Source organism: Deltaproteobacteria bacterium, assembly GCA_026388415.1.
In the GTDB taxonomy this organism is placed as follows: domain Bacteria; phylum Desulfobacterota; class Syntrophia; order Syntrophales; family JACQWR01; genus JAPLJV01.
Genome location: JAPLJV010000065.1, coordinates 1 through 45,807, shown reverse-complemented (window position 1 = coordinate 45,807; position 45,807 = coordinate 1). Strand labels below are relative to the sequence as shown.

General features: G+C 51.0%; 60 protein-coding genes and 6 tRNA genes. 2 read left to right on the top strand and 64 right to left on the bottom strand.

Features of this window, described 5'->3' with window-relative positions; all coding sequences use genetic code 11:
* Positions 1–180 precede the first annotated feature (180 nt).
* On the top strand, positions 181–1,065 hold the full coding sequence (locus NT140_13585; protein MCX5832886.1) for an alcohol dehydrogenase catalytic domain-containing protein: 885 nt from the start codon (positions 181–183) through the stop codon (positions 1,063–1,065).
* Positions 1,066–1,156: 91 nt separating this feature from the next.
* Here NT140_13585 and lptD read toward each other — a convergent pair whose 3' ends face one another.
* The 53 genes from lptD to NT140_13320 all read right to left on the bottom strand — a co-directional run bounded on the left by lptD (position 1,157) and on the right by NT140_13320 (position 36,820).
* Positions 1,157–3,364 (bottom strand): LPS assembly protein LptD, encoded by a 2,208-nt coding sequence (gene lptD, locus NT140_13580; GenBank protein ID MCX5832885.1) that lies wholly within the window; start codon positions 3,362–3,364, stop codon positions 1,157–1,159.
* Between the two features lie 49 nt (positions 3,365–3,413).
* Positions 3,414–4,676, bottom strand: coding sequence for a bifunctional folylpolyglutamate synthase/dihydrofolate synthase (locus NT140_13575; protein MCX5832884.1), 1,263 nt, complete (start codon positions 4,674–4,676; stop codon positions 3,414–3,416).
* Positions 4,673–5,452, bottom strand: a complete 780-nt coding sequence (locus NT140_13570) for a 3',5'-cyclic-nucleotide phosphodiesterase (GenBank protein ID MCX5832883.1) — start codon at positions 5,450–5,452, stop codon at positions 4,673–4,675. Before NT140_13570 ends, NT140_13575 begins: the two co-directional genes overlap by 4 nt.
* Before the next feature lie 60 nt (positions 5,453–5,512).
* Positions 5,513–5,911 carry a 50S ribosomal protein L17 gene (rplQ, locus tag NT140_13565; GenBank protein ID MCX5832882.1) on the bottom strand — a complete coding sequence of 133 codons (399 nt, stop codon included), beginning with the start codon at positions 5,909–5,911 and terminating at the stop codon, positions 5,513–5,515.
* Between the two features lie 26 nt (positions 5,912–5,937).
* Entirely contained in the window at positions 5,938–6,900 is a 963-nt protein-coding gene (locus NT140_13560) for a DNA-directed RNA polymerase subunit alpha (protein ID MCX5832881.1), read from the bottom strand.
* Between the two features lie 39 nt (positions 6,901–6,939).
* The gene (gene rpsD / locus NT140_13555) at positions 6,940–7,569 is read right to left on the bottom strand and encodes a 30S ribosomal protein S4 (protein ID MCX5832880.1); all 630 of its coding nucleotides are present in this window, start codon (positions 7,567–7,569) and stop codon (positions 6,940–6,942) included.
* An 86-nt stretch (positions 7,570–7,655) separates the two neighbouring features.
* On the bottom strand, positions 7,656–8,048 hold the full coding sequence (gene rpsK, locus NT140_13550) for a 30S ribosomal protein S11 (protein MCX5832879.1): 393 nt from the start codon (positions 8,046–8,048) through the stop codon (positions 7,656–7,658).
* A 95-nt stretch (positions 8,049–8,143) separates the two neighbouring features.
* A complete protein-coding gene (gene rpsM / locus NT140_13545) occupies positions 8,144–8,512 on the bottom strand; it encodes a 30S ribosomal protein S13 (GenBank protein ID MCX5832878.1) in 369 nt (122 codons plus the stop codon).
* 29 nt (positions 8,513–8,541) lie between these two features.
* Positions 8,542–8,655 (bottom strand): 50S ribosomal protein L36, encoded by a 114-nt coding sequence (gene rpmJ, locus NT140_13540; GenBank protein MCX5832877.1) that lies wholly within the window; start codon positions 8,653–8,655, stop codon positions 8,542–8,544.
* 67 nt (positions 8,656–8,722) lie between these two features.
* Positions 8,723–8,941 carry a translation initiation factor IF-1 gene (infA, locus tag NT140_13535; GenBank protein MCX5832876.1) on the bottom strand — a complete coding sequence of 73 codons (219 nt, stop codon included), beginning with the start codon at positions 8,939–8,941 and terminating at the stop codon, positions 8,723–8,725.
* 45 nt (positions 8,942–8,986) lie between these two features.
* Positions 8,987–9,736, bottom strand: a complete 750-nt coding sequence (gene map / locus NT140_13530; GenBank protein ID MCX5832875.1) for a type I methionyl aminopeptidase — start codon at positions 9,734–9,736, stop codon at positions 8,987–8,989.
* Positions 9,737–9,744: 8 nt separating this feature from the next.
* Entirely contained in the window at positions 9,745–11,052 is a 1,308-nt protein-coding gene (gene secY / locus NT140_13525; GenBank protein ID MCX5832874.1) for a preprotein translocase subunit SecY, read from the bottom strand.
* A gap of 2 nt (positions 11,053–11,054) precedes the next feature.
* Positions 11,055–11,492 carry a 50S ribosomal protein L15 gene (gene rplO, locus NT140_13520; GenBank protein MCX5832873.1) on the bottom strand — a complete coding sequence of 146 codons (438 nt, stop codon included), beginning with the start codon at positions 11,490–11,492 and terminating at the stop codon, positions 11,055–11,057.
* Positions 11,489–11,683 carry a 50S ribosomal protein L30 gene (rpmD, locus tag NT140_13515; GenBank protein ID MCX5832872.1) on the bottom strand — a complete coding sequence of 65 codons (195 nt, stop codon included), beginning with the start codon at positions 11,681–11,683 and terminating at the stop codon, positions 11,489–11,491. Before rpmD ends, rplO begins: the two co-directional genes overlap by 4 nt.
* Before the next feature lie 39 nt (positions 11,684–11,722).
* Positions 11,723–12,217, bottom strand: a complete 495-nt coding sequence (gene rpsE / locus NT140_13510) for a 30S ribosomal protein S5 (GenBank protein ID MCX5832871.1) — start codon at positions 12,215–12,217, stop codon at positions 11,723–11,725.
* A gap of 53 nt (positions 12,218–12,270) precedes the next feature.
* Complete coding sequence (rplR, locus tag NT140_13505; protein MCX5832870.1) at positions 12,271–12,636, bottom strand: 50S ribosomal protein L18; 366 nt, start codon at positions 12,634–12,636, stop codon at positions 12,271–12,273.
* Between the two features lie 51 nt (positions 12,637–12,687).
* Positions 12,688–13,227: a 50S ribosomal protein L6 gene (gene rplF, locus NT140_13500; GenBank protein MCX5832869.1), complete on the bottom strand. Its 540-nt coding sequence runs from the start codon at positions 13,225–13,227 to the stop codon at positions 12,688–12,690.
* Positions 13,228–13,277: 50 nt separating this feature from the next.
* Positions 13,278–13,679 (bottom strand): 30S ribosomal protein S8, encoded by a 402-nt coding sequence (gene rpsH, locus NT140_13495; protein MCX5832868.1) that lies wholly within the window; start codon positions 13,677–13,679, stop codon positions 13,278–13,280.
* Positions 13,680–13,695: 16 nt separating this feature from the next.
* Positions 13,696–13,881, bottom strand: coding sequence for a type Z 30S ribosomal protein S14 (locus NT140_13490; GenBank protein MCX5832867.1), 186 nt, complete (start codon positions 13,879–13,881; stop codon positions 13,696–13,698).
* Between the two features lie 50 nt (positions 13,882–13,931).
* Positions 13,932–14,471, bottom strand: coding sequence for a 50S ribosomal protein L5 (gene rplE / locus NT140_13485; GenBank protein MCX5832866.1), 540 nt, complete (start codon positions 14,469–14,471; stop codon positions 13,932–13,934).
* A 24-nt stretch (positions 14,472–14,495) separates the two neighbouring features.
* Positions 14,496–14,807, bottom strand: coding sequence for a 50S ribosomal protein L24 (gene rplX, locus NT140_13480; GenBank protein MCX5832865.1), 312 nt, complete (start codon positions 14,805–14,807; stop codon positions 14,496–14,498).
* Positions 14,808–14,891: 84 nt separating this feature from the next.
* Complete coding sequence (gene rplN, locus NT140_13475; GenBank protein ID MCX5832864.1) at positions 14,892–15,260, bottom strand: 50S ribosomal protein L14; 369 nt, start codon at positions 15,258–15,260, stop codon at positions 14,892–14,894.
* A 23-nt stretch (positions 15,261–15,283) separates the two neighbouring features.
* A complete protein-coding gene (gene rpsQ, locus NT140_13470) occupies positions 15,284–15,541 on the bottom strand; it encodes a 30S ribosomal protein S17 (protein MCX5832863.1) in 258 nt (85 codons plus the stop codon).
* Positions 15,538–15,735, bottom strand: coding sequence for a 50S ribosomal protein L29 (gene rpmC / locus NT140_13465; GenBank protein ID MCX5832862.1), 198 nt, complete (start codon positions 15,733–15,735; stop codon positions 15,538–15,540). The genes rpsQ and rpmC overlap by 4 nt, the downstream gene beginning before the upstream one ends.
* Positions 15,735–16,148: a 50S ribosomal protein L16 gene (gene rplP, locus NT140_13460; protein MCX5832861.1), complete on the bottom strand. Its 414-nt coding sequence runs from the start codon at positions 16,146–16,148 to the stop codon at positions 15,735–15,737. The genes rpmC and rplP overlap by 1 nt, the downstream gene beginning before the upstream one ends.
* A gap of 42 nt (positions 16,149–16,190) precedes the next feature.
* The gene (rpsC, locus tag NT140_13455; protein MCX5832860.1) at positions 16,191–16,835 is read right to left on the bottom strand and encodes a 30S ribosomal protein S3; all 645 of its coding nucleotides are present in this window, start codon (positions 16,833–16,835) and stop codon (positions 16,191–16,193) included.
* A 63-nt stretch (positions 16,836–16,898) separates the two neighbouring features.
* Positions 16,899–17,231 carry a 50S ribosomal protein L22 gene (rplV, locus tag NT140_13450; GenBank protein ID MCX5832859.1) on the bottom strand — a complete coding sequence of 111 codons (333 nt, stop codon included), beginning with the start codon at positions 17,229–17,231 and terminating at the stop codon, positions 16,899–16,901.
* Positions 17,232–17,334: 103 nt separating this feature from the next.
* The gene (gene rpsS / locus NT140_13445) at positions 17,335–17,616 is read right to left on the bottom strand and encodes a 30S ribosomal protein S19 (GenBank protein ID MCX5832858.1); all 282 of its coding nucleotides are present in this window, start codon (positions 17,614–17,616) and stop codon (positions 17,335–17,337) included.
* 4 nt (positions 17,617–17,620) lie between these two features.
* A complete protein-coding gene (gene rplB, locus NT140_13440; protein MCX5832857.1) occupies positions 17,621–18,442 on the bottom strand; it encodes a 50S ribosomal protein L2 in 822 nt (273 codons plus the stop codon).
* A 50-nt stretch (positions 18,443–18,492) separates the two neighbouring features.
* Positions 18,493–18,780 carry a 50S ribosomal protein L23 gene (rplW, locus tag NT140_13435; protein MCX5832856.1) on the bottom strand — a complete coding sequence of 96 codons (288 nt, stop codon included), beginning with the start codon at positions 18,778–18,780 and terminating at the stop codon, positions 18,493–18,495.
* A complete protein-coding gene (rplD, locus tag NT140_13430; protein ID MCX5832855.1) occupies positions 18,780–19,403 on the bottom strand; it encodes a 50S ribosomal protein L4 in 624 nt (207 codons plus the stop codon). Before rplD ends, rplW begins: the two co-directional genes overlap by 1 nt.
* A 61-nt stretch (positions 19,404–19,464) precedes the next feature.
* Positions 19,465–20,097: a 50S ribosomal protein L3 gene (rplC, locus tag NT140_13425; protein MCX5832854.1), complete on the bottom strand. Its 633-nt coding sequence runs from the start codon at positions 20,095–20,097 to the stop codon at positions 19,465–19,467.
* A 30-nt stretch (positions 20,098–20,127) separates the two neighbouring features.
* Positions 20,128–20,436, bottom strand: coding sequence for a 30S ribosomal protein S10 (gene rpsJ / locus NT140_13420; protein MCX5832853.1), 309 nt, complete (start codon positions 20,434–20,436; stop codon positions 20,128–20,130).
* A gap of 47 nt (positions 20,437–20,483) precedes the next feature.
* Positions 20,484–21,677, bottom strand: a complete 1,194-nt coding sequence (tuf, locus tag NT140_13415) for an elongation factor Tu (protein ID MCX5832852.1) — start codon at positions 21,675–21,677, stop codon at positions 20,484–20,486.
* Between the two features lie 19 nt (positions 21,678–21,696).
* Positions 21,697–22,167: a 30S ribosomal protein S7 gene (rpsG, locus tag NT140_13410; protein MCX5832851.1), complete on the bottom strand. Its 471-nt coding sequence runs from the start codon at positions 22,165–22,167 to the stop codon at positions 21,697–21,699.
* 25 nt (positions 22,168–22,192) lie between these two features.
* The gene (gene rpsL / locus NT140_13405) at positions 22,193–22,564 is read right to left on the bottom strand and encodes a 30S ribosomal protein S12 (protein MCX5832850.1); all 372 of its coding nucleotides are present in this window, start codon (positions 22,562–22,564) and stop codon (positions 22,193–22,195) included.
* A 64-nt stretch (positions 22,565–22,628) separates the two neighbouring features.
* Complete coding sequence (gene rpoC / locus NT140_13400; protein MCX5832849.1) at positions 22,629–26,783, bottom strand: DNA-directed RNA polymerase subunit beta'; 4,155 nt, start codon at positions 26,781–26,783, stop codon at positions 22,629–22,631.
* A 65-nt stretch (positions 26,784–26,848) separates the two neighbouring features.
* Positions 26,849–30,937, bottom strand: a complete 4,089-nt coding sequence (gene rpoB, locus NT140_13395; GenBank protein ID MCX5832848.1) for a DNA-directed RNA polymerase subunit beta — start codon at positions 30,935–30,937, stop codon at positions 26,849–26,851.
* An 88-nt stretch (positions 30,938–31,025) separates the two neighbouring features.
* Positions 31,026–31,406 (bottom strand): 50S ribosomal protein L7/L12, encoded by a 381-nt coding sequence (rplL, locus tag NT140_13390; GenBank protein MCX5832847.1) that lies wholly within the window; start codon positions 31,404–31,406, stop codon positions 31,026–31,028.
* A gap of 24 nt (positions 31,407–31,430) precedes the next feature.
* On the bottom strand, positions 31,431–31,955 hold the full coding sequence (gene rplJ, locus NT140_13385; GenBank protein MCX5832846.1) for a 50S ribosomal protein L10: 525 nt from the start codon (positions 31,953–31,955) through the stop codon (positions 31,431–31,433).
* A gap of 236 nt (positions 31,956–32,191) precedes the next feature.
* Positions 32,192–32,887, bottom strand: coding sequence for a 50S ribosomal protein L1 (rplA, locus tag NT140_13380; GenBank protein MCX5832845.1), 696 nt, complete (start codon positions 32,885–32,887; stop codon positions 32,192–32,194).
* 32 nt (positions 32,888–32,919) lie between these two features.
* Complete coding sequence (gene rplK, locus NT140_13375) at positions 32,920–33,345, bottom strand: 50S ribosomal protein L11 (GenBank protein ID MCX5832844.1); 426 nt, start codon at positions 33,343–33,345, stop codon at positions 32,920–32,922.
* Between the two features lie 40 nt (positions 33,346–33,385).
* A complete protein-coding gene (gene nusG / locus NT140_13370; protein ID MCX5832843.1) occupies positions 33,386–33,916 on the bottom strand; it encodes a transcription termination/antitermination protein NusG in 531 nt (176 codons plus the stop codon).
* Positions 33,917–33,920: 4 nt separating this feature from the next.
* Positions 33,921–34,124, bottom strand: a complete 204-nt coding sequence (secE, locus tag NT140_13365; GenBank protein ID MCX5832842.1) for a preprotein translocase subunit SecE — start codon at positions 34,122–34,124, stop codon at positions 33,921–33,923.
* Between the two features lie 26 nt (positions 34,125–34,150).
* Positions 34,151–34,227, bottom strand: a tRNA-Trp gene (locus tag NT140_13360).
* 21 nt (positions 34,228–34,248) lie between these two features.
* The gene (rpmG, locus tag NT140_13355) at positions 34,249–34,398 is read right to left on the bottom strand and encodes a 50S ribosomal protein L33 (GenBank protein ID MCX5832841.1); all 150 of its coding nucleotides are present in this window, start codon (positions 34,396–34,398) and stop codon (positions 34,249–34,251) included.
* A gap of 31 nt (positions 34,399–34,429) precedes the next feature.
* Positions 34,430–34,505, bottom strand: a tRNA-Thr gene (locus tag NT140_13350).
* Between the two features lie 16 nt (positions 34,506–34,521).
* Positions 34,522–34,597: transfer RNA gene (locus NT140_13345), tRNA-Gly, on the bottom strand.
* Positions 34,598–34,605: 8 nt separating this feature from the next.
* Positions 34,606–34,690, bottom strand: a tRNA-Tyr gene (locus NT140_13340).
* 25 nt (positions 34,691–34,715) lie between these two features.
* A tRNA-Thr gene (locus NT140_13335) sits at positions 34,716–34,788 on the bottom strand.
* A 136-nt stretch (positions 34,789–34,924) separates the two neighbouring features.
* Positions 34,925–35,521 carry an AmmeMemoRadiSam system protein A gene (gene amrA, locus NT140_13330; protein ID MCX5832840.1) on the bottom strand — a complete coding sequence of 199 codons (597 nt, stop codon included), beginning with the start codon at positions 35,519–35,521 and terminating at the stop codon, positions 34,925–34,927.
* 18 nt (positions 35,522–35,539) lie between these two features.
* Entirely contained in the window at positions 35,540–36,370 is an 831-nt protein-coding gene (amrB, locus tag NT140_13325; GenBank protein ID MCX5832839.1) for an AmmeMemoRadiSam system protein B, read from the bottom strand.
* A 36-nt stretch (positions 36,371–36,406) separates the two neighbouring features.
* Positions 36,407–36,820 carry a DUF1178 family protein gene (locus NT140_13320; GenBank protein MCX5832838.1) on the bottom strand — a complete coding sequence of 138 codons (414 nt, stop codon included), beginning with the start codon at positions 36,818–36,820 and terminating at the stop codon, positions 36,407–36,409.
* Positions 36,821–36,909: 89 nt separating this feature from the next.
* Between NT140_13320 and NT140_13315 the strand changes: the two genes are divergently transcribed.
* Positions 36,910–36,986 (top strand) — tRNA-Pro (locus NT140_13315).
* An 84-nt stretch (positions 36,987–37,070) separates the two neighbouring features.
* Here NT140_13315 and NT140_13310 read toward each other — a convergent pair.
* The 11 genes from NT140_13310 to NT140_13260 all read right to left on the bottom strand — a co-directional run bounded on the left by NT140_13310 (position 37,071) and on the right by NT140_13260 (position 45,570).
* The gene (locus NT140_13310; GenBank protein ID MCX5832837.1) at positions 37,071–38,270 is read right to left on the bottom strand and encodes a type II secretion system F family protein; all 1,200 of its coding nucleotides are present in this window, start codon (positions 38,268–38,270) and stop codon (positions 37,071–37,073) included.
* Positions 38,271–38,272: 2 nt separating this feature from the next.
* Positions 38,273–39,046, bottom strand: a complete 774-nt coding sequence (gene rlmB / locus NT140_13305; protein MCX5832836.1) for a 23S rRNA (guanosine(2251)-2'-O)-methyltransferase RlmB — start codon at positions 39,044–39,046, stop codon at positions 38,273–38,275.
* Positions 39,027–39,299 (bottom strand): DNA-directed RNA polymerase subunit omega, encoded by a 273-nt coding sequence (gene rpoZ, locus NT140_13300; GenBank protein ID MCX5832835.1) that lies wholly within the window; start codon positions 39,297–39,299, stop codon positions 39,027–39,029. The genes rlmB and rpoZ overlap by 20 nt, the downstream gene beginning before the upstream one ends.
* A gap of 40 nt (positions 39,300–39,339) precedes the next feature.
* A complete protein-coding gene (gene gmk / locus NT140_13295; protein ID MCX5832834.1) occupies positions 39,340–39,963 on the bottom strand; it encodes a guanylate kinase in 624 nt (207 codons plus the stop codon).
* Positions 39,956–40,837, bottom strand: a complete 882-nt coding sequence (locus NT140_13290) for a YicC family protein (GenBank protein MCX5832833.1) — start codon at positions 40,835–40,837, stop codon at positions 39,956–39,958. Before NT140_13290 ends, gmk begins: the two co-directional genes overlap by 8 nt.
* A 3-nt stretch (positions 40,838–40,840) precedes the next feature.
* Positions 40,841–41,377: a DUF4416 family protein gene (locus tag NT140_13285; protein ID MCX5832832.1), complete on the bottom strand. Its 537-nt coding sequence runs from the start codon at positions 41,375–41,377 to the stop codon at positions 40,841–40,843.
* On the bottom strand, positions 41,374–42,333 hold the full coding sequence (gene rfaE1, locus NT140_13280) for a D-glycero-beta-D-manno-heptose-7-phosphate kinase (protein MCX5832831.1): 960 nt from the start codon (positions 42,331–42,333) through the stop codon (positions 41,374–41,376). Before rfaE1 ends, NT140_13285 begins: the two co-directional genes overlap by 4 nt.
* Positions 42,334–42,649: 316 nt before the next feature.
* On the bottom strand, positions 42,650–42,946 hold the full coding sequence (locus NT140_13275) for a hypothetical protein (protein MCX5832830.1): 297 nt from the start codon (positions 42,944–42,946) through the stop codon (positions 42,650–42,652).
* Positions 42,947–43,028: 82 nt separating this feature from the next.
* Entirely contained in the window at positions 43,029–43,367 is a 339-nt protein-coding gene (locus NT140_13270) for a hypothetical protein (GenBank protein MCX5832829.1), read from the bottom strand.
* 162 nt (positions 43,368–43,529) lie between these two features.
* A complete protein-coding gene (locus tag NT140_13265; protein MCX5832828.1) occupies positions 43,530–43,814 on the bottom strand; it encodes a hypothetical protein in 285 nt (94 codons plus the stop codon).
* Positions 43,815–44,001: 187 nt separating this feature from the next.
* Complete coding sequence (locus tag NT140_13260; GenBank protein MCX5832827.1) at positions 44,002–45,570, bottom strand: hypothetical protein; 1,569 nt, start codon at positions 45,568–45,570, stop codon at positions 44,002–44,004.
* Positions 45,571–45,807: the final 237 nt, after the last annotated feature.

The following is a 45,807-nucleotide window of genomic DNA, read 5'->3' as shown; positions in this document are numbered from 1 at the left end:
ATAAGGTGTTCCATAGCCTGAATGCAGTTGAAGATGAACTTGTCACTTCCCTGGCGACTTTGGAAAAGGATAATCATACAGTGGCAGGGCTAACCGGTTTCGAATGGATCGTTAGTATATCTATGAATGCAAATTAGTATTACAGACTATCCTGTACCGGCGAGGGAGCCGGGATGGGCGTTGATTAAGGTTCGCATCGCGGGAATCTGCCGGACCGATATGGAGATCATGCAGGGCTACTTGGGCTTCCGGGGAGTTATGGGGCATGAGTTTATCGGCGTGGTGGCCGAGAGCGACGATCCTGCCTGGATCGGCAGAAGAGTTTCCGGCGACATTAACGCCGCCTGTGGCTGCTGCGAGTGGTGCGCCCGAGGGTTGGGCCGTCATTGTCCGCAACGCACTACCCTGGGAATCGTTAATCTTGATGGCTGCCTGGCTGATTACTGCGTCCTGCCCATCGCCAATCTGCTGGAAATTCCGGCCGCGATTCCTGACGAACGGGCCATTCTAATCGAGCCGCTCTCGGCGGCCTGCGAGATACTGGAACAGCTTCCTGTCCATGGCGAGGAGCGCATCGTCGTCATTGGTGACGGCCGTTTGGGTATTCTCTGTGCCTGGGCGCTCGCTACCGTTTGCTCCGATGTTACGCTTCTGGGACATCATGCCGGGAAACTGGCGCTGGCTCAGTGGCGGGGGATCAAGACGGCTCTGGCTGCCAACTTTACCGCGCCTGATGGGGCGGATATCGTCGTCGAGGCCACTGGTTCGGGTCAGGGAATCTCGGAGGCCATCCAGCTCTGCCGGCCACGGGGCGTAATCGTTCTCAAAACCACGGCAGCCCAGCCGCAAAATATCAACCTGGCACCCATCGTCATCAATGAAATATCCGTCATCGGTTCCCGCTGCGGGCGGCTCGGCGACGGCCTGCGCATGATGCAGGACTATCCCGACATGCCGCTTTCCAAGATGATTACGGCCTGTTATCCCCTCGCCGAGGTGGAAGATGCCTTCACACGCGCCGTTCAGAGTGACGCCCTGAAGGTGCTGCTCGATATTTCCCCCTGATTAACCCCCATGACCGGCGCGGGCACAACGAAACATGAAAATCCCCCCTTAACCCCCCTTTGGTAAAGGGGTGGATTCTCATATAAATTACCTATTTTTTCCCCACGCCGCCCAAACCATTGAGGGAGAAGGAAAGCATTACCGTCCGGTCGCTCGCCGCATCAGCAAAGCTTAAACCGATGCTCCAGCACTGGCGGCTGTAGTTAAAGCCGACGACATTGCTGATATCCTGCCCGTCAAACAAGTTTCTCTTGAGCTCATAGGACAGGTCCAGGGATTTTGTTACAAAGGCCCGGAAGGAAAGATTGATTCCTTCCAGTAAATCGGCTGTATAGCGGTAGCCTATCGTCGCGGTATCGCCCCGCGTATCGGTCATTTTGAGATCGTAGTTGGATTTCTCCCAGCGGCCGGAATTGACATTGAGCCGGTTGCGAACGTAAAAGGCAATGACAGCAGAAGGTGTTAAGTCCAGCTCCATATCTACGCCGCCGAAGGGGCGCCGGGGAGCGACAGAACCATTGCCATTCCGCCTCGCCTCCTTGATGTCATAACCTTGGGCCACCTTGAAGCGCAGTATTTCCTGATAACTCGTCGCACCGTTCTTGTCTTTCATCCTGGCCACCAGCGTATTGGTGATGGCCGCTGTGACGGAATGCTGCTCGGCAATAACGTCTGCAAAATCAGGCAGGTCTGTCTGCTCTACATAGGGGAGATAGGTATAGATCAATTCCGGTTTAATTTCATGGCGAATTTTATCCATGACCGGGTCCTTTGTTGAGCCCTTCGTTGGGTCCTTTGCCTGGCCTGCCAGGGTAAAATCACGGAAAAAGGACGTCGTCGCGTCCATCCCCAGGCGATAGGCGGTACGTTGGCCGCGCTTATTGTCGTCCGTCACCAGGTCGTCGTTCCTTTCCCAGAACGACCCCCGGACCTCCGCCTCCGGTATCAAACTGAAAAAGCCACCCACATCCAGGGGCAGCGAAAAAACCGGCTTAACATCGCCCAGATTACCCCCCTGTCCCGCCTGCCGGTAATTGCCGCTGTAGGAAGCATTCAGGACAAAATTGACGGGCGTACCCAGGAAAGATTGCTTCACCCCGCTTAAGGTAATCTCGGGATATTTCTGCAAGGTGGCGTCATTGGAATTTCTCGTTAAATCATCCGTATAGCTCAGGAGGGCCGTGAGATTATATAAAGACCAGTCTTTAACGAGGCGCACTTTTGATTCCAGGAAAGCCAGGGATTCGTCGGCTGTAAAGGACACCCTGCGGAAGCGTTCATCAGAATTCTGCGCGTAATGGTCCTGGTAATAATTGTGCGAGGAGAAATCCCGGAAATACCATTTGTCGGAAACCTTCGCGATGTCGGCCCGCAGGTATAAACCCGGTTGCAGGGCGGTATAATTTTGCAGGTAGAAAGACCAGCGGTTCTGAGGCGTCTGCCAGTCTCTGCTCAGAGCTCCCGCCTGTTCCGTGATTTGGGCGGAGTCGCGCAGGTAATCGCCATAAATGGTGCCATAGGAATCTTTATTGAGGAAGTACCGGAACTCGGCGCCCTCCTTGAATCCTCGCTTATCCATGTAGCGCTGATAAAAGGTCGCATCGGTGCTGTTCGAGATGGCTACATAGAAGGGAATCTCCGTATCCCAACCCAGTTTATCGCGCGAGTAGGCCAGCCTGGGGAAAAGAAAACCGGTCTGGCGCGTCGTTTTGGCGGGAAAAATGAAATAGGGGAGGTACAAAATAGGCACATCTTTAGCGAAAAATTTGCCGTCTCTGAGCTTTCCGTAACCATCTACGGTGACGTCCATTTCCCGGGCCGTGAGGCGCCAGTCCGGCGTCTCGCCGTCACAGGTGGTCAGGCACGCCCCTTGGATGCGGTAGGTGGCCTCCCCCCTTTTTTCAATCTTATCGCCCTTCAGATAGAAGTGGTTCCGGGCAATAAACATCTTCCCGTAAGATACGACCCCGGTGTTCGTCGTCAGATCAAAATCAACCTTGTCGCCTTCCAGGAGATCGCTTGCCGTCTGGAGCCTTACCCGGCCCTCGGCTGAGGCGGTGTTGCTGCCCTTGGCCAGCATTACGGAATCAGCTCGCAGCGTGCCGCCCGAAAAAACAATGCTGACCTGGCCCGAGGCACGGTAGATATCTTCCCCCTGGTCGTAGGAGATACGGTCGGCTTCAATGGTGAACGGCCCTCCTGTCGTGGGAAGCCCCTCCAACGCCCAACCGGAAAAGGCGGCGCCCCAGAAAACGATCGTGAGAAAACAGATAAAATGCCAAGGGAAAATTTTATTCATTATACCACCGTCAGCCAGCTTGAGTTCGTGGCGTCGGCATATGCAGGGGCTACGCATGCGTCGCCGCGTATGCCTGCTTGATTTCTCCGATCAGATAAAGTGACCCGGCAACACAGATCAAATCTTCCCTGGCGGCCACCGCCATGGCCCTGTAGAGGGCCTGACGGGTATCGGCGACGATCTCGACATGGTCGCAATAAAGCCTGGCTGCTGCTGTCAGTTCGCCCGGCGGGACGGCCCTTGCCGTATCCGGCCGGGTGATGATAACCACATCCGCCAGCGGCGCAATTTTTTTCAACATCAACTGGAAATTTTTATCCCGCAGCACGCCAAAGATTAGGATCAGACGGCGATAGGAGAAATCCTCCCGCAAGGCCCGGCCCAGGACGGCGATCCCGGCCGGATTATGGCCGCCATCCACGATAATTTGCGGATCCGACTGCAGGACCTCCAGCCGTCCTTCCCACCGGGTGTTCTGCATCCCCCGGTAAACGGCAGCGTCACTGACAGGCAGTCCGCCTCTGTCCGCCAGCAGCTCTATGGCCGCCAGCGCCAGGGCGGTATTTTCCACCTGGTGCCTTCCCCTGAGAGAACAGGCCAACCGCGGATAATTTTTCTTGATCCCCCGATAGGAGAAGGTCCCGTCATGGTGGCGTCGGACGCTGATATCTCTACCCAACTGATAGAGCTGCGCCTGGCGGTCAAGGCAGATCCCGGCGAGTATCTCCCGCACCGGCTTCTGCCTGGCCGCCGTCACGCACACCCCGCCGACCGGGATAATCCCCCCCTTTTCCCGCGCTATATTCGCCAGCCCCTTGCCTAAATAATCACCATGTTCAAGGGAAATGTTGGATATCACAGAGAGAACCGGGATAACAACGTTGGTTGCGTCCAACCTGCCCCCCAGACCTACTTCCAGGATTGCCACCTCCACCTGCCTCCGGTAAAAATACAGAAAGGCCACCGCCGTGAGAAATTCGAAATAGGTAATCTCCTCGCCGACCTGTCCCCTCACCTCGTCAATCAGACCATCCAGTTCGTTTACGGCTATCATGTCGCCGTTGACGCGAATTCGCTCCCGGATGTCAATTAGATGCGGCGAGGTATAGAGACCGACGCGGTAGCCGGCTGCCTGCATAATGGCTGCCGTCGTAGCGGCGATGGAACCTTTGCCGTTTGTGCCGCCGATCAGGACGCTCGCGTAGCGATTCTGGGGATTATGCAAAGACGCCAGCAGTTTCCGGACCGGACCGAGACCTAAACGAATAATTGAACTGTTCAACTGGGAAAGGTAATCGCCCGGGGTGGTCATAACGCCCCGATTTGCAGGATCTGACCATCCTCAAGGACACGCAGGTTGTCGTTCATCAGGAGGGCCAGCTCTTCTCTTATCACTTCCTGAAGATGGGTCTTCATATGGTATAGATAGATCGGAACGTTGAGATCGCCCAATTTACTCAGCTCCTGCTCCAGGGAGGCAGGCGTTAAGTGCCCCGTCATGTCGGCCAGGGTCTGCATGTCGTTGGGGAGAGAAGTTTCAATGAATACTGCCTGCAGCTTCTTCTTTTTCTTCCTGGCGATCCGCCAGATTTCATCCGTAGGCCCGGTATCACCCATAAAGATGACGGTTCCCTCGTCAGCTTCAATAACATAACCTACCGTTTCCACAGAGTGACTGACCTTGACAGCGGTAATGTCCAACCCGGCGGTCGTGACGGTTCCCCCCGGTGAGATGGCCTCGAATTTTATAACGGGATTTTCCGCACTGGGAATGCCGGAGAAATCCGGCCAGATGACACCATTAAACAGGTAATACCGTAATGTGGCGATGATCTGGGGGGTGCTCAAAACAACTAAGGGCCGTTCTCTTTGCGAATAGCAAAGGTTGTCGGCCAGAAACATGATGTCGCTGATGTGATCGAGGTGGGCATGGGTGACAAAAACATACTCGATGTTTAGTTGCTCTTCGGCAGTGAGGACTGATGTGATGGTCCCGCCGTCCAGCAGGATCTTGCCGTCCAGCAAAAAGCAGGTCGTATTATAACCAGGAAGCTGCGATCCGTGGCAACCAAGGACCCTGATCTCCATCTTCCCGTTCCTCCCTACTGAACAGAGATGATAGCAGAGGAAGAATTGTTCCCTCGTCGTTTATTGAATAAATTCTACAATGGACATGGGCGCATTATCGCCGATCCGGCAACCCACCTTGATGACCCGCGTATAACCGCCGGCCCGGTCGCGATAACGAGCCGACAATTCATCAAACAGTTTACCCACCATCGCCCGGTCTCTTACAAAAGACGCGGCTTGTCTCCGGGCATGAAGATCGCCTCTCTTGCCTAACGTCACTAATTTATCGGCCACCCTCTTTATTTCTCTGGCCTTCGAATCAGTGGTTCTAATCTTTTCATACTTTATAATAGAAGTTGCCATGTTGCGTAACATGGCTTTTTTGTGGCTCGTCGTTCTTCCCAGTTTACTGCCTGATTTCCCGTAAAGCATTACTATTCTTCCTTTCCCACCCAGATCGGCAGGAGCAGGTTTCAAACGCGCCCCTACCGCTGCCGATATGATTATCCAAGCTTCATACCGAAACCAAGTCCCAGCTCACCCAACACTTCCTTGATCTCACTGAGAGACTTGCGGCCAAAATTTTTGGTCTTCAGCATCTCTGCTTCCGATTTTTGCACGAGCTCCCCGATCATATTAATTCCGGCATTTTTCAGACAATTGGCCGATCTTACGGAAAGCTCCAGTTCGTCAACCTGACGCAGCAGTTGATCATTAATAGTACCGCCTTCCTCCGCACCCCGTTGCTCTTCCTCTTCATCAGCTTCATCAAAATTGATCAATATATCAAGCTGATATTTCAAAATCTTGGCCGAATAAGCAACTGCGTCTTCCGGCAACACGCTGCCATCCGTCCAGACCTCCAGAATAAGCCTGTCGTAATCGGCGATCTGACCAACACGCGCATAGGTAACCGTATAATTGACCTTTGTTACGGGCGAAAATAAGGCGTCCATATTGATGACGCCCTCAGGCTGATCAATATCCTTGCCACTGCCGGCCGGTATATAACCCTTGCCCATCTTGGCAACCATCAAAGCCCGAAAAGGCGCTTCTCCGGAAAGAGTGGCAATGTGATGGTCGGGATTGAGTATTTCCACTGTACCATCCGTTATGATATCGCCCGCCGTGACGACGCCCGCTTTTTTGGCGTCAATTCTTATCTCCTGCGGCCCGTCCTGATGAATTTTCATCCGAACTCCCTTCAAGTTAAGGATGATGTCCGTCACATCTTCCTTAACTCCGGGCACGGTAGAAAATTCGTGCAACACCCCGTCAATCTGAAGGGAAACTATTGCCGCCCCCTGGATGGAAGACAGCAAGACCCGCCGCAGGGCATTGCCCAAGGTAATGCCGAACCCCCGCTCTAACGGCTGGCAGCTAAACTCCCCATAAAAACGGGTATGTGTGCTTTCATCAATATCAATACGCTTTGGTCGGATGAGACTATCCCAGTTTTTTTGCATAATTTCTATTCCCTACCCTTGTTATGCGGCATCAATTCTTTACTTCGAGTAAAGTTCAACAACCAACTGTTCCTGAACCGGCATGGTCAATTCTTCCCGGGTAGGAAGCATCTTTACACTGGCTTGAAAACCCTCTTTGTTCAGCGCCAGCCACTGCGGCACGCCTCTCCTGGCCACCGTTCCCATGGCTTCCAGGATGCAGGCCACTTTCCGGCTTTTTTCCTTCAGGGTAATTTCGTCCCCGGCCTTGAGCAGATAAGAAGGTATATTCACCGCCTTGCCATTCACGAGGAAATGCCGATGCGTGACCAACTGGCGCGCTTCATTTCTCGAACTGGCAAAACCCATGCGGAAAACCATATTGTCCAGACGCCTCTCCAGACCAATCAAAAGATTGGCGCCCGTAATGCCCTTTTTTTTCTCGGCCGTTTCAAAGCTGCCGTGGAACTGCTTTTCCAGCAGCCCGTACATCCTCTTGAGCTTCTGCTTCTCACGCAACTGGATGCCGTAATCAGACGGCTGCTTCCGGCGCATCTGACCGTGATCGCCCGGCGCATATCCCCGCCGCTCAAAGGCGCACTTCTCACTATAGCACCTGTCCCCTTTGAGAAATAACTTCAGTCCTTCTCTCCGGCATAACCGGCACGCGGAATCTAAATATCTTGCCAAAAAAGCCTCCCTGATCAGTGATCTATTACCGCTGATCAATTGTCAATTCCGACTATTGACAATTGATCAGCGGTGTTTGTTATTTGCTACACCCTTCTTCTTTTTGGTGGACGGCAGCCGTTGTGCGGAACGGGAGTAACATCCCTGATGAGGCTGATTTTAAGACCGGCCAACTGCAGGGACCTGAGCGCCGACTCTCTTCCCGCCCCCGGACCTTTCACGAACACCTGCACGTTCCTTAATCCGTGTTCTTTAGCCTTCTTGACGGCGCTCTCGGCCGCCATCTGGGCCGCAAAGGGAGTGCTCTTCCGCGACCCCTTAAATCCTTCCGTTCCCGAGGATGACCAGGCAATCACATTGCCACTGAGATCAGTAATGGTCACAATGGTATTATTGAATGTGGACTGGATATGCGCAACACCCTCGGTAATATTCTTTTTTTCCTTCTTCTTGCCTGTTTTCCTGACTGTCTTTGCCATTCTACCTCCGGGTCGGGTTAATCACCCATCTGCAACCCATCTGCCATGATTTCAGCCTGTCGGCCAATCTCACACCTTGCATTTATCTGATATTACTACTTCTTCTTGGACGCCACGGCCCGCCGCGGTCCTTTTCTGGTCCGCGCATTAGTGCTTGTCCTTTGCCCCCGGACAGGCAGTCCCTTGCGGTGTCGCAAGCCCCGGTAGGCGCCGATGTCCATGAGACGCTTGATGGACATTGATATCTCCCGCCTCAGGTCGCCCTCCACCTTGAGTTCCTTGTCAATAACATTTCTTATGGCCGTGATCTCCGAATCGGCAAGATTGTCCGTCTTGGTATCGTTGCTCACACCGGCTTTGTCAAGGATATAGACCGACTTGCTGCGCCCAATACCATATATATAAGTAAGCGCGATCTCCATCCTTTTATTCTTGGGTAAATCCACCCCCGCAATTCTTGCCACCTTACTACCTCCTGGAGAAACTCAATGACTTACCCCTGCCGCTGCTTGTGCTTGGGGTTTTCGCAAATCACTCTCAATACGCCCTTCCGCTTGAGAATTTTACATTTATCACATATCTTTTTTATTGACGACCTGACTTTCACCGCATCACCTCGATTGCACGTTCTGCCGCCGCCGCTACCTGTCACGGCGCCAGCCTCGACCACACCCTTATTTCGTCCTGTATATTATTCTCCCGCGCGACAAGTCGTAGGGAGACAACTCCACCGTCACCTTGTCACCCGGCAGAATCTTGATAAAATGCATCCGCATTTTCCCGGAGATATGCGCCAGTACCTTATACCCGTTCTCCAGTTCCACGCGGAACATGGCATTGGGCAGCGGCTCTATTACCTTACCTTCAACCTCGATTGCCTCTTCTTTTGCCATAACCTGCCGCTCATATACCGGATCATAACCATTTTTTACTTATCATTACTGCAACTGACTCAGGATAGCCGGCCCCGCCTCAGTAATTGCCACCGAATGCTCAAAATGAGCGGAAAGACCCGCGTCTTCGGTAACCACAGTCCAACCATCCGGTTTTACTTTAACTCTATAAGTCCCGGCGTTGACCATCGGTTCGATCGCCAAAACCATCCCGACCCTAAGCTCTATGCCGCGGCCCCGCACCCCATGATTCGGTATCTGGGGATCTTCGTGCAAGCTTCGCCCGATGCCATGGCCGACAAAATCTCTTACGACTGAATAACCAGCGGCTTCCACTATACTTTGAACCGCAAAGGAAATATCCCCCAATCTGTTGCCTGCCCTGGCCGCCTTGATGCCGGCGTATAAACCGCTCTCGGTTGTCTGCAACAACCCGGCCGCACTCCCCGCTATCTTCCCCACGGGGACCGTTATCGCCGCATCACCATAGTACCCGGCGTGGAAAACCCCAAAGTCCAGGCTGATTATATCTCCCTCAATGAGCACTCTGTCAGACGGGAGCCCGTGGACCACCTCTTCATTAACCGAGGTGCAGAGTGAAAACGGATACCCCTTATAACCCTTGAAGGCGGGCCGGACTTTCTTGCTTACCGACAGGCTTTCTGCCAGCCTATCTAATTCTCTGGTCGTGATACCTGGTATGACAGCCTTTTTCAATTCTTTCAGGACTTCCGCCACCACTCGGTTACTCGCCCTTATTTTTTCGATCTCCTCCGGTTGCTTCAAGATGACCATATTTACATTCAGCGCCTGCGCGCAATACGGCCCTTTTTCATAAAACCTTCATACTGTCTGGTCAACAAATGAGTTTCTATCTGCGACGCGGTATCGAGGGCGACTCCCACCACAATCAGCAGGGCCGTGCCGCCGAAGTAAAAGGGCACGTTGAAATTGCTGATGAGAACGCTCGGTAGCACGCAGACCGCAGAAACGTAGATGGCGCCGCTAAAGGTCAATCTGGTCAGAACTTCATCCATGTACTCGGCCGTTTTCTTGCCGGGCCTGATGCCGGGAACGTATCCACCATATTTCTTTATATTATCTGATACTTCCACGGGATTAAACGTGACCGCCGTGTAAAAATAGCAGAAAAAAACCACAAAAGCCACAAACAGGAGCTCATAACCCAACCGGCCCGGCATCAAAAGACCCGAGACCGCCTTCATCCAGGGATGAGGAATGAAATTGGCGATCGTCGCCGGGAACATGATGAGGGAAGAGGCAAAAATAGGCGGGATAACTCCGGCGGTATTCACCTTGAGAGGCAGATGCGTCGTTTGTCCGCCGTACATCTTATTGCCCACCACGCGCTTGGCATATTGAATGGGTATCCGACGCTGACCACTTTCTACAAATACTATGAAGCCAACCACAGCCACCATCAAAATGATCAAAAGCAGGATGAAAATGATTCCCATCTCACCGCTCGCCAGTAGACGGAAGGTGTTAACGATCGCCTCCGGCCCCCGCACCACAATACCGGCAAATATAATCAGGGATATGCCGTTGCCGATCCCTTTTTCCGTTATCTGTTCGCCCAGCCACATGATGAATGCCGTTCCAGCCGTCAAAGTAATGACCGTTAACAACCGAAACCACCAGCCGGCCTGTATGACAATGGCTGCCCCCGTCGGACCGGCCATATTCTCCAGCCCAATGGCGATACCGAACCCCTGAATCATGCTGAGCCCAACGGTGCCATAGCGGGTGTACTGGGTGATCTTTCTTCGGCCCGCATCACCTTCCTTGGACAGCCTTTCTAAATGAGGTACGGCCACCGTCAGCAACTGCAGAATGATGGAGGCGCTGATGTAAGGCATAATCCCCAAAGCAAATACGGAGAGCTTGCTCAGGGCGCCGCCGGCAAACATGTCGAAAAATCCCAGCAGCGATCCCTTGTTCTGATCAAAAAAAGCCGCCAGCGCTGCCGTGTCAATTCCGGGAGTCGGCACATGTGCGCCGATCCGATAAACCGCCAGCAGCAAAAAGGTAAGGAGGATTCTCTTTTGCAGCTCCGGTACCTTGGAAATATTTCCGAATCCGTCTAACAAAGTCAGTTAACCTCTACAATTGAGCCGCCGGCGGCGATTATCTTATCCCGGGCGCCTTTGCTGATCAAGCCTACCTTGACGGACAGGGCACGTTCGATCTCACCCTTGCCGAGGATCTTTACCGCCTCAACTTTTCTCTTGATCAAGCCGCAATTAAGCAACAGTTCCTCATCAATAACAGTCCCTTGCGGAAACTGTTCCAACTGCCCGACGTTAACAACGCCAACAATGCGGCGGAATTTGTTATGGAAACCGCGCTTGGGCAACCTCCGGGTAATCGGCATCTGCCCGCCTTCAAAAGACGGCCTCACCCCTCCTCCGGAACGGGCGTTCTGGCCCTTATTACCCCTGCAGGACGTGCCGCCATGGTCGCCGCCCCGTCCCACTCTTTTTCTCTTCTTCCGGGAACCGGCCGGCGGTTTTAAGGCACCTAAATTCATATTTCGTTCCCCTCAACTTCTTCCAATGCAATTAAGTGTATGACCTTTTGCGCCATGCCCCGGATCTCCGGGGTGTCATTAAGAAGGACGGTTCTGTTTAATTTACCCAATCCGAGGCCACGCAAAACGCGCCGATGCTTTTCCGGTCGGCCGATATAACTTCTTATCTGTTTTATCTTTAATTTTTTCACTGCAAACCCTCTTTTTACAGATATACCCTGTGGGCGCCGTTATATTTCCGCAAGCTCCCGGCCTCTCAGCAGGGCAATGTCCGCCGGTGAGCGTAACTGGCACAGTCCATCTATCGTTGCTTTAACCAAATTATGCGGATTATGGGAGCCCAGACATTTGGTCAATATATTGTGTATCCCGGCAACCTCAAGCACCGCCCGGACAGCACCCCCGGCAATAAGGCCCGTCCCTTCCGAGGCCGGCTTTAGCATAACCTTGCCGGCGCCGAAGTGCCCTACGACGCCGTAGGGAATCGTCCTGTTCATGATAGCGCACTTAAGCATGCTTTTTTTAGCCTGCTCCATGCCCTTCCTGATCGCCTCCGGGACTTCATGCGCCTTCCCCAATCCGGCGCCAACAGAGCCCTTTCCATCGCCGACAACCACTATGGCGCTGAATCTGAACCTTCTTCCACCTTTGACAACTTTGGCGGTTCTGTTGATTGCTATCACCCTGTCCTGAAGTTCCGATTCCTTTACTTCTCTGGTATTCAATGCTCGATCCTTATTAAATTAGTAAGTTAGAAATTACCATCCCAAGCTGGGCATTAAAACTTCAAACCCGCCTCGCGCGCGGCTTCGGCCAGCGCTTTTACCCGACCGTGATAGAGGAAACGCCCCCGGTCAAAAATAACCGTCCCTATGCCGCGGGCCATGAGACGCCGTGACAACAATTTTCCTACTTCTTTGGCCGCGTCAACCTTCTTCATGCCCGCAACAGTGTCTTTTATATCTTTGCTTAGTGTTGACGCCGCAGCCAGGGTACTTGCCGTATCATCGGCAATGGCCTGAACATAGATGTGTCTGGCGCTCCGGAAAACAGCAAGTCTCGGTCTGGTTTCACTGCCCGTTAACTTGCCGCTTACCCTTGCCTTGCGCTTGGCCCTGATCTTTTCTACCTTCTTCGTTGCCAATGTCCTACCTCTTCCACACCACAGAAATATTATCGGGAATAACTCGCTTTACTAAGCCCCCACAGATTTGCCGACTTTTCGCCTGATCTTCTCGCCGACATACCTTATCCCCTTGCCTTTGTAAGGTTCCGGTTTCTTCAAAGATCGAATCTCGGCCGCCACCCTGCCTACCAACTCTTTATCTATACCGCCGACAACGATATTAACCTGCTTATCCACCTTGATGTCAATACCGGGCGGGATTGCATATTCCACGGGATTTGAATATCCCAGCAGCATCTTGATCATGCCATCCTTAACCTCGGCGCGATAACCCACGCCGGATATTTCCAGACCCTTTTCAAAGCCCTTGCTCACCCCCGTCACCATGTTCCCGAGGAGAGTGCGCACTAACCCGTGATAGGCCATTTCCTTCCTGTCTTCCGAAATGCACTTGACAACAATAGTGCCGCTGTCCTGGCTGATCTCAACACCCGGCGGCAGCGTCATGGACAAGTTTCCTTTGGGACCATTGATCTTGATAACAGATTTATCCTGCACCAATTTTACCCCGGCAGGAAACTCTATCGGTTTTTTTCCAATTCTTGACATTTCATCAATCTCCCGAAAAACGGACCGAGGGGGAATCCCCCTGGGGCAGACTACCAAACGCTGCAGAGAAGCTCGCCGCCGATATTCAGCGTCTTCGCCTCTTTGTCCGTCATGACCCCTCTGGAGGTAGAGATAACAGCTACTCCGTAACCATCCAATACCTTGGGGATATTATCGCAATGCACATAAACCCTGCGGCCTGGCTTGCTGATTCTCTGTATATCCGTGATACTTGTCTGCTTCAAGACTGGATTTTTCAGATACACCCTCAGCATTTCATGCCCTGCACTGTCCTTCTTAACGTCAAAGCCGCTTATATAGCCGGATTTTTTCAGCACTTTGCAGATATTCTGATTGGTGCGAGACAATATTACATCCACCGATTTAAAATGCACCCTGTTGGCATTTCTGATCCTGGTCAACATATCGGCAATTGGATCGCTTACTCCCATACTTTGCTCCTTTACTCTACCAACTGGACTTTATAACACCCGGGATTTCTCCCCTCAGGGAAAGGTTTCTCAAGCATATCCTGCACATGTCAAATTTTCTGTAATACGCTCTCGGCCGGCCACAAAGCGGACACCGATTATACTGCCGCACCGCAAACTTCATTTTAGTTTTAGCTTTCGCAATTAAGGATTTCTTTGCCACACTAAGCCCTCCAAGGTCACAGCCCGGCCATCACGGGCGCTCTTTGCCCTTTAACTCTTAAACGGAACTCCCATGCATTTCAAGAGTTTCCGGCCTTCTTCATCGGTCTTGGCCGAAGTAACGATCACAATGTTCATACCCCGCGCCTTGTCAACCTTATCGTAATCTATTTCCGGGAAGATAAGCTGCTCCTGAAGTCCCATGGCAAAATTACCCCGGCCGTCAAATGAACTCGGTGCTATGCCACGAAAATCCCTGATCCGGGGAATTGCTGCATTAACCAGCCGGTCAAAAAATTCGTACATTATGTCCTTTCTCAGGGTTACACAACATCCGATCGGCATGCCCTGGCGCAACTTAAAGGTAGCGATAGAGCGCTTCGCCTTGGTAATCACGGGTTTCTGACCAGTGATTAGGGCCAGCTCTTCCGCCGCCTTGTCCAGGATTTTAGCATTCTGAATCGCTTCGCCGACACCCATATTGACGACAATCTTCTCCATCTTGGGTACCTGCATGCGATTTTTATAACCCAGCTCAGCGATCAAAGCAGGGACGACTTCTTTTAGATAATAGGCTTCCAATCTCGTCATTGTTTATAGACCTTTATAAGATACTTAAGCATTCAGTACTTCATGACATTTACTGCAAACACGCTCTTTCTTCCCATCATCCGACAGCTTGTGTCCAAACCGGACCGCAGCATCACACTTGTCACAAAGCAGCATGACATTGGAAGCGTGGATGGGGGCTTCTTTCTCCACAATCCCGCCCTTGCCTTTGGCATCAGCTTTCTGATGTCTCTTGACAAAGTTCAATTTCTCCACAACAACTTTATTTTTCTCGGCAACAACCTTCAGGACCTTGCCGGTCTTCCCCTTTTCCTTACCGGCCACAACCTTGACCATGTCACCTTTCTTCAACCGCATTCCCTGCATCTCCCATCCCCAGCGAAAAAACCATTTGATATTTAATTATGCCTTTACATCCCCGCGGATCTAAAACCACGCCCGCTACAAGACCTCCGGTGCCAAAGAGATGATTTTCATAAACTGCTTGGCCCGCAGCTCACGTGCCACCGGGCCGAATATCCTTGTCCCCACCGGTTCCATCTGGTTCGTAATCAGCACGGCGGAATTATCATCAAACTTGAGATATGAACCATCCTGTCTTCTGACCTCTTTCACGGTACGGACGACAACGGCCTTCATCACGTCGCCTTTTTTCACCTTGGAATTAGGGATAGACTCCTGCACAGCGACAACGATGACATCACCTACACTGGCATATCTTCTCTTTGACCCACCCAGCACCTTAATGCACAAGACCTTCTTGGCACCGGAATTGTCGGCTACATTTAATATGGTCTGCATTTGAATCATAATAACACCCCGCTAAACGAACGCTATTTCGCTTTCTCCAGTATCTCACGCACCCGCCAGCGTTTGTCCTTGCTTATCGGCCTCGACTCCATAATAAGCACTTTATCGCCGGCCTTACACTCATTTCTCTCATCGTGAGCTTTATACTTTACGTGCCTGCGGATATATTTCTTGAAGACTTGATGCTTGACTAATCTCTCCGTACGCACGATAATGGTTTTTTCCATCTTGTCGCTTATAACCACGCCTGTAATCAGCCTTTTGTTGCCACGCTCGGTCATCCTAATTGAGCCTCCCTCTCCCTCAACACCGTTTTAATTCTGGCGATGTCTTTTCTTGCCCGTCCCAGCGCGGATGAAGTCTCCAATTGTCCCGACGTATGCCTGAGGCGCAGTCTGAATAGTTCCTCGACCAAATCCAGGTTCTTCCGCTTCACTTCGTCAGTGCCCAGATCGCGAATCTCCTTTATCTTCATTAAAGCATCTCCCTCGCCAAAAACTTCGTTGCTATGGGAAGTTTGTGCGCCGCCAGCCGGAAGGCCTCGTGTGCCACCTCCGACGTCACTCCATCCATTTCGTATAACACCACGCCGGGCTTGACAACGGCCACCCATTCTTCAGGGGCCCCTTTGCCCTTTCCCATTCTGGTTTCTGCCGGCTTCTTGGTAACTGATTTATGGGGGAATATCCTTATCCATATCTTACCGCCCCTCTTGACATAACGCGTCATGGCTATACGGGCGGCCTCAATTTGTCTTGCCGTAAGCCAACCACACTCGGCGGCCTGGAGACCAAATTCCCCGAAAGCCACGGTTGCGCCCCGGCCGGCCTTGCCGCCCATACGACCCTTCTGCAGCTTTCTATGTTTAACTCTCTTCGGCATTAACATAATGCAAAATCTCCCCTATCCAGAAAGGATGATAAGTCCTTACTAAACTGCGGCGCTTTTCGTCGGCAACACCTCGCCATGAAACATCAAAACTTTTATCCCGATAAGTCCATAGGCGGTATGGGCCTCGGTAAATCCGTAATCTATATCAGCTCTCAGGGTATGCAAGGGGACCCTTCCCTCTCTATACCACTCCGAGCGCGACATTTCTGCGCCTCCCAGCCTTCCTGAACAACTTACCCGGATGCCTTTGGCACCGAATTTGAGGGCGGAGGTAACACACTTTTTCATCGCCCTGCGGAAGGCCACCCGCCGCTCTAATTGCTGGGCAATGTTCTCCGCCACCAATTGAGCGTCAACCTCCGGTTTGCGCACCTCCAGAATATTGATAATCGTCTCTCCCGAGCTTACTTGTTCAATTTCCTTCTTAAGCTTCTCAATATCTGCGCCTTTTTTACCGATAATTATTCCCGGACGGGCCGCATAAATATTTATCTTGGACTTGTTAGAGGCTCTTTCAATTTCGATTCTGGAAACACCGGCATTATAAAGCTTCTTTTTGAGAAATTTTCGGATACGGATATCCTCGTGGAGCAACTCACTGTAACCCTTTTCAGCAAACCACAATGAACGCCATGTCTTAATTCCGCCTAACCTGAACCCGATCGGGTTTACCTTCTGCCCCAACCCTTCACCTCCTCAATCGTAACACTTTATCTGCGCTTTTTGTCGTAGTGACAAGACCACCAATTATACTTCCGTAAGAATTACCGTAATGTGACTCATCCTCTTTTTAATAGCCGCGGCCCGCCCCTGCGCCCTCGCTCGCCATCTCTTCAAAGAGGGGCCCTGGTCAACAAATATCTCTTTTACATAGAGAATATTCTCGTCCATGCTGGCATTTTGCCTCGCGTTGGCCACGGCTGAGTTCAACACCTTCCCCACTGCCGAGGCGGCATACTTCCTTGTAAACATGAGTATTTTCTTAGCATCACCAATTTTCTTGCCCCGCACCAGATCCACCACTAATCTTACCTTCTGTGGTGAAATCCGAATATATTTAGCAGTTGCCCTTGCTTCCATATTTTCTCCCAACCAACATCAGCCGCGGCCGCAAACACCTTGAACACCTGCAGGGCGCGACACCCGCGCTGTATGCCTGAATTCCAGGCCACGATCAGCCATTTTATTTACGAACTTTTGTTTTCCGATCACCGGCGTGACTGTAGAAAGTCCTGGTGGGTGAAAACTCACCTAACTTATGCCCTACCATATTTTCGGTAACGAAGACCGGGATAAACTTCTTGCCATTATGTACGGCAAAGGTATTACCTATTAATTCCGGCGTTATTGTGGAACGGCGCGACCACGTCTTCTGGACGCCCTTACTGCCCGCTGCTTCCGCCGCTCTTACCTTTGTCAGGAGCCTGCCCTCAACGTACGCACCCTTCTTAATCGAACGCGCCACCTTCTTAACCTCTTCTCTTTACGATATATTTATCCGTGCTCTTATTCGTTCTTGTCTTATGGCCCTTTGTCGGTACACCCCAAGGGGTGCAAGGATGCCTGCCGCCCGATGACTTACCCTCGCCGCCGCCCATGGGGTGATCAACGGGATTCATGGCCACACCCCTTACCTTGGGACGTCTTCCCAGCCATCGCGAACGCCCCGCCTTGCCCAAACTGACGTTTTCATGATCAATATTGCCCACCTGACCAATAGTCGCCTTGCATTCCATGAAGACCTTCCTGACTTCACCGGAAGGCAGCCTTACCTGGGCATACCGCCCTTCCTTGGCCATGAGCTGACCCAGGGTGCCGGCGCTGCGGATCATCTGTCCACCGCGTCCCACCTTGACTTCCAGGTTGTGAATCAAAGACCCCAGCGGCAAATTTTTCAGCGGCACCGTATTTCCCACTTTAATGTCCACACTTTCGCCGCTGACGATCTGGGCGCCCACATCTAATTTGGCCGGCGCAATGATATAACGTTTCTCTCCATCAGCATAATTCAGCAGGGCAATCCGGGACGAGCGATTCGGATCATATTCGATCGCCGCCACCTTGGCCGGGATATCCAACTTGTCGCGCCGGAAATCAATCAGCCGGTAACGCCTCTTGTGCCCGCCGCCAATGTGCCTCATGGTCATTCGGCCGTAGCTGTTGCGTCCCCCCGTCCTGCTGATAGCCTTCAGCAGTTTCTTTTCCGGCTCGGTGGAAGTAATTTCCTTGAAGTCGGAACAGGTCTGAAATCTTCTTCCCGGTGATGTTGGTTTGTATTTTCTTATCGCCATCGGCTTTATTCCTTAAGTCACTTAAAGTCTTGGTACCTTGGAGATGGGGCTCATACCCCTTCAATGATCTCAATCCGGTTATCTTTGGCCACCGTCACAATCGCCTTTTTCCAGGAGCTCTTCTCACCGACTACCTTGCCGACGCGCTTTTTCTTGCCCAGCACATTCATGATATGAACGTCGAGTACCTTGACCTTGAAAAGGCTTGCTACCGCTCTACCGACTTCTATTTTGTTGGCGCCCCTGTCCACCTGGAAAATATACTTGTTGCCTTGTTCCTTGGAGGCCGTAGTTTTTTCGGTGACCAGATACTTTTTTATAACACGATGCATTTCCATTATGAAATCAATATCCCTTCGATCAACTTAACAGAGGGTTCGAGCAAAACAACGTGCTCATAATTAAGCAGATCATAGACGTTCAGCCCCTCTGATCTCATCATTTTTACATTTTTGATGTTTTTAGATGACTTCTCCAGCACCGGATAAGATTTGTCCAGAATAATCAGAACCTTTTCCCAGCCGAATCTGTTCACAACTTCTACAAATTTTTTCGTCTTTATTTCCGTCAACGGGAAATCCCGGAGGATGACCATCTGATTCCCCCGATACTTCAAGGTCAAGGCGGACATCAAGGCCTTCCGGCGCACTTTTTTCGGGACCTTAAATGAATAATCGCGCGGATGGGGTCCGAAAACCGTACCACCACCGCGCCAAAGGGGCGAACGGCTCGTACCGGATCGTGCCCGGCCTGTCCCCTTCTGGCGCCACGGCTTTTTACCGCCGCCCGAAATTTCTCCGCGCTCTTTGGTATCCGCAGTGCCGCGCCTTCTCAACGCCATTTGCATCTTGACCACTTCGTACAGGACCGCTTCGTTTACTTCTGCATCAAATACAGCGTCACTTAATTCGATTTCCGACACTTTATTTTTTTCTATGTCAAACACACCAGCAATCGGCATCGTAACCACCCAAGTTTCTTATAATCGCATAGTTACCGGGAAGTATTACTCCCAGAGCAACTTAGTCGGCATTCTTTATCGCCTGCTTAACCAGCAAATAACCTTTTTTGCTTCCCGGCACAGCTCCTTTAACCAGTAAAAGATGGCGGCCCGGATCAACCGCCCATACTAACAGATTCTGTACCGTTTTCCGCTCGCTGCCCATGTGCCCGGGCAGTTTTTGACCCCGGAAGACTCGGGACGGCTCAGCACTGGCGCCGATAGAGCCTGGAGCACGGTGAAACATGGAGCCATGCGTCTTGCGCCCGCCACTGAATCCATGCCTTTTGACAACACCCGCAAATCCCTTGCCCTTGGATGTTCCGACAATGTCCACCCGCTCTCCGGCTTTAAAAAAATCCACGCCTATTTCCTGGCCCAGCTCGTAGCCAGCGGTATCAGCTTTGAATTCTGCCAGAACTTTAAAGCATCCCTTATCGGCCTTCTGGAAATGACCTAACAGGGGCTTAGTTACCTTCTTTTGGCTTACCCGCCCATAGCCGAGTTGCAGGGCATCGTAGCCATCGTTTTCTTTAGTTTTTTTCTGTATCACGAGCGAAGGCTCCATCTCAATTACCGTTACCGGTACAGTGCCTCCATCCTCGGAAAACATCTGGCTCATACCCAATTTTCTACCAATGATTCCCATTTTCATAACTTCACTCTTTTATTCCCTCTATGGAAGCTAAGCCTTGATCTCTACATCAACTCCTGCCGAAAGGTCCAGTTTCATAAGCGCATCTACTGTTGATTGCGTCGGCTCGATGATATCAATTAATCTCTTATGTGTCCGGATCTCGAATTGTTCCCTCGATTTCTTGTCCACGTGCGGTGAACGGTTTACGCAGTACTTATTTATCTCCGTAGGCAGCGGCACGGGACCGGCTATCCTGGCACCGGTCCTCTTGGCGGTTTCAATAATTTCCCCGACAGACCTGTCCAACAATTTGGAATCGTAGGCTTTAAGACGGATTCTAATCTTCTGTTCTTTCATTTCCACTCAACCTTAACCCCGATAAACGGGATAAGTTAACGAACCGGTTACGCAATAACCTTACTTACTACTCCCGCCCCTACGGTCCTGCCGCCTTCCCGGATGGCAAAACGGAGCTGCTCTTCCATGGCAATGGGCGTAATCAACTCAATTTCCATATTTACATTGTCACCGGGCATCACCATTTCCACGTCCTGCGGTAAGGTTGCTATGCCCGTCACATCGGTCGTCCGAAAATAAAACTGGGGACGATAACCGTTAAAGAAGGGCGTGTGCCGACCGCCTTCTTCCTTGGTCAATATATAAACCGTCGCCTGGAACTTGGTATGCGGCGTTATGGAGCCGGGCTTGGCCACCACCTGGCCTCTCTCTACCTCTTCACGCTTAATGCCGCGGATCAACAAACCGACATCGTCTCCGGCCCGGCCTTCATCCAGTGTCTTGCGAAACATTTCCACACCAGTGCAGACGCTCTTTATCGTGGGCCTGATGCCAATAATTTCAACCTCTTCACCGACTTTGACGATACCGCGATCAATCCTGCCCGTAACCACAGTGCCGCGCCCAGAGATGGTAAACACATCGCCCACCGGCATCAGGAATGGTTTGTCAAGGTCACGTACGGGTTGGGGAATGTAGTTATCTATGGCATCCATTAACTCGTCAATGCACTTGACATCCGGGGCCTTCGTATCTTCCTGCTCCAAGGCCTTCAACGCTGAACCGCGGATGATAGGAATGTCGTCGCCCGGGAATTCATAAGCAGTAAGAAGCTCTCTTAACTCCAGTTCCACCAGATCCAGAAGCTCCGGATCATCAACCAGGTCAACTTTATTTAAAAATACTACCATATAAGGAACCTGCACCTGACGCGCCAAAAGGATGTGCTCTCTGGTCTGTGGCATGGGACCATCGGAGGCCGCAACCACAAGAATGGCGCCGTCCATGTGCGCCGCTCCCGAAATCATGTTCTTTATGTAATCGGCGTGTCCCGGACAATCAACATGCGCGTAATGACGCTTGGTGGTTTCATATTCCACATGGGCAATGTTGATGGTTACACCCCTTTCCTTTTCTTCAGGGGCATTATCTATGGAATCAAAAGGCCTGAATTCCGCCAAACCTCTCTTGGCCAGATGCTTCGTAATCGCTGCCGTTAAGGTCGTCTTGCCGTGATCCACGTGCCCTATCGTTCCGATATTGAGATGCGGCTTGTTCCTTTCAAATTTTTTCTTGGCCATTTCCGTTTACCTCCTTATGCTAAAATCTATAATGCGCAAACGCTTTATTTGCTTCCGCCATTTTATGAACGCTTTCCTTCTTTTTGATCGCCGCACCCCTGTTGTTGGCCGCATCCATCAACTCTGCCGCCAGCTTCTCTCTCATGGTCTTCTCACCACGCTCACGGGCATGCAGGATCAACCAGCGGATGCCCAAGGCCACCCGCCGGGGCGATGCCACCTCGGTGGGAACCTGGTAGGTGGAACCTCCTACGCGCCTGGCTTTAACTTCAATAACCGGCTTCACATTGCTTACTGCCTTTTCAAACACCTCCACCGGCGCCTCTTTGCTCTTTTTTTCAATGAGATCAAAAGCGCCATAAAGTATCGCCTCGGCAATGCTCTTTTTACCTCTCTTCAAGAGGCTGTTGATAAACTTTGCCACGAGCTCGTTATTATACTTCGGGTCCGGCAATATCTCTCTTTTGGCTATCTCTCTTCTTCTCGGCATAATGCTGTTTCCTAACCCAGACTAATTAACTCGGCCTTTTGGCCCCATATTTGGACCGGCTCTGTTTTCTATCTTGAACGCCCACGGCGTCAAGCGTACCTCTTATAATATGATACCGCACACCGGGAAGATCCTTCACCCTCCCCCCCCGCACCAGAACGACGGAATGCTCCTGAAGATTATGACCTACTCCGGGGATATAGGAAGTCACTTCATAACCGCTGGTGAGGCGAACTCTTGCCACTTTCCTCAATGCCGAATTCGGCTTTTTGGGTGTCGTCGTATATACCCGGACACAAACGCCTCTTCTCTGAGGAGAACTGGCAAGCGCCGGTGTCGTCACCTTTTGCCCTATCTTCGCTCTTCCCTTGCGGACTAACTGATTGACTGTCGGCATTACTCTTCCCCTTGCTGTTGCATTGCTCTATTACTTTTTGGTGCTGCAAAAGATGGTTTAACTATCAATTAGCTTCCATTGTGTCAAGCTTTTTCTCATCATTATTCTCGCCATCTTGGTCTACTTCCGGATCAGGCGGAACAATTTCATCTGTTTCCGTCTTGATGCCGAGCTTACGGTACAGGGAAAGCCCCGTACCGGCAGGGATCAGTCTCCCCATAATGACATTCTCTTTGAGACCCCGCAGATAGTCGGTCTTGCCGGCCATGCTGGCTTCCGTAAGCACACGCGTGGTCTCCTGAAAGGAAGCTGCCGAGATAAAGCTCTGTGTGCTTAAGGACGCCTTGGTGATACCCAGCAGGATCGGCTTCCCCACCGCCGGTTTCCCGCCCTTTTCCAATACCTTATCGTTTTCCTCCTGGAGACGGTGTTTTTCGACCTGCTCGTCACCGATGAAAGACGTATCACCCGCATCGACAATCTTTACCCGCCGCAGCATCTGACGGACAATAACTTCCATATGCTTGTCATTAATTTTTACTCCTTGCAGACGATAAACTTCCTGCACTTCGTCCACGAGGTACTTGGCCAGCTCTTTTTCTCCCTTAATGGCGAGAAGATCATGGGGATTGTGAATCCCATCCATAAGCGGCTCTCCCGCTGTCACCCGGTCGCCTTCCTGAACACTGACGTGCTTACCCTTGGGTATCAGGTATTCTTTCTCTTCTCCCACATCGGGAGTCACGACGATCTTCCGCTTTCCCTTGGCATCTTTACCGTAGGAGACGACGCCGTCAATTTCACTGATGACGGCATATTCCTTCGGTTTGCGCGCCTCGAAAAGTTCCGCTACCCGCGGCAAACCTCCAGTGATATCCTTCGTCTTGGTCGTTTCCCGGGGTATCTTGGCCAGAATGTCGCCGGCGCTCACCGGATCGCCTTCAGAAACGACCAGATTGGCACCCACCGAAAGCAAATGCCTGGCTACAGCATTGGAACCCGGTACCTTGGCCGTTCTCCCCTTGCTATCCTTGATAGAGACACGCGGCCGCAAATCTGCTCCCTTGAATTCAACGATAACCTTGCGGGATAAGCCGGTTACCTCATCAACCTGCTCCTGCATGGTCTTGCCTTCAACAATATCGCCAAACTTTATTGTGCCATCAACTTCGGCCAGGATCGGTATAGAGAATGGATCCCATTCCGCAATTAAATCACCACGTTTGACGCGGCTGCCATCTTGAGACTTTAGATGGGCGCCATAGGGAACAGTATACTTGCCGCGACTGCGGTCCTGCTCATCCAACACGTGAATTTCACCGTGGCGCTTCATCACGACGAGATCGCCGACTTTACTTTTTATCGTGTGGAAATTCACGAACTTGACAATACCATCATGCCTTGCTTCCAGCGTGGAATGCTCCTCAAATTTCGCTGTGCCACCGATGTGAAAGGTTCTCATCGTCAACTGGGTTCCCGGCTCGCCAATGGACTGAGCAGCCACGATCCCCACGGCTTCACCGATATTGACAAGATGGCCATGAGCAAGATCCCGACCATAACACATGGCGCAGACACCGTGTTTCGAGCGGCAGGTGAGCACCGACCGGATGTTTACTTTTTCAATGCCGGCCCGGTCCATTCTCTCAGCCATCGTTTCATCAATTTCCTGATTTTTATTCAACAGTATCTCGCCGGTAAAGGGGTCAATGATTTCCGTGAGCGCGACCCGACCCAGAACCCGTTCCCCCGCCGTCTCGATGATCTCGCCGCCTTCCATCAGCGCCGCTACAAAGATACCGTCAATAGTGCCGCAGTTTTCTTCAGTAATTATGCAGTCCTGAGCCACATCAACCAGTCGCCGGGTAAGGTAACCGGAATTGGCGGTCTTGAGGGCCGTGTCGGCCAGCCCTTTCCGCGCACCGTGGGTGGATATGAAATACTGGAGCACCGTTAACCCTTCGCGGAAGTTAGCCGTGATGGGGGTTTCAATAATTTCACCGGACGGCTTGGCCATCAAACCTCTCATTCCCGCCAACTGCCGGAGCTGCACGGCGCTGCCACGGGCGCCGGAATCGGCCATCATGAAAATCGGGTTAAAACTGCCGATTCTTGTTTTGATCCCGTCTTTACCCACTACTTCTTCGGTGCTGATGCCGCTTAACATTTCCGCGGCAATATTCTCCGTTGCCTGGGCCCAGATATCAATGACCTTGTTGTAACGTTCTCCGTCAGTGATCAGACCATCCATATACTGCTTCTGAATTTTCAGCACGTCCTTGTCGGCCCGGGCCACTATCTCCTTCTTATTGGCCGGGATGATCATGTTGTGGACGGCAAAGGATATCCCGGCTTTCGTGGCATACTTGAAGCCCAGATCCTTTAGGCGGTCAGCCAGGACAACCGTTGTTTTATCGCCGCAAGACCGGTAGCAATAATCAATTAAATTGGCCAGTTCCTTCTTGTTCATGACCTTGTTGATCAGATCAAAGGAAAGTTCTTCCGGGATAATTTCATAAAGTATGACCCGACCAACAGTAGTTTCCTTAATCTCGCCGCCGATACGCACCTTAATCCTGGCGCGGAGGTCAACCACATTATTGTCGTAGGCGCTGCGGACTTCCTCAGGTCCGGAAAAGGTCATGCCCTCGCCTTTGGAGCCATTTTTATCACGGGTCAAATAGTAGATCCCGAGCACTATATCCTGACTCGGAATAATAATGGGCTTCCCGTTTGCCGGCGAGAGGATGTTATTAGTGGACATCATCAGCACCCGAGCTTCCGCCTGAGCCTCAATGGACAAAGGTATATGCACCGCCATCTGGTCGCCGTCAAAATCGGCATTGAAGGCCGTGCAAACCAAGGGGTGCAACTGAATGGCCTTGCCCTCAATCAGGATCGGCTCGAAAGCCTGCAAGCCAAGCCGGTGCAAAGTAGGCGCCCTGTTCAGCATGACCGGATATTCGCGCACAACCTCATCCAGGGCATCCCAAACTTCCGCGGTTTCCTTCTCCACAATCTTTTTGGCGCTCTTTACGGTAGTTACATAGCCTTTTTCCTGCAAGCGGTTGTAAATAAAAGGCTTGAAAAGTTCAAGCGCCATTTTCTTGGGCAACCCGCACTGATGCAATCTCAAGTCCGGCCCTACCGTAATGACGGAACGACCGGAATAGTCAACACGTTTCCCGAGCAAATTCTGACGGAACCGCCCCTGCTTTCCCTTGAGCATGTCCGATAGCGAGCGGAGCGGCCGCTTGTTCGAGCCGGTAATCGCCCTACCCCTCCGGCCGTTGTCAAAAAGTACATCCACGGCCTCCTGGAGCATTCGCTTCTCGTTTCTGATGATTATCTCCGGAGCATTCAATTCCTGCAGCCGCTTCAGACGGTTATTCCTGTTTATCACTCTTCGGTAGAGATCGTTCAGATCCGACGTGGCAAACCGCCCGCCGTCAAGCGGCACCAAGGGACGCAAATCGGGAGGAATAACGGGCAGGATGGTGAGAACCATCCACTCCGGCCGGTTCTGTGACTTTTTCAAGGCTTCCATCACCTTAAGCCTCTTGATCGCCTTTTTCCGCTTGGTATCCGAAGTGGCAGTCTTAACTTCTACACGCAGGGTCTCGACCATTTCGGCAACCTGCACTTCCTCGAGAAGTTTTCTCACCGCCTCCGCCCCGATGCCCACCTCAAAGGCATCGGCGCCGCTCTGCTCCCTCAGATCATAATACTCCTCTTCTGAAAGAAGCTGTTTCTTCTTTAAATTTGTATTCTTAGGATCCATGACGATCCAGGATTCAAAATAAAGAATTTTTTCCAGCTCTTTCAGCGTCAGATCGAGGACATTGCCGATCCGACTCGGCAGGCTTTTAAGAAACCAGATATGGGCCACCGGTGTTGCCAGGGTAATGTGGCCCATCCTTTCCCGGCGAACCTTGGACGGTATAACGTCCACACCGCACTTTTCACAGACGATGCCGCGGTGCTTCATACGTTTGTAACGTCCGCAGAGACACTCATAATCTTTCACTGGTCCAAAAATTTTCGCGCAAAAAAGACCGTCCCGCTCCGGTTTAAAGGTACGGTAGTTGATCGTCTCAGGCTTTTTCACTTCGCCGTGAGACCAGGAAAGGATCACCTCTGGTGAGGCGATGGATATATTGATGGCATCAAACCTGATCGGATCTTTCGGCTTCTCAAAATAGGTAAAAACGTCTTCCACTTATTGTCTCCTCCAAAACAGCGATCATTATTGTGATGCAATAACGAATGGTTCCGGCTGTCTAACTACTCTTCAATCAAATCCACGTTCAGGCAAAGGCTTTGCAGCTCCTTGACAAGAACGTTAAAGGACTCGGGAAGCCCTGGTTCAAAAGTATGTTCTCCCTTGACTATTGCCTCATAAATCCTCGTTCTGCCGACAACATCATCGGACTTGATGGTCAGGAATTCCTGGAGGGAATAGGCGGCGCCATAGGCCTCCATGGCCCAGACCTCCATCTCGCCCAGCCTCTGACCGCCGAATTGCGCTTTTCCTCCCAGCGGCTGCTGGGTCACTAAGGAATAAGGACCAATGGAGCGGGCGTGAATCTTGTTATCCACCAGATGGTGCAGCTTTAACATGTAAATCATGCCCACGGTTATTTCCTGATCGAAGGGCTCCCCCGTGCGACCGTCGTAGAGGGTGGTTTGTCCTGTTTCGGAAAGACCGGCCTTATGAAGCATTTCCCGGATATCACCCTCATTGGCGCCATCAAAAACAGGAGATGCCATCGGGATGCCCTTCTTCAAACGAATGGCCAGTTGTCCGACCTCTTCCTCGCTCGCCCCATCGACAAAACTTTCAAAGGCCGGCGAGGCATAAATATTTTTCAACTTCTGCTTCAACCCCTTATGATCCGTCTTTTTAGCCAGCAGGTCGTTGATACCGTCTCCCAGACCTTTCGACGCCCAACCGAGATGCGTCTCCAGTATCTGACCGACATTCATGCGGGAAGGAACACCCAGCGGATTTAAGACTATATCCACCGGAGTGCCATCCTCGAAGTAAGGCATATCTTCCTCGGGCAGGATGCGGGACAAAACGCCCTTGTTGCCATGCCGACCGGCCATCTTATCCCCGACGGAAAGCTTTCTCTTGATTGCCACATAAACCTTGACTAATCTGATCACACCGGGCGGCAGTTCGTCGCTGGCTTTGAGCTTTTCCAGTTTTGTTTCAAAAAGGGCCTCGACGGCCGCCACTTTTCTTTCCAGATTGGCCAGCAAAACCCTGATATTTTCCTCGGTGGCCTCTTCTTCCACAAGGGCGATGTTACTCCAGAATTCGAAGGGGATAGCTCCCAGCAGTCCGGCCGAGATCACGTCACCTTTTTTCAGCAGGATCTTCTTCTTTTTCGGATCGGATACCCGTGCGGAGCAAACCTTCCCGATCAGCATCCCGGCCACTTTACTTCTGACCGTCTCTGTGAGAATTCTCACCTCATCATCTCTATCTTTGCTCAGAGCCTGGATGGCTTCATTCTCAATGGCTTGCGATCTTTGATCACGTTCTGTCCCTTTGCGGGAGAAAATCTTCGCATCAATGATTGTACCTTCCACACCAGGGGGCACCCGCAAAGAAGTATCGCGAACATCGCTGGCTTTTTCGCCGAATATGGTACGCAGCAGCTTCTCCTCGGGAGAAAGTTGCGTCTCACCCTTCGGGGTTATCTTGCCCACCAGAATATCACCGGGATTTACCGACATGCCGATACGAATGATACCACTTTCATCAAGGTTTCGAAGCGCCTCTTCCCCAACGTTGGGAATATCTTTTGTTATCTCCTCTATGCCGAGCTTTGTATCCCGGGCCATGGTTTCAAATTCCTCGATATGGATAGAGGTATAGATATCCTCCTTGGCAATTCTTTCACTGATCAGGATCGAGTCCTCGTAATTGTATCCTCCCCAGGACATAAACGCCACCATGACATTTCTTCCCAGGGCCAGCTCTCCATTATCGGTGGCCGGACCGTCGGCAATAATCTCACCTTTCTTTACCTGGTGTCCGACATCAACAATGGGCTTTTGATTGAAGCAGGTATCCTGATTGGAACGCTGGTACTTGACAAGATTGTATATATCAACCCCCGTATCGAACCCACTGTTTTGTACATTTTGACATTTGATGACGATGCGATTAGCATCCACGCTCTCGACAATACCATTCCGCCTGGCCACAACAACAGCGCCGGAATCCCTGGCTACAATTGCCTCCATACCCGTGCCGACCAGGGGAATCTCGGGTTTCATGAGCGGTACGGCCTGCCGCTGCATGTTGGAACCCATCAGCGCCCGGTTGGCATCATCATGTTCCAAAAAAGGAATAAGGGTGGCGGCCACGCTGACTAACTGGTTGGGCGATACGTCCATCATGTTTATATCTTGCGGTACGACAGTGAGAAAATCACCGCCTCTCCTGGCCGAAATCAGTTCTCCGACAAACCTCCCCTGCTTGTCGAGCGGTCTGTCCGCCTGAGCTATAATCAGATTTTCTTCCTCGATAGCCGTCAGAAAACGGACATCCTCCAGCACTTTCCCGTCTTTTACGACACGATAGGGCGTTTCTATAAAGCCGAACTCATTGACCCGGGCATAGGTGCTAAGCGAAACGATGAGACCGATATTAGGACCTTCCGGGGTCTCTACCGGGCAGATGCGACCATAGTGGGTGGGATGGACATCCCGCACTTCAAAGCCGGCCCGCTCCCGCGTAAGACCACCGGGGCCAAGGGCCGAAAGTCTCCTCTTATGGGTAATCTCGGACAGGGGGTTGGTCTGATCCATAAACTGCGACAATTGACTGCTGCCGAAAAACTCATTCACCACCGCCGAAACGGGCTTGGCATTTACCAGGTCATGGGGCATCAATGTTTCAATGTCCTGGAGACTCATCTTTTCCTTGATGGCCCGCTCCATCCTCACCAAACCGATCCGATACTGGTTTTCTATCAGCTCTCCTACGGACCTGACGCGCCTGTTACCCAGGTGATCAATGTCATCAACGCTGCAATCACCCGCGCCCCTCTTCAGATCAAGGAGATACTTGACGGCCGCCAGGATATCCTCCTTCAACAAAACCGTGACATCGGTGGGCACGTTGAGGCGCAGTTTATAATTCATCTTCGCCCTTCCCACATCGGAAAGGTCATAACTCTCCGGCTCAAAAAACAGACTATTAAAAAATTTTCTGGCCGTCTCCATGGTGGGGGGATTGCTGGGCCTCAGCCGCCGGTAGATCTCGATAATTGCTTCGTCGGCTGAGGTAACTCTATCCAGAAGCATAGTCTCTCTTATGGAGGCGTTTTCCTTCTCCTCATCTATCTGGATTAGACGTATCTCCCCCAGTCCTTTTTCCAGCAAGAGCTCCAAAGCGCCGTCGGTTAACTCCTCATTGCTGTGCAGCAGGACTTCTCCCGTTTCCAGGTCATTGATATCGGCAGCAATAATTTTGCCAACAACATCTTCATGTTTCAGTTTAATGCGCTTGATACCGGTTTCTAACATTTTCCTGATCAGGGGTTTGGTTAATTTTCTTCCTTTTTTTGCCAGCACTTCTTTTGCACCAGGCATCGTTATATCTTCAGGCGCCTTGCGTCCGACCAGCGAGTCGTCAACAGCCAGGAATAACTGTTCGCCCTTGAAAAAAACACGCTCGATATTATAAAAATAGTTGAGTATTTCTTCGTTAGAATTACCAATGGCCTTGAGCAGGATGGTAACGGGCATCTTTCTTCTTCTGTCTATCCGCACATAAAGGATATCTTTGGAATCGAACTCGAAATCAAGCCAGGAACCACGAATCGGAATGATCCGGGATGAATAGATGACTTTCCCGCTGGCAACCGTTTTCCCCTTGTCATGGTCAAAGAAGATGCCCGGAGACCGGTGCAACTGACTGACAATAACCCTCTCCGTCCCGTTGACGATGAAGGTACCGTTTTCGGTCATCAAGGGTAATTCACCGAAGTATATCTCCTGTTCCTTGATGTCCCTGATAGGCCGTTGCTCGGAACTGCGATCGGTATCGAAGACAACCAATCTGGCCACTATCTTCAAGGGCGCCGCGTAAGTCATCCCCTTCTGGAGACATTCCTTGACATCATACCGGACATCGCCGATCTTATAACTTACGAATTCAAGCGAACATTTCCGGCTGAAATCGGAAATGGGAAAAACGCTTTTGAACGCACCCTGGAGACCGTAATTCACCCTCTTGGCCGGCGCCACGTCCTTCTGCAGAAACCTTTCATAAGACTTGAGCTGGATGTCAATCAAGTTAGGGATATCCCATACCTTTTTAATACGGCCAAAATATTTTCTTAGTTCACCCATAGTATCCTTATTGCCACTGCTGCCATTGCCGATTGGTCACTGGTCTACCCGCAAACACAACCTTGTGCCATCAACTATTGACCAATGCCTACTTTACTTCGACGGTACCGCCAACTTCTTCAATTTTCTTTTTAATATCGGCGGCTTCATCCTTGGAAACTGCTTCCTTGATTGCCTTGGGCGCCCCTTCTACCAAATCCTTGGCTTCCTTGAGACCCAAACCGGTGATGGCGCGGACAACTTTAATAACCTGTATCTTCTGCTCACCAAAACCAGTTAAAACGGCATCAAATTCAGTTTTCTCCTCGGCCGGCGCGGCCTGTTCTCCACCGCCGGCGGCCGCCATCGCCACGGGAGCGGCAGCGCTAACGCCAAACCGTGCCTCCAATTCCTTCACCAGTTGAGAAAGTTCCAGGACCGTCATACCCTCAATAAATTTTACCACATCGTCTTTTGTAATCTCACTCATGACACTAATTCCTTCCTATATGTTTTAGTTTTCCGGTTCTTTTTTAACTCGATAAGCATCGAGCACCTGAACAAAACCTCTTGGCACTGCACTGAGCACATTGACAAGCGACGTCTGAACGGCAACAAAGATAGAGAGCAGTTTACCCAGCAGGACTTCCCGGCTCGGCAACTCGGCCAACTGACCCAATTGTTCCCTGGTCAGAAACTTGCCATCCAGCATGCCTCCCTTAATCTCGATTTCAGCGTTTTTCTTGGCAAACTCCACCAAGACCTTCGTTGACTGAACAACATCCCCATGATTCAAGGTTACAGCCAGGGGACCTTTAAAATGCTCTTGCATCGTCCCATAGGGTGTTTCCTGGGATGCGATCCTCAAGAGTGTATTCTTGACCACCTTTAGTTCCGCATCTGATTTACGCAGGGCATTCCTCAGCTCCGTCATCTTTCGCACGCTCAAGCCGCTGAAATTGGCAAAAATTGCCATTTTCGACTCCTTCAATTTTTCATGAAGCTCAGCAGCAACCAGCTCCTTCGTCCTCCGATCCAATCTTTCCGCCTCCTTCCTACCGTTATGTCTTGATTTCCAAAACCACGATCAGCAAATAATCTAACATCAGAGAACAGGACAACATACAGGAATTAATCAAGCACCGCACGGGCACCGCATTGTGAAAGACAGAAACGATGATGACGTTTTGACCTCACAATCAAGCATGACGGGTCTCGGCAGGCCTTATACCGTTTAAACTCCTGTACCTGCTGTCTCAGACTTAAGTAAAACTATTAAACACTTCTCACATCTAAGGGGTCAACCTTTACCCCAGGCCCCATCGTACTGGACAGCGATATGCCCCGAACATAGGTGCCCTTGCTGGAAGACGGCTTCAGCTTGATGACAGCATCGAGGAGGGCCAGGACATTTTCCCGCAACTTATCCGCCCCAAAGGAAACCTTGCCTACGGGGCTGTGCACAATCCCCGCCTTTTCTACACGAAATTCCACCTTACCTGCTTTCAGCTCTCTGACGGCGGTTGCCACGTCAAAGGTAACCGTACCTACCTTGGGATTGGGCATCAGACCCCGAGGGCCCAATATCTTACCCAGTTTGCCGACACTTCCCATCATATCGGGAGTGGCGACCACGCGGTCAAACTCCAGCCATCCTGATTTTATTTTCTCGATGATATCGTCAGCGCCGACATAGTCCGCACCGGCATCCAGAGCCTCCTTTTCCTTTTCACCCTTGGCAAAAGCCAGCACTCGGACCGTCTTGCCCAACCCGTTGGGTAAAACCACGCTTCCTCTGACCATCTGGTCGGCATGCGCCGGGTTCACTCCCAGACGGATGGCCGCATCCACTGTTTCATCGAATTTCACCCGGGCCGCTCCAACCACGAGGGCCACGCTCTCCTGAAGGCTGTACCTTTTCCCCGCCTCCACCTTGCTCTTTGCTTCTAAAAAACCTTTTCCTTTAGACATGATAAAACCTCGACATCAATTTCATTTATCCATTATCCGGCGATTTCAATCCCCATAGACCGCGCCGTACCTTCAACAATCCTGATGGCGCCAGCCATATCAATGGCATTCAGATCATTGTATTTCAATTCGGCAATCTCCCTGATCTGACTTCCCGTTAACAGAGCTACTTTTTCTTTTTTCGGATTGCCGGCCCCCTTGGCTATCTTGGCAGCCTGTTTCAGCAGGACGGAGGCCGGCGGAGTCTTGGTTATAAAGGTAAACGACCGATCGGCATAGACAGTTATAACGACGGGGATTACCGTTCCTTCCTGATTCTGCGTCATGGCGTTGTACGCCTTGCAGAATTCCATAATGTTTACCCCGTGCTGCCCTAAAGCCGGCCCGACGGGAGGAGATGGCGTCGCTTTGCCTGCCTTGAGCTGGAGTTTAATATTCGCTATAATCTTCTTTGCCATGCTGATCACCCTATCCGTAGTAAATAGTAACGCCTGCCACTCACACTTGAGTAACCTGAATAAAATCCAATTCCACCGGCGTTTGCCTGCCAAAAATGCTTACAATAACGCGCAACTTGCCCTTCTCTGCCTTCACCTCATCAATGACACCGTCAAAGTTCGTGAAGGGGCCGTCAATGATTTTCACATGATCACCCACTTCAAATTTGAATTTGGGCTTGGGCTTCAATGTCCCCTCATCAATCCTCGTACGCAGCAGATCCACATCCTTGTCCGAGATGGGAAATGGTTTATCCTTGCTGCCGATGAAGCCGGTCACCTTTGGGGTGTCCTTCACCACATGCCAGGTTTCGTCGTTCAACTCCATTCTGACCAGTATATAGCCCGGGAAAAACTTCCTTTTGGAAGTCTTTTTTTCTCCTGATACCAATTCCACAACGTCTTCTTCCGGGATAAGAATATCGGGGAAAAATTCCTCCATGCCCGCAGAGGCAACCCTTTCCTGCAAGGAAACCTTGACCCGATTTTCAAAACCGGAATACGTATGAACGACATACCACCTGAAGGCCATTTACTTAACCCAGTATTAATTTTATTATTTTCGTCAACCCTAAATCCACCAAACTCAGAAATACCGACACAATAATCACGACCACGATTACCACTGCCGTTGAGGCCAAGGCCTGCTTGCGGGTAGGCCACGTCACCTTTTTCAGTTCCGCCCTGGCTTCGCTCAAAAAGCGCTTCACACGGGCCAAAATTTCGCTTAGCTTTACCATCCCTCACCTTCTTACAAAACAATAAATGGCAGGCCAGGAGGGACTTGAACCCCCAACATCCGGATTTGGAGTCCGGCGCTCTAGCCATTAGAGCTACTGGCCTGTTTTCACGCCAAAACACCAGCTATTTTGTTTCCCGATGCACTTTATGGGACCGGCAGAACCGACAATATTTCTTTAATTCCAAACGGTTCTGCATGGTCCTTTTATTTTTAGTCGTTGTGTAATTCCGTTGCCGACACTCCGTGCAAGCCAAGGTAATGATGTTTCTCATAATTAACCCATTCACTCCCAATTCTCTGTAATGGAGCCCACGACCAGGATTGAACTGGTGACCTCATCCTTACCAAGGATGTGCTCTACCGACTGAGCTACGTGGGCAAATCACCATCAATTATGGAGCGGGAAACGGGATTCGAACCCGCGACCCTCAGCTTGGAAGGCTGACGCTCTAGCCCCTGAGCTACTCCCGCTAAAAAACTGGTGGAGGGGGGAGGGTTCGAACCTCCGTAGGCTCCGCCGGCAGATTTACAGTCTGCTCCCTTTAACCACTCGGGAACCCCTCCGTCGCAGTAATACACTAATAACCGGAGCTGGCGATGGGACTCGAACCCGCAACCTGCTGATTACAAATCAGCTGCTCTACCGATTGAGCTACGCCAGCCGAATCCACCACCGCTCTCTTTCCTGACCCTCTGTCATCGGCAAGCAACAACAAATGCCGCTCAAACCGCGAATCGCGGAACTTAGTTTGAATGCGTCCGTTTGTCAAGCAAATTTTTACATTATTTAATTGAAGCCTAAGTATTTTCGCGAATCTGTTCTTCATCAGCACCGACAATATCTGCTGAAAATATAAAAATCCTGGTCTGCTTATCCTGCCAGGCATCAGACGGCAGCCTCGCTTTATGACAAGTTTGCTGGAGAAAGGTCAGCCGATCCCATTTATAGTCCGTTGCCACCTGCGGCAGCAACAGGCCACTGTGCCCCCCCTGAACGATGTAAAGACCGTGACGGCCGACTTCAATTTCGGAAATATCTTTAATTTCCAGCAAAGGCGAAAGAATTGATATTTCCACTGTAATATCGGGCCACTCTTCCTGCTGCAAAGGCGAAAATCTCGGATCGTGAAAAGCTGCCGCGACCGCCATTTCTGCAACGGTAACATACAGGGGTTTTCTGGCCTCTATATAACCAATGCAGCCCCGCAACTGACCATGTTTTTCGAGAGTCACAAAAGCGCCTCTCTCTTGCTGGAATATTTCCGGTAACTCAGGTAGTTCCGAAACAACTTTTCCCGCCAGCGCCGCCTCAATTCTGGTCCGGACTATTTTTAGCAGCAATTTTTTATCCGCAGCGGTTAACCCAACACCGGCACCGTCACACTTCCCTATCATCTTCGTCCCTCCGGATTGCTAATCGGTACAGAACATAGCGGCCCCATAGCCCACGACACTTTGCTTATCGCCTGTAACGTCTCCCGAATTGGCATACCGCAAAAGCTTGGCGCTGGAAGCCCCCATCCTTGTTGCCGCCATCATCGTCACGGCGGCCGGTCCTCCCCCGCAAGCCTCAAATTGCCGCTCCTCCAGGCCCTTTAAAAAACCTTCGGCATCCATTTTCTCTAAATAGCCCAGCGCCAGCGCATCCAACTTCAGCGCCTGGTCATAACTGTGGAAGTGGGAAAGATCGGAACTACCTACAACTAAAATCTTTTTCTGGCCCACTGCCTTGACAATGGCCGCTGCCAAATCCTCACAGGTCTTGCGGTCCTGGTCTCCCATCAGCAGGGGAACAAAGGAAAATTCACCCAGCACATACTGCAGAAAGGGAAGTTGAATTTCGATCGAATGCTCCAGCAGGTGGGCAGAAGGATTCGCCGCCACCAAACGACTTTCCGATTTGATCCGGTCGGCAAGTGAGCTGTCCACAAGAACTGTACCCAGCGGCGTTTCATACCCGCCTTGGTCATAAATGGAAATCCCCCGGAAGGAGAGGCGGTGGCTCGGACCGATTACAATAACCGCATCAAAAACATGCCCTTGCAGCATTTTATAAGCATAAGCGGCCACCTGGCCAGAATAAATGTAGCCGGCATGCGGCGCCACCAGACCAACAATTTTGCCCTGAATTGACTCTTCAGGGACTCGCTGGAAAAAGTCGTCTATGCTTGTCCGCAAGATCCTGGGATTACCTGGATACCAGGAACCGGCAAGGGATGATTTTCTAATCTTATCGGACGTCACAATTACCCCATTTTTTTGACCGGCAACCATTCATGATCAACTGTCAAACTTCGGAGCGGGAATTTTGATAAAATGGATACCTTCTTCCCGGAGCGCCTCTTCTTCATCTCTCGTGGTAGTACCTTTAATATTCCGCTCGGTCTCCTCACCATTGTGAATGCGGGTAGCAACTTCGGCAAAGCTCGCGCCGACATCTTCAAAATTTTTATCAATAAATTCACTTAACATCTGCAGAGCTTGCAGAGGAGAAATTTCCTCTTGTTTTGTTTTCTCTACCGCGCTGTCCCTGCTCACAACAGTAAGGGAAGAAGGCGCAATCTCTGCATTAGAACTACCGCAGATGGGGCAACTGATAAGCTTCTGGCCTTTTTGCTCTTCGAAAGCCTTCCTGTTCTGGAACCAGCCCTCGAACTTGTGGGCGTTCTCGCATTTCAGATCGTAAATAATCACAAACCCTCACCTATCCGTTATCATTACACTTCTGACATAAAAAAAGTAATGGACAATTGAATACAAATTATATATGGTGCGCTGGGTATCGGGATGTGGCCCAGCTTGGTAGGGCACTGCGTTCGGGACGCAGGAGTCGCGCGTTCAAATCGCGCCATCCCGACCATTTTTTTCATTCACGATCTTTCCTGCCGGACACTGGCATTTCCCTTGCGCACCGCTTGACAATTGCCCCCAACCTACCCCGCGGCTAACCGGCCGCCTTGAAGATGGGCAGATACATGGCGATGAGTATAAAGCCTACTATGGGCCCCAGAATCATCATCATGAGAGGCTCCAGCATCGCCGTCAACCCTGCAACCGCCGCATCCACCTCATCATCGTAGAAATCGGCGATTTTCTCTAACATGGCGTCCAAGGCGCCCGTCGCCTCACCGACGGCAATCATCTGCACGACCATTCCGGGAAAGATGTCCGTTTCCGCCAGGGGTTCGGCAATCGTTCTCCCTTCGCTGATGCTCTGCTTCGTTTTGACCAAGGCGAGCTCGATGATTTTGTTTCCCGCAGTCCTGCTCACGATGTCGAGCCCTTCCAGGATCGAGACACCGCTTTGCATCATCGTGGAAAGGGTCCTCGAAAACCTGGACACGGCCACTTTCTTCAGAAGCGGACCAAAGATCGGGGCTTTCAAGATCAGCGCATCGAAGAAAAGTGTCCCCTTTTCGGTCGCATAGTACTTTTTTAATCCATAACGGAGTGCCATCACACTGACGATCGCGTGGAACCAGTACTTCTGACAGGCCTGGCTTACGTCCACCAGAAACTGCGTCGGTCCGGGCAGGGCTCCACCCATCCCTTCGAACATTTTCTGGAAAGTCGGGACGACAAAAATCAGGAGTCCGGCCACGATAGCGGTCGCGATGACCAGAACGATGATCGGATAGGACATTGCCCCCTTGACCTGGCCTTTCAGTTTCAGCGCCTTCTCCATGTAACCGGACAGACGCCCGAGAACCACGTCCAGAATACCGCCGACCTCGCCCGCCGCCACGAGATTGACGAAAAGGGCGTCAAATATTTCCGGATATTTCCTGAGGGCGTCGGTCAGCGTTGAGCCTCCTTCAATATCCGCCTTGATGGTCCCGATCACCTTGGAGAAGGTCTTGTTCTGCTCCTGCCTGCCAAGGAGGTCGAGACACTGAATCAGAGGCAGACCCGCACTGATCATCGTGGAGAATATCCGGCAAAAGACCACCACATCTTTCTCCGTGATCTTCTGCTGCATGAAAGCGACGTTTTCAAAGAGATCTTTCGGTTTTTTCTTTACCGTAAAATCCTTGTACCCCTGACGGCGCAATATTCCTTTGACCGCTGCCTCGTCGGCGGCTTCCGTTTCCCCTTTTTTGGACTCACCCTTTTTGGTCGTTGCTGACCATAAAAATATCGGCATCGCTAATTCTTCCTTCCCTGTTTTCTCGCTATCTCATTCATAATGATACCTGCGGCAACGGAAACGTTTAAAGAATGAAGACTGCCCGCCATGGGAATGGACAACAGGAAATCGCACTTTTTTCTGACGAGCGGCCTGATGCCGCTACCTTCGCTGCCCATTACCAAGCAAACCGGCCCTGCATCGGCAAACTGGTTTACGTCCGTACCCTGGTCGGCATCGGCGCCGTAGATCCAAAAGCCTTTCTCCTTCAAGTAGTCAATGGTCCGGGCAAGATTTACCTCCCGAGTTACTGGCAGCCAGTAGGCCGCTCCGGCAGAGGCCTTGATTACCGTCGCCGTGATCGCCGCCGCCCTATCTTCCGGTATTACTACCCCCTTGGCACCCAGACAATGAGCTGTTCTGATCAGCGCGCCCAGATTATGCGGATCCGTTATGCCATCAAGCATCAGGATAAGATTTGCCTGCGTGCTGTTGGCAATCAATGCGTCTATATTGACATAGGCATAGGCTGCGCACAAAGCAGCAATGCCTTGGTGGGCGCCGTCGCCGGACACCTGGTCGAGATAGGACTTGTCTTTGCAGGCTACCGGTATGCCCTTTACCGACGCCCACGACAGGATATTGTCAACTGCCGCCCCTTTTCTGCCGGCCGCCACAATAATCTCGCTTATCCCCTGACCACCCTGTCTTATCCGTTCCAAAAGTGGATTTATTCCGTATATAATAAGTGGCGCCAAGCACTCCGGCGGGTTGCTAATCCGTGTATTCTTCATCGCCGATAAATTCAGTGTCATCCGGGATTTGCCTATAATACACCTTAGCCCCCCGCAAACGCTCCGGATAAGCGTACATGACCTTGCCTTCGGCTATTTCACGCAGCGCCGACACAACTTCCCGGTTATTTCTGATCTCCGCCAAAGGTTGTGATCCTTTCAAAAGTTGCCTGGCCCTTTTTGCCGTCAGTAAAACGAGGGCAAATCTGTTTTTGGCGTTTCTTAAGGAATCCTCAACTGTAATTCTTGCCATCTTTTCTCCTGCCTCCAATTTATATTCAATATTTGTTCATTCATCCCTGGTCAAAAAGACTGTTAATCCGCCCCATCAAGCGCTCCCGCCTTGTTTTTTCCGCCAGATAAATGGCGTTCATCTGATCCACCGCCTCAACGAGGCGGTCATTGAATATTACATAATCATACCACACAACCGCCCTGCTTTCCTCACGCGCCTTATGCAGACGCTCCTTGATGGCATCTTCTTCCTCGCATCCTCTTTTTATCAACCTGTTTTTCAATTCTAACCAGGAAGGGGGAAGAATGAAGACAAGAATACCACCCGGGAAGTTTATTTTTAATTCCTTGGCGCCCCGCGGTTCCACGTCAATGAGCAGATCAAAGCCCTGCTCCAGCAAGGGTTGAATTGTGGCCCGCGCCGTTCCATAGAACTGACCGTAGTTTTCCACCCACTCGACAAATTCACCCTGGGCAATTTTTTCTTTAAAGACTGCCGTGGAAATAAAATAATAATCCCTGCCGTCTTGTTCACCCGGGCGGGGCGTTCGGGTGGTATGGGACACGGAGAATCTCAGGTTCGGCCACTTATCAAGCAGACGCCGACAGATTGAAGTCTTGCCGGCCCCGGAAGGAGCGGAAATGACTACCAATAGGCCCAACTCTTTTTTATTATCATTCAAGATTTTGCACCTGTTCCCGTATGCGGGCCAGTTCACTTTTGATTTCTATGACCCCTATGGATATTTCCGCATCATTGCTCTTGGAACCGATGGTGTTGGCCTCCCGCCCCATCTCCTGGATGAGAAAATCAATCTTTCTTCCCACCGCCTCATCGCCTTTCAGCATCTCGATAAATTGAGCGATATGACTCCGAAAACGGACAATCTCTTCGGTAATGTCGCTTTTTTCAGCCATGATGGCGACTTCCTGCATTAAACGGGCGGCGTCAATCTCCATATTCCCCACCAGTTCCTTAATCCTCTCCGTCAATCGCTTCTGGTAGGCCGTAAGCACCTGAGGCACCCGATTCTGAATGATTTCAACAGTCTGCTCCACCACATTAATCCTGGAACGGAGATCCCGGACCAATGCTTCACCTTCCTTGGCCCGCATCACCATCAGCATGGCTACGGCCTCCTCCAGCAAAACTTCCAGCTTTTGCCAGACAGCCTCCAGGTCGTCATCATCCTGGGAAACAAAAATATCCCTAAATGAGGACATGACAGCCAGGCTTATCTCATCGGGCAGATCAAGCTCCTCTTTCATCTTACTGAGCAGCGAATGATAGTTTCTGAGGAGGGGCATATTGAGATCAAGACCGGCCCCTCTTTCAGGGGAAACACTGGAGTCCATCCGGACGCCAACCTCTATCTTGCCGCGGGAGAATTTGGCATTGATCTTCTTCTTTAACTCCAGTTCGAGGGAAGAAAGAGCGCCGGGCAAACGCAAGGATACTTCCAGGAAGCGGTGGTTCAAAGACTTGATCTCCACCACGATTCTCTTACCGCCCACAATGGCTTCGGCCCGCCCATAACCCGTCATACTTTTAATCATTTATCAATCCTGTCTATGTCCTTTAACCTGGACGACATATTTCGCCCGGAGGCGATTAAACATCCCCCGGGTCTCCTTTTCCCCGTAATCAGGATAAGTCCAGGGAAGCGTTTGAAAGGACTTCTCATAATACATCAAGGTCAGATCGGCATAAATGCCATCGCGCAGATAAGGGCGATGCGCATAACCTTTGCCGGTCGCCAGGATAAGGTGCGCCGATGATAAATAACCCGGATCTATGTTGACCCTGCGTCCGCCCGCCCGGGAAAATTCCTTCTCCATATCATTGGTCCGCAGCTTGACTTCCGGAAGTGATTCCGGCCGGATCAACGCGGCAAAAGCGACAAAAAGCCTTTCCATGTTCAAGCCCATCTCCCGGCAGTAGTAGTCGCTATACAAAAAAGGCCGGGCAGGGCTGATAAAGTCGGTTACGCCATATTCCTCGGTAAGTGCCGAAAGTACAGAGGGCAATACTACTTTTTCTGAAAAAAGGATACTGGTAAAAAGCTTTACGACCTCGGCCGGTTTCGGTTCGCTCATAGGGATTTGGCAAGCTCTTCCCGCGAAACCGTGGCCGTGCCGATCTTCCCCACGACGATCCCGGCAGCATGATTTGCCAGCACAGCCGCTTCCTTGAAGCTCGCGCCGGCCGCCATGGCCAGGGCAAAGACTCCTATGACAGTATCCCCGGCGCCCGTAACATCAAATACTTCCCTGGCCTCCGTGGGAAAGGGGGTATGGATCAAAGTGCTGCCCTTTTCAAAAAGGCTGATCCCCTCCTCCCCTTTAGTGATCAGCACCGCTTTAAAATCAAATCGTTCCATGAGGGTGGCGCCCGTCCGGCAAAGGTCGGCTTCATTGCTTATCTCTATGCCCAGCGCCCGCCCTGCCTCGTGGTGATTAGGTGTGATAACGTCAAAACCCCGATAGAAAGAAAAATCGTCCCGCTTCGGATCTACGCAAACAACCAGCTTCCGCCCAAAAACAACCTTTCTGATCCCGTCGAGCAGATCCTGGGTAATGAGACCTTTATTGTAATCGGAAACGACGATGGCCCCTATCTGATCACGCCGCGATTTTACATAAGCTATGATCCGCTTAATGCTGTCTTTCGCTACTGGATATCTGCTTTCCCGGTCAAATCTGACTATTTGCTGACCGTGGGCAACAACCCTGGTTTTCAAGGTCGTGGGACGTCCTTTTTCCACAATCACACCCTCGGTTTCGATCTGCCGGGCAAGAAATTCCTGGCACAATCTCTCGCCCATCTCATCGGCGCCCACAACGCCAGTCCCCAAGGCCCGGCCGCCAATGGCATGGATATTATTGAGCACGTTGGCAGAGCCGCCCAACATGATATTCTCAGCCTGGACATCCACCACCGGGACAGGCGCCTCCGGTGAAATACGCGCCACCTTTCCCCATATAAAGTGGTCGAGCATAATGTCTCCCACGACCAGAACCGCCGCCTCGGAGAAGTTGGCGATTATTTCCAACGCTCTATCCTTATTCAGTAAATTTGCGACGCGAGGGGTCCCCAAGATTTTAATGTCTTCAGTTTTCTTCATCATTGCAGCAACGGCCCAAATGCTTTTTTGGGGTCATGCTATAATTTATATCCTTGTTTTGTCAAATCTTTTCTCGAAAACCGGCAGGCGGGCACGGCTGCTATTCTGCCCTCTTCCTTTTGGAATATCCCTCTATCCCACACTACCTGGCAGAAAAAATAGAAATGTCGCAAGGGTTATTGCATGCGTTTTCATAAAATCCCTCCAATCAACGATAACGCCTTCGGAAGATTACAATCGCGCTTTATATTTGAAACTTGATCCCCCCGCAAATCTTAAGAGAATAGTTGAATATAAGGCAGCTAATGAAAGAAACGATGGCCACATCGAACCCAATAATTGCAGGTCCAGCTATGATGAGAATAATCGCCTCAATAACTGACAGTTTGTCCATCCAAAATAATACAGGAGCATCAAACGTAATTGAATAAAGGACATTCAAAACGATTACTATCAATCCGATAACAATGGAAAAGAATGTCATTGCTTTCACAAAAGAAGGAACATCAATCCGCTTTAACTCCCCCTGACTCTCAATCATGGTATTTACACCCCCTTTTTCTTTCAGCCTATCGCATACGTCTACTGTTTGTAACGAGTTTCGCATAAGGCCTTTACATGGTCTAATCAAAACCGGACTCCCATTCGTAAGATTCTACAAGCAGCCACTGCGATTGCATCAGCGCATCCTCCAACTTATATTGCTTCTCGATTATTTGCGGATTTTGACTGAGCGGATCGCTGGTAAAGCGCTTAACACACTCTTCGTTCCAGGCCACGGCTTCTGCCGAATTCAGTACCCATACAAAATTGGCATCAATGGGATTACCGAGATCAATTTCGCGCTCCTGATATCTTTTGATAAATTCACTACGGTTCCACCAATAGGGGAATGGCATCGTCAAGCCGGGGTCACCATTTCTGTATGGGAAAATATAGATTCTTTCAGACATCGCAGGCATATGGCAACTCACCCTATGGTATTATCAACAGCGTCCCCAATTCATGTTATTATCACTATGGCAACACAATACAAACGTCAAGGTCAGTAATGAATAATACATGGCTTCTTTCTTTGTAGGCCTGGGAGGCAGGAGCGGGTTTAAAGTAGCTCCGAGCCGTTGTCAGTCGTCATCATCGCTCAGGATCATATCCCAATAACGCTCCAAGCTTTGTTCTGCTTCCCCCATAGTCAGAAACGGCCCACTGATGGCCCTTGCCTGGCCGCCGCTTTCCAGAGCAAAGGCAATTTCTTCGGTTGACAAAGACCTGTGTTCCCCCGCTAGTTCTACGAACCAGTAGAGTCCGGCAAGATTCTTCAGCGGAATAATTGCAGCTTCAGCGGCTTGGATGTTCGGAGATCCTGATGAGGCGAATTTGCCTTCGAGAGTGCCCTTTCCCTCACCCATCGTTCGCGTGAAGAAGTACGTTGCCTCGCTCGTTTTCCCCTCCTTTTTATAAAAGCTTTGCTTATGCCCGTCAAACCTATTGAAAAGTTTATAGTCTTTAGCTGAGCCAGTTTAAAATTAAACCCGTATATGGCCTAAATCTGAGATTTCCGAGAGTGATCTCAAGTCTGGGCCGGCCCAAATACATTTATTTACTCGCTTCAGACTTTTTTGCGCCTTCATCTCCCTTCCTGGCCTCGGGCGGCTGCGATTTCATTTGTTCTGCCTTGATCCGCTTTTCCCGTGCCGGCTGCACACGAAATTCCTCATAGACTTCTTTGCCGAGGTAGAAGTTGATCGGATCTTGGGTGCCTCCAGATGGCTTGATATCCGGATGAGAGGCCATGCTGTAAAGCTCCAGTCCGCCCTTGACGGATTTCATCCTGAGAGGCTTTCCGTCAAAGGAATCGTTGGGAATCCGGTCTATGTAGTCCGGAACAAGTTCATCGAGCTTTTCCGGATAGTTTCCTTTTGTTGATTTGTATGCATTCATTGCAAAACCGAGATCGGCCAGTCCTTGATTGGTTTCATAGGACATGGCTCGATGAATGTAACGATCGTATCCAGCAGAACCAAGATTTACTGCGGTTAGAAGCCCTCTTGTGTTTTTCACGGCCTGAATTGCTTCCTTGTTATTGCGTTGGAGTTCTTCGTACGTCCAGACCGGCCTGGACATGATTGAGCTTTGTACTTTCTGTGCCTTCATGTCACCGGTGACGAAAAAAACCCGATAAAAGCTCATGAGAGGCGCCCATGACGACACATCCGAAAACGAGCCTCCTAAAGCAACGGCAGGAAGCCCCTGGCTCATCATTGCATACTCATATCGCAACGCCTTATAGATAGTTTCAAGGGCTGTTGCGTGTGTCTTTACGGGTAAGGGCTGCCTCAAGGCACGATCGGGCAGACGGGAAAGAACATACTCTGCTCCCCGCACTCGTCCATTATCTATGGCAAAGCTGACCAATGTCGCGATAAGGGTCCGATCCGTTCGGAAATGGTTTGACATTGTTTCTATCACCGACAGATCTTTCATGGCGCCTGCCGCATCCCCGGCATCGGCTTTCAGACAGGCCGAGTGATAGAGCAAGTCACCCATCCTGCGATAAGAACCGTATTGAGGAAGGGGCCATGCATAGGCAGGTTTTGTCATATCCACATCGTAGCTGAAGTTCGGCAGAGCGGCGGCCTTATAGAGGAGCTCCAGCGTTTTCCGGTTCTTCTCCACGAAATCGGCAATCTCCTGCCTGGATACATCGGCCGGCTTGTCTTTAATCCACTTTGGAAGGTCTTTCTCCGCCCCCAGTGATTTTGATGCCTGTTCATAAACCAGGCGCGCGTTCTGGGCATCGGGCGCACGAGGTGGCGTCATCTGCTGCAATAGATCTGTCGTTTCCGTTTGGAACCGGGCAAGTTCTTCACGGGCACTGTTGTCAATATAGATATAAGTGGCGACAGCGAAGACCGATACGATCAGGAAGGCTGCACCAAGCTTCATCCGTGGCCAGGCGGGAACTTGTGCTTCCTTTTTCAGTCTCAGAATATTCCTTACTTTCAACAGCCAGGTTTTCTCTGTTGATCCCTCTTCGCCTAGGGGCAATCTCATACCCTTTCGGTTAATGAGAAAATAGCCGATGGTAATGCCCAGCAGCAGTGATAGCGTGTACCAGAACGGCCACTGGGGTTCGATATTGTTAAAATATATCGTCCCTGTCAATATCGCTGCTGCGGCTATAGGAAGATACAGGATCCAGAATACATGCGGTAAACCACGCTTCACTGACTTTTTGTCCGAATGCGACGCGACGGCAACTAATACTAAGTTGCATTCATACATAAACTAATATATAATATCCTCCATAAAAAACTATGGAGGGAGATATGCGACCACCGACATTATTAAGCGATGACCAGAAGGAGCGATTAGAGCATCTATTGTCAAAGACAGAGACGA

Excerpts from the sequence above, each read along its gene's own strand:
- lptD (MCX5832885.1), bottom strand. The coding sequence starts at position 3,364 with ATGAATAAAATTTTCCCTTGGCATTTTATCTGTTTTCTCACGATCGTT.
- NT140_13575 (MCX5832884.1), bottom strand. The coding sequence starts at position 4,676 with ATGACCACCCCGGGCGATTACCTTTCCCAGTTGAACAGTTCAATTATT.
- NT140_13570 (MCX5832883.1), bottom strand. The coding sequence starts at position 5,452 with ATGGAGATCAGGGTCCTTGGTTGCCACGGATCGCAGCTTCCTGGTTAT.
- NT140_13560 (MCX5832881.1), bottom strand. The coding sequence starts at position 6,900 with ATGCAAAAAAACTGGGATAGTCTCATCCGACCAAAGCGTATTGATATT.
- rpsK (MCX5832879.1), bottom strand. The coding sequence starts at position 8,048 with ATGGCAAAGACAGTCAGGAAAACAGGCAAGAAGAAGGAAAAAAAGAAT.
- infA (MCX5832876.1), bottom strand. The coding sequence starts at position 8,941 with ATGGCAAAAGAAGAGGCAATCGAGGTTGAAGGTAAGGTAATAGAGCCG.
- map (MCX5832875.1), bottom strand. The coding sequence starts at position 9,736 with ATGGTCATCTTGAAGCAACCGGAGGAGATCGAAAAAATAAGGGCGAGT.
- rplO (MCX5832873.1), bottom strand. The coding sequence starts at position 11,492 with ATGAATTTAGGTGCCTTAAAACCGCCGGCCGGTTCCCGGAAGAAGAGA.
- rplF (MCX5832869.1), bottom strand. The coding sequence starts at position 13,227 with ATGTCAAGAATTGGAAAAAAACCGATAGAGTTTCCTGCCGGGGTAAAA.
- rpsH (MCX5832868.1), bottom strand. The coding sequence starts at position 13,679 with ATGGGAGTAAGCGATCCAATTGCCGATATGTTGACCAGGATCAGAAAT.
- rplE (MCX5832866.1), bottom strand. The coding sequence starts at position 14,471 with ATGACGAGATTGGAAGCCTATTATCTAAAAGAAGTCGTCCCTGCTTTG.
- rplX (MCX5832865.1), bottom strand. The coding sequence starts at position 14,807 with ATGCGGTTGAAGAAAGGTGACATGGTCAAGGTTGTGGCCGGTAAGGAA.
- rplN (MCX5832864.1), bottom strand. The coding sequence starts at position 15,260 with ATGATTCAAATGCAGACCATATTAAATGTAGCCGACAATTCCGGTGCC.
- rpsQ (MCX5832863.1), bottom strand. The coding sequence starts at position 15,541 with ATGACCGAGCGTGGCAACAAAAGGCTGATTACAGGCGTGGTTATAAGC.
- rpmC (MCX5832862.1), bottom strand. The coding sequence starts at position 15,735 with ATGAAGATAAAGGAGATTCGCGATCTGGGCACTGACGAAGTGAAGCGG.
- rplP (MCX5832861.1), bottom strand. The coding sequence starts at position 16,148 with ATGTTAATGCCGAAGAGAGTTAAACATAGAAAGCTGCAGAAGGGTCGT.
- rplV (MCX5832859.1), bottom strand. The coding sequence starts at position 17,231 with ATGGAAGCAAGGGCAACTGCTAAATATATTCGGATTTCACCACAGAAG.
- rplB (MCX5832857.1), bottom strand. The coding sequence starts at position 18,442 with ATGGCGATAAGAAAATACAAACCAACATCACCGGGAAGAAGATTTCAG.
- rplW (MCX5832856.1), bottom strand. The coding sequence starts at position 18,780 with ATGGAAATGCATCGTGTTATAAAAAAGTATCTGGTCACCGAAAAAACT.
- rplD (MCX5832855.1), bottom strand. The coding sequence starts at position 19,403 with ATGCCGATTGCTGGTGTGTTTGACATAGAAAAAAATAAAGTGTCGGAA.
- rplC (MCX5832854.1), bottom strand. The coding sequence starts at position 20,097 with ATGAAAATGGGAATCATTGGTAGAAAATTGGGTATGAGCCAGATGTTT.
- rpsJ (MCX5832853.1), bottom strand. The coding sequence starts at position 20,436 with ATGAAAGAACAGAAGATTAGAATCCGTCTTAAAGCCTACGATTCCAAA.
- tuf (MCX5832852.1), bottom strand. The coding sequence starts at position 21,677 with ATGGCCAAGAAAAAATTTGAAAGGAACAAGCCGCATCTCAATATCGGA.
- rpsG (MCX5832851.1), bottom strand. The coding sequence starts at position 22,167 with ATGCCGAGAAGAAGAGAGATAGCCAAAAGAGAGATATTGCCGGACCCG.
- rpsL (MCX5832850.1), bottom strand. The coding sequence starts at position 22,564 with ATGCCGACAGTCAATCAGTTAGTCCGCAAGGGAAGAGCGAAGATAGGG.
- rpoB (MCX5832848.1), bottom strand. The coding sequence starts at position 30,937 with ATGGGTGAACTAAGAAAATATTTTGGCCGTATTAAAAAGGTATGGGAT.
- rplL (MCX5832847.1), bottom strand. The coding sequence starts at position 31,406 with ATGAGTGAGATTACAAAAGACGATGTGGTAAAATTTATTGAGGGTATG.
- rplA (MCX5832845.1), bottom strand. The coding sequence starts at position 32,887 with ATGTCTAAAGGAAAAGGTTTTTTAGAAGCAAAGAGCAAGGTGGAGGCG.
- rplK (MCX5832844.1), bottom strand. The coding sequence starts at position 33,345 with ATGGCAAAGAAGATTATAGCGAATATTAAACTCCAGCTCAAGGCAGGC.
- nusG (MCX5832843.1), bottom strand. The coding sequence starts at position 33,916 with ATGGCCTTCAGGTGGTATGTCGTTCATACGTATTCCGGTTTTGAAAAT.
- secE (MCX5832842.1), bottom strand. The coding sequence starts at position 34,124 with ATGGTAAAGCTAAGCGAAATTTTGGCCCGTGTGAAGCGCTTTTTGAGC.
- rpmG (MCX5832841.1), bottom strand. The coding sequence starts at position 34,398 with ATGAGAAACATCATTACCTTGGCTTGCACGGAGTGTCGGCAACGGAAT.
- amrA (MCX5832840.1), bottom strand. The coding sequence starts at position 35,521 with ATGATAGGGAAGTGTGACGGTGCCGGTGTTGGGTTAACCGCTGCGGAT.
- NT140_13310 (MCX5832837.1), bottom strand. The coding sequence starts at position 38,270 with ATGCCGATATTTTTATGGTCAGCAACGACCAAAAAGGGTGAGTCCAAA.
- rlmB (MCX5832836.1), bottom strand. The coding sequence starts at position 39,046 with ATGAAGAATACACGGATTAGCAACCCGCCGGAGTGCTTGGCGCCACTT.
- rpoZ (MCX5832835.1), bottom strand. The coding sequence starts at position 39,299 with ATGGCAAGAATTACAGTTGAGGATTCCTTAAGAAACGCCAAAAACAGA.
- NT140_13290 (MCX5832833.1), bottom strand. The coding sequence starts at position 40,837 with ATGATTAAAAGTATGACGGGTTATGGGCGGGCCGAAGCCATTGTGGGC.
- NT140_13285 (MCX5832832.1), bottom strand. The coding sequence starts at position 41,377 with ATGAGCGAACCGAAACCGGCCGAGGTCGTAAAGCTTTTTACCAGTATC.
- NT140_13275 (MCX5832830.1), bottom strand. The coding sequence starts at position 42,946 with ATGATTGAGAGTCAGGGGGAGTTAAAGCGGATTGATGTTCCTTCTTTT.
- NT140_13270 (MCX5832829.1), bottom strand. The coding sequence starts at position 43,367 with ATGCCTGCGATGTCTGAAAGAATCTATATTTTCCCATACAGAAATGGT.
- NT140_13265 (MCX5832828.1), bottom strand. The coding sequence starts at position 43,814 with ATGGGTGAGGGAAAGGGCACTCTCGAAGGCAAATTCGCCTCATCAGGA.